We start from the raw sequence: 53,880 nt of genomic DNA, 5'->3' as shown, positions 1-53,880 counted from the left end.
GCTGGTCTGGGCGGGGCTGTGGGGCTGGCTGCTGTTCGGGCAGTTGCCGGATCCGTTCACGGTCGCGGGCGCCGGGCTGATCGTCGCGGCGGGCCTCTATGTCTGGTCGCGCGAATCCCGCGCGGCGCGGAGAATGCCATGAGCCATCCCGACACGCCTCCCCTGTCCGACCGCATCGCCAATGCCGCCTTCCTGTCGGTGATCGGGCTGGCCCGGCTGCTGCCCTACGAAAGACGCATCCCTGCGGTCGGCTGGCTGTTCGGGCATGTTCTGGGCCCGCTGGCAGGCTGGCGCCGGCGGATCCGCGACAACCTGGCCCTGGCGCGCCCCGACCTGACCGAAGCCGAGGTCAAGGCCCTGACCCGCGCCGTCCCCGACAATGCCGGGCGGTCGGTGGCCGAGATCTATTCGGGCGAGGAATTCACCGCCCGGATCCGCGACGCCGACCCGCTGGAAGGCCCCGGCCTGCCCGCGTTGGAGGCCGCCTTCGACGCGCATCGCCCGGTCATCATCGCCTGCGCGCATTTCGGCAATTACGACGCCATGCGCGCGGCGCTTGCCGGGCGCGGCTGGCCGGTCGGCGCGCTGTACCGTCCGATGAACAACGAGGCGTTCAACCGCCACTACATCCCCGCTATCACCGCCATCGCCGAGCCGCTGTTCCCGCGCGGCCGGTCGGGCCTTGCCTCGATGCTGCGGTTCCTGAAGGGCGGCGGCTGGCTGGCCCTGGGCTTCGACCAATACGACCGCCACGCCCCGGAACTGCGCTTCTTCGACCTGCCCAGCCGCACGGTCCTGACCCCCGCCGAGCTTGCGCTGCGATACGACGCCTTGCTGATCCCGGTCCACGGCATCCGCTGCCCGGACGGGCTGCGGTTCCGCGTCCATGTCGGCGATCCGGTCCCGCACAGCGATCCCGCCGCGATGATGCAGGCGCTGAACGACGATCTGGAGATGCTGGTCCGCCGCCACATGGACCAGTGGTTCTGGGTCCACCGCCGCTGGAAGTGACGGGTCGGTGCGCACATCGGCGCACAGCCCCTGCGCGCCGGTGAACCTTGCGGCGGCGCGGGGCCGGACCCTACATCCCCGGTAACGCGCAATCCCGCGCAGCAAGGGAAATTCATGAAGAAGATCGGCTTTCTGTCCTTCGGCCACTGGTCGCCGGAACCCGGATCCCAGGTCCGCACCGCCCAGGACGTGCTGCTGCAATCCATCGATCTGGCGGTTGCGGCCGAGGAGCTGGGCGCGGATGGCGCCTATTTCCGCGTGCATCACTTCGCCCGCCAACTGGCCTCTCCGTTCCCGCTGCTGGCGGCCGTCGGCGCGCGCACCAGCCGGATCGAGATCGGCACCGGCGTCATCGACATGCGCTATGAAAACCCGCTGTACATGGTCGAGGACGCGGGGGCGGCCGACCTGATCTCGGGCGGGCGGCTGCAACTGGGCATCAGCCGGGGCAGCCCCGAACAGGTCGTCGATGGCTGGCGCCACTTCGGCTATCACCCCGCCGAGGGCGAGACCGACCAAGACATGGCCCGCCGTCATACCGAGGTGTTCCTGCAACAGCTTGAGGGCAAGGGCTTCGCGCGGCCGAACCCGCGCCTGATGTTTCCGAACCCGCCGGGCCTGTTGCGGCTGGAACCCCATTCCGAAGGTCTGCGCGACCGGATCTGGTGGGGATCGGCCTCGAACGCGACGGCTGAATGGGCGGCGCGGATGGGCATGAACCTGCAAAGCTCGACCCTGAAAGTGGATGAATCGGGCGAGCCGTTCCATGTCCAGCAGGCCCGCCAGATCCGCATCTATCGCGACGCCTGGAAGGCTGCGGGCCATCGGCGGACCCCGCGCGTGTCGGTCAGCCGGTCGATCTTCGCCCTGGTCAACGACATGGACCGCCGCTATTTCGGGCGCGGCGGCAAGGACAGCGACCAGATCGGCAACATCGACAACTATCGCGCCGTGTTCGGGCGCAGCTATGCCGACGAACCCGACTGCCTGGTGGACCAGTTGCGCGACGACGAGGCCATCGCCGAGGCCGATACCCTGCTGCTGACGGTGCCGAACATGCTGGGCGTGGATTACAACGTCCATGTGCTGGACAGCATCCTGCGCCACGTCGCCCCGGCGCTTGGCTGGCGCTAACCCAAGCCGGTCTCGCGCAGATAAATCCTGACCGCCTCCGCCACATGGCGGAAGCGGTCGCCGCCCAGATGCTTGCCGCCATACCAGCGGGTCACGATCACCGCTTGATCGCGCAGCCCGGCGCGCTCCAGCATTTGCAGGATCAGCGCACCGGCACCCGCTTCGCCGTCGTCGTCTTTGACCGGCTCGCCCGCCAGGACCGCCGCCCAACTGTGATGCGTGGCCTTGGCGAACCGCTTGTCGCGCGTCAGTTCCGCCAGCAGCGCCGCGACCTCGGCCCGGCTGGCCGCCGCCCCGCCCGACACCGCATAGCGCGACCCCCGATCCGAGATGATCTTGTCGAAGACCTGCATCACGCGCCGGGGCTGCCGCGCCGCCGCACATACAGCTCCAGCCGGTGATGGACGATGTCATATCCCATCTCGGCCGCAATCTCGGCCTGCAGGCGTTCGATGCGGTCGTTGGTGAACTCCATCACCTCGCCCGTATCCAGGTCGATCATGTGGTCGTGGTGCCGCTGGTCCGCAGCCTCCCATCGGGCCGGTTCGCCCTGGAATTCCAGTTTGTCGATGACGCCCTGGGTCTGCAACGTGGTGAGCGTGCGATAGACCGTCGCCAGCGACACGCCCGCGCCCGCAGCCTCGGCCCGGCGGTGCAGTTCGGCGGCGTCGGGATGATCCTCGCTGGCCGCGATCACCCGCAGCAACGCCGCGCGCTGCCGCGTCACGCGCACCCCGGCGCGCCGCAAAGCCTGTTCCAATTGTGAAGCACGGTTTTCCATGAATCCGTCATGCAGCATCCGGCGCCCAGTTGCAACTAATTCTCAACTCTTGACAGTTGAGAGTCATTCGCACATAACTGCGCCATGGTTGGATCGAGATTGGAATAAAGACCGATGAAACTGCCCCTTGCCCTGGCCTTCGCTCTGACTGCCCTGCCCGCGCAGGCCGACCAGCTGAAGGTCGCAACGACCTTCACGATCATCGCCGACATGGCCCGCAACGTGGCGGGCGACGCGGCAGAGGTGGAATCGATCACCAAGCCAGGGGCCGAAATTCACAACTACCAGCCAACCTCCGGCGACCTGGTGCGCACGGCGGATGCGGATCTGATCCTGATGAACGGGCTGAACCTGGAAAGCTGGTTCCAGCAGTTCATCGACCAGTTGGGCGATGTGCCTGTCGCCGTGGTCAGCGACGGCATCCAGCCGATCTCGATCGCCGGGGGGGATTACGACGGCAAGCCCAACCCCCATGCCTGGATGTCGCTGGATTCGGCGCTGATCTATGTGGACAACATCGCCGCGGCGATGGCCGGGGCCGATCCCGAAAACGCCGCGACCTATCGCGCCAATGCCCAAGCCTACAAGACCCAGATCGCCGACACCATCGCGCCGCTGCGCGACGCCGCCCGCGCTCTGCCCCAGGATCGCCGCTGGCTGGTCACGTCCGAGGGCGCGTTCTCCTATCTCGCCCGCGATTTCGGCCTGCGCGAGCTTTACCTGTGGCCGATCAACGCCGATGCACAGGGCACGCCCCAGCAGGTGCGCCATGTGATCGACGTGATGCGCGAAAACGACGTGGGCGTGGTGTTCTCGGAATCCACCGTGTCGGACCGCCCGGCGCGTCGGGTCGCGGCGGAAACCGGCGCGCGCTATGGCGGCGTGCTGTATGTGGACAGCCTGTCCGAAGCAGGCGGCCCGGTGCCGACCTATCTGGACCTGCTGCGCGTCACCTCGGAAACCATCGTGAACGGATTGCGCGAATGATCCAGGGGATCGAGGTCCAGAACCTGACCGTCGCCTATCGCAGCGGCGTGACGGCCCTGCGCGACGCCAGCTTTACCGTGCCGCAGGGATCCGTCACCGCGCTTGTGGGCGTGAACGGCGCCGGCAAATCGACGCTGTTCAAGGCGCTGATGGGCCTTCTGCCCCGCGAATCCGGGCAGGTCCGCATCCTGGGCGGCAGTGTCGAACAGGCCTTGGCCAGAAACCTCGTCGCCTATGTCCCCCAGGCCGAGGAGGTGGACTGGACCTTCCCTGTCCTGGTTCAGGACGTGGTGATGATGGGCCGCTACGGCCACATGGGCTTTTTCCGCCGCGCCCGCCCCGCCGACCGGCAGGCGGTGGATGCGGCCCTCGCGCGCGTCGGCATGACCGATTTCCGAAGCCGCCAGATCGGCGAGTTGTCCGGCGGCCAGAAAAAGCGCGTCTTCCTGGCTCGCGCCATCGCCCAGGAAGCCCAGGTGATCCTGCTGGACGAACCCTTCACCGGCGTCGATGTGAAAACCGAAGAGGCGATCATCGCCCTGCTCAAGGATCTGCGGCAGGAAGGACGGGTGATGCTGGTCTCGACCCATGACCTGGGATCCGTGCCCGAATATTGCGACCGCGTGGTGATGGTGAAGGGCACCGTGCTGGCCAGCGGCCCGACCGAGACGACCTTCACGCCGGAAAACCTCCGCCAGGCTTTCGGCGGCGTCCTGCGCCATTTCGTGCTGGGCGGCACCGACCTGCACGACGACGCCGACCACCGCAGCCTGGACGTGTTCACCGACGACGAACGCCCGCTTGTCTTCTATGACCAACGGGCCCGCAGGAAGGACGGCGAATGATGGCTTCTTTGCCTTGGTCCAAATATCCCGGGGGGTGCGGGGGGCTGGCCCCCCGCCGCCGCGGGACGCAAAAGGGACAGCGCTGATGATGGATACCCTGCTGATCCCCTTTACCTACGGCTACATGACGAACGCCATCTGGGTCTCGGCCCTGGTCGGCGGGGTCTGCGCCTTCCTGTCCGCCTATCTGATGCTGAAAGGGTGGAGCCTGATCGGCGACGCCCTGTCGCATTCCATCGTGCCGGGCGTGGCGGGCGCCTATATGCTGGGTCTGCCCTTCGCGCTTGGTGCCTTCCTGTCGGGCGGGCTGGCGGCGCTGACCATGCTGTTCCTGAACAGCCGCACCGGGCTGAAAGAGGACGCGATCATCGGCCTGATCTTCACCGGCTTCTTCGGGATCGGGCTGTTCATGATCTCGCTCAATCCGGTCTCGGTCGATCTTCAGGCGATCACCATGGGCAATATCCTGGCGATCTCGCCCGCGGACACGCTGCAACTGGCGATCATCGGCGGGGTGTCGCTGGTGGTGCTGCTGGCGAAATGGCGCGACCTGATGGTGGTGTTCTTCGACGAAAGCCATGCCCGCACCATCGGCCTGCATCCGGGGCGGCTGCGCGTCCTGTTCTTCACGCTGCTGGCGGCCTCGACCGTCGCGGCCATGCAGACCGTAGGCGCCTTCCTGGTCATCGCCATGGTGGTGACGCCTGGCGCCACCGCCTATCTGCTGACCGACCGCTTTCCTCGGCTGATCGCGCTGTCGGTCGTCATCGGCGCGCTGACCTCGGGTATTGGCGCCTATCTCAGCTTCTTTCTCGACGGCGCGACCGGGGGCATCATCGTCGTCATGCAGACGCTGATCTTCCTGCTGGCCTTCGCCTTCGCGCCGACCCACGGCATCCTTGCCACCCGCCGCCGCATCCGGGAGGCTGTACGATGACCTGGTTGACCGATCCCTTCGCCTTCCCCTTCATGGTCGATGCGCTGCTGATTGCGGTCATCGTCGCGATCCCGGCATCGCTGCTCAGCTGCTTCCTGGTGCTGCGCGGCTGGGCGCTGATGGGCGACGGCATCAGCCACGCGGTGCTGCCGGGCATCGTCATCGCCTATCTGGCGGGCATCCCGCTGTTGATCGGCGCCTTCGTGGCGGGGATGATCTGCGCGCTTGCGGCGGGCTGGCTGGACGCCAACAGCCGGGTGAAACCCGACACCACCCTGGGCGTGGTCATGTCGGGCATGTTCGGCTTGGGGATCGTCATCTATACGCAGTTCCCGACCGACGTGCATCTGGACCATATCCTGTTCGGCAATATCCTGGGGGTCGGGCCCGAGGACTTCATCTCGGCCGGGTCGATCTCGGCCGTGGTGGCGCTGGTGCTGGTTCTGAAATGGCGGGACTTCGCGCTGTTTGTCTTCGATCCGGTGCAGGCGCGGGTGGCCGGGCTGCCGGTCGCATGGCTGCATTACGGGATGCTGGCGATGATTTCCGCCGTGGTCGTCGCCATGCTGTCGGCGGTGGGCATCATCCTGTCGGTGTCGCTGCTGATCGCGCCGGGGGCGATCGCCTTTCTGCTGACCCGGCGCTTGCAGGCGATGCTGGCGCTGTCGGTGCTGATCGGCACGGGGTCAAGCCTGCTGGGCATCTGGATCAGCTTCTGGCTGGACAGCGCCCCCGCCCCGACCATCGTGGTGGTGATGACCGCGCTGTTCACGCTGGTCTTCGCCTGGCGGCAACTGACCGCACGCCGCGCCGTCACAGGATAAGGGGGAAACCATGCTGCCAGACCGTGCGACCTTCCCGCCCGACTTTACCTTCGGCGTCGCCACATCCGCCTATCAGATCGAGGGGTCCAGCCATGGCGGCGCGGGTCCGTCGCACTGGGACACCTTCGCCGCAACGCCCGGCACCATCGCGGATGCCAGCGACGGCAGCATCGCCTGCGACCATTACCACCGCTGGCAGGAAGATCTGGACCTGATCCGAGACGCGGGGTTTTCGGCCTATCGCTTCTCGGCCTCGTGGGCGCGGGTGATGCCGGACGGGCTCACGGTGAACCCGCAGGGGCTGGATTTCTATGACCGGCTGGTGGACGGGATGGTCGAACGGGGCCTTCAGCCGCACCTGACCTGCTATCACTGGGATCTGCCCGCCGCGCTGTCGGATATCGGCGGCTGGCGGAACCGCGACATCGCCGCGCGCTTCGCCGATTACTGCGCCACGCTGCATGCGCGTCTGGGCGACCGTCTGGCCAGCACGGCCACCCTGAACGAGCCATGGTGCATCGCCTGGCTGTCGCATTTCCTGGGCCACCACGCCCCCGGCCTGCGCGACATCCGCGCGGCCGCCCGCGCCATGCACCATGTCCTGCTGGCCCATGGCACCGCGATGCAGGCGCTGCGGGCCGATGGCGCGCGGAACCTGGGCATCGTCCTGAATTTCGAAACCGCGCATCCCGCCGACGACAGCCGGGCCGCCATCCGCGCGGCCGAGGCGCAGGACGCGATCTATAACCAGTGGTTCATTCGCGCGATCATGGGCCAGGGCTATCCGCAGAGGGCGCTCGACGGTTTGGAACCGCACCTGCCGCAGGGCTGGCAAGCCGATATGGAGCGGATTTCCCAGCCCATCGACTGGCTGGGCGTGAACTATTACACCCGCAGGCTTTACGCGGGCGACGGCGCGCTGTGGCCGCATGACCGTGCGGTGGATGGCCCCTTGCCCAAGACCCAGATGGGCTGGGAGATCCGGCCCGAGGGGCTGACCGAGTTCCTGACCCGCCTGTCCCGAGACCATGTCGGCGGCTTGCCAATCTTCATAACCGAGAACGGCATGGCCGAGGCTGCCGGCCCCGACATCGCCGCCGATCCGCGCCGCGTCGCCTTCATCGGCGACCACCTGCGCGCCGCCCGCGCGGCGATCGAGGCGGGTGTCAATCTGCGCGGCTTCTTCTATTGGTCGCTTCTGGACAATTTCGAATGGGGTTGGGGCTATGGCCCGCGCTTCGGGCTGGTCCATGTCGATTACGCGACCCAGTTGCGGACGCCCAAGGCCAGTTGGCACGCCTTCCGCGCGATGCTGCGCGGTCAGGGCGGCCCGACTGCGGTCCAGGCCGGGTGATCGCCGAAGAAGGCCGCCAGCCGGACCGGCGGCCGGTCGATGCCCATCCAGCGGCGGGCATTGCCGCTCATGAAATGCGCATGCACGTCGATGGTGCCGGGCGCATCGACCGGACCGAACGGCGGCAGCGGAAAAACCTCTGCCCCCGCCCGGCCGGTTGCGCAGCATGGCGCTACGGCCTATCAGGAAAGCCAAGCGCATGTCCCAAGGAGCCGTCATGATCGTCATCGCCGCCGCCCTCATCGGCGCAATCCTCGGCTGGCGCCGCGCCGGGCAGTTGGGCGGCACCCGGCGGGACCGCGCGCAATACGCGGCGGGATTCGCCATGGCCCTGGCGGTCCTGGGCCTGTTCGCCACCGTGATCCTGGATCGGATGATGTGATGTTCGTGCCGTTCCTGGACAGCCTGCGCCGGCACGGGGTTCCGGTTTCGCTGCGGGAATGGCTGGACCTGATGGCCGGAATGCAGGCCGGTCTGGCCGATTGGTCCGTGGACGGCTTCTATCATCTGGCCCGGCTGTCGCTGGTCAAGGACGAACGTCACCTGGATCGCTTCGACCGCGCCTTCGCCGAGGCGTTTTCCGGCCTGGAAACCATCCCGATCCAGGCCCTTGTGACCGAGCAGGCGATCCCCCGCGACTGGCTGGAGAAGCTGGCCGAAAAGCTTCTGACGGATGCCGAGAAGGCAGAAGTCCAGGGCAGCGGCAGTTTCGAGGCGCTGATGGAAAAGCTGCGCGAGCGGCTGGCCGAACAGCAAGGCCGCCATCAGGGCGGCAGCAAGTGGATCGGCACGGCGGGCACCTCGCCCTTCGGCGCCTATGGATACAATCCCGAAGGCGTGCGCATCGGCCAGCACGAATCCCGCCACCGCCGGGCGGTCAAGGTCTGGGACAAGCGAGAGTTCCGCGATTTCGACGACAGCGTGGATCTGGGCACCCGCAACATCAAGGTGGCGCTGAAGCGGCTGCGGCAATGGGCGCGGCATGGCGCGGCGGACGAACTGGACCTGCCCGCCACGATCCGCGCGACGGCGGACCACGGCTATATCGACGTGCAGACCCGGCCCGAACGGCGCAACGCGGTCAAGGTGCTGCTGTTTCTGGACGTGGGCGGGTCGATGGACGACCATATCCGCGTCGTGGACGAGCTGTTCTCGGCCGCCCGCGCGGAATTCAAGCACATGGAGCATTTCTATTTCCACAACTGCCTTTACGAAGGCGTGTGGACCGACAACCACCGCCGCTGGACCGAACAGACGCCGACCTGGGACGTGCTGCACCGCTTCGGCCGCGACTATAAATGCATCTTCGTGGGCGACGCTTCGATGTCGCCTTACGAGATCGCGGTGCCCGGCGGCGCCAACGAACACTGGAACCCCGAGGCAGGCGAGGTCTGGCTGCGCCGCGCGACCGAGACATGGCCCGATCACGTCTGGCTGAACCCCGTCCCGCAGGCGCATTGGGGCCATACGCAGTCCATCGCGATGATCGGGCGGATTTTCGAGAACCGCATGATGCCGCTGACGCTGGATGGGCTGACGCAGGCCATGCGGATCCTGGGATGACGCAGAGCCTGGCCGCCCTGCTGCCGCATTGGGGGCCGCTGGTGCTGGCAGTCTCGGCCTTCCTGTCCTGCATGATGGTGCCGCTGCCGACCTCGGCCCTGCTGCTGACGGCGGGGGCCTTGTCGGGGACGGGTCATCTGTGGCTGCCGGAACTGGTGGCGGGCGCGGTTGTCGGCGCGACGGCGGGCGACCTGGCGGCCTTCGGCCTGGCGCACCGGCTGGAGCCCTGGCTGAACCGCCCCGGCAGCCGCCGCACGGCGCTGTTCGGGCGCGCCCGCACCCTGATCGCCCGGCGCGGGGTGCTGGCTGTGTTCCTGTCCCGCTGGCTGATCACGCCGCTTGGACCGGCCACGAACTATGTCGCGGGTGCCACCGGCATGGCGGCGGGTCGGTTCGCCGCTGCCAGCCTTGCGGGCGAATGCCTGTGGGCGGTGCTGCACCTGACCCTGGGCCACCTGATGGCGCGCGGCTTTCGCCACAGCGAGGGCGCGACGCTGAAGGGCGTCGCAGTCGGGCTGGTGCTGGCGGCGGTGCTTTTGGCGCTGCGCGCGCTCTGGCACCGGCGGGGCGGCGGGACCATATAGGGGCCATGAAATACACGCCGATCATCCTGCTGATCCTGTATCTGGCCGCCATGTGGTTCTTTTCCCTGTGGCGGCTGAAACAGGAACTGAACCAGAAATCGACGCCGCTGAACCATCCCCGCCTGACGCCGATGCTGGAACGGCTGGGCCGGGCGATGGACCTGCCCCCGGTCCGCGCCCATGTCTACGAGGTCGCGCCGGTCAACGGTCTTGCCGCCCCGGACGGCCGGATCTTCCTGACGCGGGGCTTTCTGGACAAGCTGGACGCGGGTGAGGTCACGCCCGAGGAACTGGCCAGCGTCGTAGCCCATGAACTGGGGCACGTCGCCCATGGCCATGCCCGGCGGCGGATGATCGACTTCGCGGGCCAGAACGCCATCCGCATGGCGCTTGCCGGGGTGCTGGGCCGGTTCATCCCCGGCCTGGGCGCCTGGATCGCGGGCATCGTGGCGACCGCCGTCGCCGCCCGTCTGTCGCGCGAGGATGAATTCGAGGCCGACCGCTTCGCCAGCGCCCTGATGATCCGCGCGGGCTTGGGGACCGAACCGCAGGTCTCGCTGTTCCAGAAGCTGGACCGGCTGATGGGCAACCGCGGCACCGCCCCCGCCTGGCTGCTGTCCCATCCCCCCACCGCCCGGCGCATCGCCGCGATCCAGGCGCAGGCCGCCCGCTGGCGCCAGGGCTGATTGGGCTTGCGGCACCGGGCGCTTGTCCTATGCTGCGGCCCGCAGCACGGGATCTGATGATGACGCGACCCTTCCGCCGCCGGGTTCTGTATCTGCCCGGTTTCGACCCGATGCCCCCCGCCGCTATCGAGAGTTGTATCGCCGCGAATCGCAGCGCCAGGCCCAGGTCGGCGGATACGACCTGACGCTGGCGAAACCCGCCGGGGATCGCGGCTTCGGCTGGCGGACCCGCGCCCGCTTTTCCCAAGGCCAGGCCGAGGCGCGGGTCGAGGTTCTGGTCTGGGCCGACCTGGTGCAGGCGTCCATGCGGACGGGGATCCTGGCGACCTATGGGCAGATGATCCGTGTGGCCTGGATCTATGCGGCCTCGGGGGCTTTGCGGCGGCTGATGCGGCTGCGGCGCGGGCCGGTGCTTGCGGCGCTGTATCCGATCGCGGCTCTGACGGCGCAGGCCCTCGCCGCCGGTCTGGTCGCCGCGCTGACGGGTCGGGCGGTCGCGGCGCTGACCGGCTGGTTGGGGCTGGCGGCGATCTGCGCGGCGGGCGCGGCCTGGGCCGTCCTGGCCTTCGCCAAGGCGCAGGATCATCGCCTGTTCGCTTATTACCTGATGCACGACTATGCCTTCACGGCCAGCCTGCGCGGCGCCTATCCGCCCCATCTGGAACAGCGGCTGGCGCAATTCACCGACCGCCTGGCCGAGGCGCTGTCCGAGGATCTGGACGAGGTTCTGGTGGTCGGCCATTCCTCGGGCGTCTATCTGGCGGTGACCACGGTCGCCGACCTGCTGCGGCGGGGCGCCGTGCCCGGCCCTGCCCTGTCGCTGCTGACGCTGGGCCAAGTCGTGCCGATGGCCTCGTTCCTGCCGCACGCGCAACGGCTGCGCGCCGACCTGGCCTTCCTGTCCGAACACCCCGACCTGTTCTGGCTGGACGTGACCGCGCCCGGCGATCCGTGCAGCTTCGCGCTGTGCGATCCGGTCGCCGTGACGGGCGTCGCGGGGCCGGGCCAGCGGTGGCCGCTGGTGATCTCGGCCGCTTTCAGCCAGACCCTGTCGCCGCCGCAGCAGCGGGCGCTGCGGTGGCGGTGGTTCCGGCTGCACCTGCAATATCTCTGCGCCTTCGACCGGCCGGGCGATTACGACTATTTCGCGATCACCGCCGGGCCGGTCACACTGGCCGACCGCTTCGCGGGCCGCCGACACTCGCCCGGCCGCATCGCCACGCCCGCCGGTCCGGGCCTGCCATGATCCCCCCGCGCCCCCGCACGACCGAGGGCAAGGGCAGCGTCCTGCGCCTTGCCCGCGCCTTCCGCCGCGACCTGCTGTCGGCGCTGCCCGAACGGCTGTACCGCGCCTGGATGGCCGAATTCCGCAGTCCGCTGATCCACAGCTTCGTCTGCAACGACCCGGCCCTGATCCGCCTGATCCTGAGGGACCGGCCCGGCGATTTCCCGAAATCCAATCGGTTACGCGCCGGCTTGGCGCCGCTGCTGGGGGAATCGGTCTTCGTCACCAATGGCGATCAATGGGCCGCGCAGCGCCGCATCATCGACCCCGCCTTCAAGGGCGGCCGCCTGCACCAGACCCTGCCCGCGATCTTTGCCGCAGCCGACGCCCTGGTCGCCCGCCTGCGCCCCGGCGAACAGGACATCGAACCCGAGGCCAGTTTCGCGGCCGCCGACGTGATCTTCCGCGCGCTCTTCTCGATGCCCATCGAACACGCCACCGCCGCACGGGTCTTTGCCGCCTTCCGCGCCCACCAGGACGCGCAGCCGGTGGTGAACCTGGCCGCGCTGCTGCCCTGGCCCCGCTGGCTGCCGCATCCCCATTCGCGCCGCACCCGGCGCTCGGCGGCGGAAATCCGCGGCCTGATCGCCGGGCTGGTGGCCGGCCGCATGACGGCCATCCGCGACGGCACCGCGCCCGACGACCTGGCGACGCGGATCATGACCACTCCCGACCCGCAGACCGGCCGCCGCTTTTCGGAAGCCCAGATGGTGGACCAGGTGGCGATCTTCTTCCTGGCCGGGCACGAGACAAGCGCCTCGGCCCTGGCCTGGGCGCTGTGGCTGCTGGCCGCCCATCCCGACTGGCAAGAGGCCGTGGCCCATGAGGCGGCCGCGCTGACCCCCGACATGGCAGGCGTGAACGCCCTGCACACGACCCGCGCCGTGTTCCGCGAGGCGCTGCGCCTGTATCCCCCCGTCCCGATGATGGTGCGCGAAGCGGCCCGGCCGACCGTGATGCGCGGTCGCCCGATCCCCCAGGGCGCGCAACTGGTCCTCTCGCCCTGGCACCTGCACCGGCACCAGCGGCTGTGGACAGATCCCGACGCCTTCGACCCGGGCCGCTGGTCCCGCCCCGAAACCCGCGCAAGCGCCCGCGACGCCTTCCTGCCCTTTTCGGCGGGCGAACGCGCCTGCCCCGGCGCGGGCCTTGCGATGATCGAGGGCGCGGTAATGCTCGCCCGCCTCGCCGCCGCCTTCCACCTGTCCCCCGGCGCGACCACCCCGGTGCCGGTCGCCCGCCTAACCGTTCGGGGGCAGGACGGCATCCCGATCCGCCTGTTCCCGCGCAACCGCCGCGATTCACCCGCTTGACATTCCCCTCTGCCGGGACAAAAAGGGCGCCAGTGGGGCCGTAGCTCAGTTGGTAGAGCGCGTCGTTCGCAATGACGAGGCCAGGGGTTCGATTCCCCTCGGCTCCACCATTCTTACAAAGATACTGTAATTCAAGTGGTTAGAGGAAATTCTCTGCCATGCTGCCTGCCTCTTTCTGCCTAGGTTTTGGCTGGTGCCTTCCCGACTCGAAAAAAAGCGGCCACCCGAAGGTGACCGCCAAGGTGCCTGCTATTGTGACCAGCGGGGCAACCCGCCGCCAAGCATGGCGATGCCGTTGCGGATGACCAGCGCGTTCTGGGAATACCAAGGTGCTGATCAGCAAACTCTGCTGATCGAGTACCCGACGCTCTATCCAAGCACCGAGATCTCCTACGTCCTGCCACGCGTGAAACTCGAAGCGGGCGCACGCTCGGCCCTCGATCCCAACGCCACCGCCAGCGTGACGCCCTATATCGCAGATGAACTGACCGACGGATGGTCATTCGCAGTGGACAACGTCCATGTCATCGCTCCGCAGCGCACCTACTTGGAGAAACTTCTGATTTTGCACGGCGCGTTCTGTGGTCATCGTGACGAAGGACGTGTGCCCGCCGACAGCGACAGGATTTCCCGCCACTACTATGACGTCGCCATGATCACCGGCACGGAGATTGGGCGCGCTGCCCTGGCCGACGACGGGCTGCTTGCGGCCGTGCGCGAACATAACCTCGCATCCTTGCCGCAGGCGTCGTTCGCCTGAATGCCGGGAAGTCCAGTTCTTTATCGCCCGCCGACGGAGACAGTTTCGTGGACTACCCGCTCCGAAAGAGCGGTGGTCGTCGCAGGAAACGCATCCGGATCGGAGGAATTGATGAAGCATCACAGTAAGATAACGCCGCCCAAGCCCGGGCAGGACGCGCGCCTGGACCAAAGCGTCCTGTCGCGCATCGCCGCGCTCAAGGCCATGTCGGTGAAAGAGCTGAAGACCGAATGGGAACGGCTCCTCGGCAGCGCCGCGCCGAACAACAGCCGCGCCTTTCTTGAGAGCCGAGCTCGACGAACCGGTCGAATATCCGGCGTACCGAGGCGGCCTCGGTCTCGTTGATCACCAGCTTGCGGTCCTGCACATCGTAGCCGAGCGGCACATAGCCCCCCATCCAGATCCCGCGCTTGCGCGAGGCGGCAACCTTGTCGCGGATGCGTTCGCCGATGACCTCGCGCTCGAACTGGGCGAAGCTGAGCAGGATGTTCAGCGTCAGCCGCCCCATCGAGGTGGTCGTGTTGAAGGACTGCGTGACCGAGACGAAGGTGACGCTGTTGCGGTCGAAGACCTCGACCAGCTTGGAGAAATCCATCAGCGCGCGGCTGAGCCGGTCGATCTTGTAGACCACGACCACGTCGATCAGGCCGTCGTCGATATCGGCCAGCAGCCGTTTCAGCCCCGGCCGGTCCAGATTGCCGCCCGAGAAGCCGCCGTCGTCATATCGGTCGCGCGTGGCGACCCAGCCGTCGGATTTCTGGCTGGCGATATAGGCCTCGCAGGCCTCCCGCTGGGCGTCGAGGCTGTTGAACTCCATGTCGAGCCCTTCCTCGCTCGACTTGCGGGTGTAGATGGCGCAGCGCAGGCGGCGGCCGGGGCGTGTGTTCATGGCTTATGAGGAGATGCAGAACCTTGTGCAGGGCTTCCGCGATGGGGAGATCAGCGGCGAGGACTTCACCGTCAAACTGGGCGAGATCGAGGCGGCGGCGGTCGATGCCTTCGGCGCCTTGGAGGCAGGCGACCGCACCACCTTCGAGGGGGTCATCTCGCAGCTTGGCCGTCTGGGCGGCGTCATTGCGTCTGTGACCAGCCTTGCCAACAGCATGGGTGCTGCCATCGCCCGCGCGGCAGGCACGGCACCGGACCAGAAGGCCACGCAGGCCATGCGCGACCGGCACGCTGCCGAAGCTGCCAGCATGGACAGCATGGAGGCGCAGCGCGAGGCTCTGGAGGGCTTCACCGCAGCCGAGCAGGCCCGCAATAGCGCCACGGCGGAACAGCTTCGCCTGCAACAGGAGATCGAGTCCGTCAGGAAGCGCGCCGGCGAGGCAGGGGCGCATCTGACCGACCAGCAGGCCTCAGACCTTGCGGCGGCATCTCTGGCCGGGGACGCGGCCCGCAGCGCAGCAGGCAAGGGCGGTGGCGGATCGAAGGGCAGCAAGGGCGGCGGCAAGGCGACGGTTGACGAGTTCGCCAAGGAAGCGGAAGCCGTGCGCGACCGGACCCGCGCCCTGGAAGCCGAGGCGGCGGTGCTGATCGCGGTGGCGGCATCCGGCAAGGAATACGGCGATGCCATGGAGTTCGCCCGCACGAAGGCCGAACTGCTACACGCGGCACAGCAGGCGGGAAAGCAGATCACCCCGGAACTGGAAGCCGAGATCGACAAGCTGGCCGATGCCTATGTGCAGGCCGGTCTGGAAGCCGAGGGTACGGCCGAGAAGCTGGATGCCATCAAAGAGCGCAGCCAGGCGGGCAAGGATGCCCTCACGGATATGTTCGGCTCGATCATCGATGGCTCGAAATCGGCAAAGCAGGCGGTTGCCGATCTGCTGCTGGAGATCGCCAAGACGCAGATGATCAACGGCATCATGGGACTGCCGGGAATGGGCGGCATTGCTTCCGGCATCGGCGGGCTGCTGATCCCCGGCTTTGCCTCTGGCGGCGATCACATGGGCGGCTTGCGGATCGTGGGCGAGAAAGGCCCCGAACTGGAAGCCACCGGCCCGGCGCGCATCTGGAGCGCGGATCAGACCCGCAACCTTCTGGCAGGACGGCAGGGGGGTAGTGCAATCGCCGACAAGCCGCAGAGCGTCGATGTGCATGTGACGGTCGGCGTCGATCCCAAGAGCGGCAACCTGACGGCCTTCGTGGATCAGCGTTCCATCCAGGTTGCGCGTCGGGTTCAGAAGGACACGCTCCGGCAGGCCGAAGATAACGCCTATCTGTGGAACAACCGGCACCAGATGAGGAGGGGCTGATGGATCGGCTCAAGAAGCAACTCTGCGCCGCCCTGAAAACCCGCCTGGCTGGCGGCACGTCGCGCCTTCCCGAAGCTGGCTTGCCGCTCTGGGAGGCCTTCGGCGTCCTGTCCCGTGCCCGTAGCTATAACCCGCACGGGCCGAACCCGATCACCTGGGAAGCGATTGCTGCATATTCGCAGCTGATGCGGGTGCCGCTGGAGCCGCGCCACGTGGACATCATCACGGCCCTGGATGCCGTCTGGATTGAGGATGCCTATCGCATCGACAAGCAGACGCCTGAGGGCGTGAAGACCCTGCCGCCGCTGTCGCAGCACCCGATCAACGCGGGGCTTCTGGATGCGATGCTGGGATGAAACACCATCGGTTCGACAGCAAGGCATGGGAACGCAAGCGGGCACGCGAGGAACAGGATGCCCGGCGCGGCAGGTTGGGCAAGGGGCGGTTCGACGCTTTGGTGAAAGAACTGGCAGCGGTGATCAAGCTGGCCTTCGAGGCTGGGGCCACGGCTACCCTGTTCGGGCTGGAAGGTCCGCTACGCCACGGCATCCGCGCCGACCTGTGCCTGCAAGGCTGGGGCTGGAGGGACGCTGACGATATGGCAAACGAGATGCTGGCATCCGCCTTCCGGCGGGTGAACGCAAACCGGCCAAACTGGGAAGAAGGACAACTGGAATGGACCGTTCACGCCGGAACCCTGATCGAGAGATCGTGCTGCGCGCGCTGTCACGGACCTTTGCCGGAAGGACATCGCAAGTTCTGCAGCGCGACGTGCAATGCGTCTTGGAACGGGCACATATCGAGACTGAAGGAGATGGACGAGGATCGGGCAGTGAGGTCAGCGACCCGCTGGATCTGAAGCATCGCTGCGTCCGGTGCGGCAATGTCATGCCTCCCAAGACGAACGCCCGGCGCATGTATTGCAGTCGCAAGTGTCTGAGGGCGGAAAAGCAGGACGACAAGAATGCGACCTATCAAATCTTCCGCGCTGAACTGATAAAGGGCAGGCGCTGCCAGATTTGCGACGGGCCGATCCCCGAGAAGAAGTTTAGGGGTGCCAAGTTCTGCAGTAAGAAGTGCGAGAAGAGCCTCGATAACCCGGCACAGCGGCTAAAGATCACGAAGACCTGCCCGCATTGCAAGCAGACGTTCCATCCCATCACTGCCGGACAAGTCCACTGCGGCCATAAATGCGCAGGGAAGGCAGCGGCGCTTGTCGGGCGCAATATTCCCCCACCCAAAGGCCCACCGCGCGACCATGGGAACTGTGAGGTTTGCGGAACCCGCTTTCTCAAGAAGGAGCGCCACACAAGATATTGCAGCCGCCAGTGCTGGTTTCGGTCACAGCACTTGCTAACTGCAAAGCGGCTGGATCGGATCCTTGGTGTTGCGCCGCCGCGCCGGTTTCCGCTGACAGCCGCCCGCTTGGACCGGGTGTTCAAGGAAACACGGCCCAAGCGGCTAAAGCGGCCATTCAACTGGCACCTGACAGCGGCACGCCTCGATGCCATGCTGGAGGGGGTGGCGCGGACGGGGTAGGTTTATCGTGCGGGGGGACGATAAAGGCGTGCTGCCCCGATGCCTACTTGCCTTCCAGCGAATTTATAAATTGCTGTAGCGTTTCTTGCGCATGAGCAACGATAGGGTGCTGATCACCCACAACCCTGAATGACGTTTCCCAAGTCTCCTTAAGGCCTTGAGAAAACGTCGAGCGGAACTCTGGTCCGAGTTTCCGCTCAAGCACATTCACTAGAACCTGAAGGATAAAGCTGTTGGCAAGTTGCTGTCCACCAAGCGAATTGTGGATCGAGAGATTGAGTGATTTTAGCGCCGCCATCGTGGCGAGGTCGTCGTCGTTACCCTCATCAGCCATCACTGACCCCTCTTTTCAGTAAGAATTTTCCTAACCATCTCGGGCCTTGATGGTGCTGGATCAAGCCTCCCGCGTTCGGCATCCAGCCATTCAAGAAGATCGGGCTGCAACCGGACTTGGATAGGTGTTCCCGGCTCAGGGGGACGCTTTTTTCTATCTTTCATGGTATCACGAGTTGACATATTCATAAACTGGTGGTATCACGAAATCAGGCCGAATGAAAGGTGCAACTTTCACCCGGCCCTAACCGAAACCCGATCTTAGAAGGAGATCGAGCATGGCTGATCATTGCCATAACACCCCCGGCTTGGCTGGGGAAACCCTTGCTGAAATCCACGACTGCCTGACGCTGGCGCTGGACGCCTCGGAACGGGCCAGCTATTCGCAGTCCGAACGCGAAGCCCGCAGCTATATGCGCACCGCTCTGCGCCGCACCACCCGCCTGATCGGAGGTGCGGCATGGGCGCGTTGAAAGCCTACATCGCCGATCAGCAGTCCCAGGCGTTGCGTCTCGAAAGCATCCTGGAGGCCCTGCAAGAACTCAACAGCGCGAATGTTGCGCCCGATGCCCAGAGCAGCCTTATCGGTCTGGCGTATGGCATGGCGATTGACCTGAACGAAGCGCTTGATTCGGTGAACCTGCCGAAGGAGGACGCAGCATGAAACGCCGTGCCCTTCTGAAAGCCATCCCCGCCGTCGCCGTTCTGCCCGCCGTGGCAGCGGTTCCGGCGATGGCGATGCCGACTGACCCGATCATCGACCTGTGCGAACGTTACATCATTGCGTTCGACGCATGGGGGGCCGCAAGTGCAGAGGAAGGCGAAGGCAACTTCGATGGTCCGCTGACGACGCGGATCGATGCGGAGAAAATCCGCTTGAGCGAGGAGATCAAGGCAACCCCGATTTCAACCGCTGCCGGGTTCGCCGCTTACTGCCGCTTTGTCGCGGTGGACAACTTCATGCGGGATGAGAGTGAAGACTTCCCCGATATGCACCGCTGGCAATGGGAAAAGATCAAGGCTTGGTCCGAAGCCCGCGCGCTGATCGGGGGCGCAGCATGAGGACCGACAAGGAACTGCAAGACGAGATCATCCGGCTGGACGGCCAGTTGGCGGAATGCCGCAATCTGGTGAGCGCCCTTTACCTTCTGGTCGATGATCTGGCGACGACCACGATGGACGGCCACGAAGCAACCCTGCGCGATGGCATCGTTGGCGTGACGTGGGCGCTTCGGCGTGAAATCGGCTTGGAATAAGGTGGCAAGCGCCCGGCTTCGGTCGGGCGTTGCTTCCCGCAAGTTCCCGTAGCTTCCACCGTCACCTGGGGGAACTCGCGGGGGAACGGATGCTTGGTTGATCCAAATATCGCAACGAAATCAGAATCTTATTGGTAAAACTGGCGGACAGTGAGGGATTCGAACCCTCGAGACGGTTCCCCGCCTACACACTTTCCAGGCGTGCGCCTTCGACCACTCGGCCAACTGTCCGTGCGCGCGGTCTAGCCGTTGTCCGCGGCCGGCGCAAGTCAGAGCTTCGAGATACGCTGCTGAAGTTCCGCAAGCTGGCGACGGATTTCGGCCATGTCCTCGGTTCCTTCGGAGGCGGCGCGATGCTTGGGATCGGGTTTGCGGGCGGGGGCGTCTTCGGCGGTCGGGGCCGCGTCGTCCAGATCCTCGGGCTCGGGGCCGGAACTGCCGGTCCACCCGCCCATCAGCGCCTTGAGGAAAGCCTGCTGCTGGCGGTGCATGGCGTCGAAGCCGGGCACCCGCGTCATCGGGTTCGGCATGACGGCCATGTTCTCCATCAGCTTCGACTGGCTTTCGCGCAGCATCGCGAAGCTGGCGGCCAGGAACTGCGGGACGACCGAATGGGCGCTTGTGGCATAGCTGCGGACCAGATCGGTCAGCACGTCGATCGGCAGGACGTTTTCGCCGCGGCCCTCGTGTTCCGCGATGATCTGCAACAGGTATTGCCGGGTCAGGTCGTCGCCCGACTTGAGGTCGACGATCTTGACCTCTCGCCCCTCGCGGATGAAGGCGGCGATGTCGTCAAGCGTCACATAGTCGCTGGTTTCTGTGTTATAGAGCCGCCGGCTTGCATAGCGTTTGATCAGAAGCGGCGTGGTCGGTGCGGGCATGGCAGACCCCGGTCATGCGAATTCGCACCCATGATGGGTGCTGCATCCGCAAAAGGCAAAGCAATTTTCTGCACCTGCCAAGGGCCTGGGCCACAGCCATGAAAAAAGGGGCGAAACCGCCCCTTTCTTCGGATCGTCGGCCGGTCGCGATTACTTTGCGGCCACGGTGGTCGCGGCGGCCGAGGCCTTCTTCACTGCGGCCTGGTTCTCGCGCACGACGTTTTCAGCCACGTTGCGGGCGTCGGCGGCAACGTCCTTGCCGGCGGTCAGCAGCAGATCGACGGTGTCGACCTGGACCTTCTTCGCCACTTCGGCGAAGGCCGACAGATGCTCGGCCGCGACTTCAGCCGAAGCCGAGGCGAAATCGGTCAGCGACTTGGCATAGTCCGAAGGCTCTTGCTTGACGGCGGCCAGTTCGCCGACGCGGGCGATGGTGTCCTTGGCCCACTGGGCCGAAATCTCGGTCGAACGCTCGGCGGCGTTCAGGGTCACGCGGGCCAGTTTCTCGCCCAGGACGCTCTGGGATTTGAAGGCTTCCTGGAACGACGAGGTGTCGACGGGGAAGTTGGCCAGGATGTCCTGGAAGGTCTTTGCGAAATCGGGGGTCTTTGCCATGTCATCACTCCTATCAGCGCAGCGGAAGGGACGTTTCGATGAGAGAGGTTTCCGCAGCTAAAGCCATTCTCGTGACCGGAATATGAATGCTGCGGCGCGGCATTTCAAGTATTTTATGCTGCGCCGCAGAATAATGCAGGCCGAAATCGCCGTGTTTCGCGCAACCCCTTGTTTCCGGCTGCTTCACGCGGCCCGTTCATGGACATAGGTTCCGGGCGCGGGGCAAAGCCCCCCTTGCGGTTCGCGGGCGGGCACCATCCCCCCTGCCCGTTCGGCCAGCCAATCCGCCCAGCGGGTCCACCATGTGCCTGGCGCGAAGCTGGCTGATTCTTTCCAGTCCTGATAGCTGCCGCCGAAATCGCTGCTGCCCAGATAGTGACCGTATTTCTTCTTGGTCGGCGGATTGACGATCCCGGCGATATGGCCCGATTCCGACAGGATGAAGGTCTTGTCCTTGGACCCCATGGCCGCGACGCCGCGCCAGCAATCCTTCCAGGGCGCGATGTGGTCGGTTTCGCAGGCGATGGCGCAGAGCGGCGTCGTCACGTCGGACAAATGCAGCTTGCGACCCATCAGTTCGAAACCGTCGGTGGCGAAGGCGTTCTGCTGGCACAGCCCGCGCAGGTATTGCATCGCCATCTTGCCCGGCAGGTTGGTGCTGTCGCCGTTCCAGAACAGCAGGTCGAAGGCGGGCGGGGATTCGCCCATCATATAGCTGCGGATGGCCGGACCCCAGACCAGGTCGTTGGGGCGCAGAAAGCTCATGGTGCGCGACATCAACTGCGCACGCAGCAGGCCGTGGCGCTTTACCTCGTCGGCGATGCCGGTGACGAAATCGTCTTGCAGGAAGCTGACGAATTCGCCCTGGTCCGAGAAATCCGTCAGGGTCGTGAACAGCGTGGCCGATGCCACCCGGTCGTCGTTGCGCTGTTTCAGCAGCGCCAGGGTCAGCGACAGGGTGGTGCCCGCGATGCAATAGCCCACGACATTCAGGCGCGGCTGTCCGGTCAGGTCTCGGACCTTGTCCATCGCCTCCAGATAGGCGGCGACATAGTCCTCCAACCCGACATCGGCATAGCTGGAATCGGGGTTCTTCCAACTGACGATGAACAGCGTGTGGCCCTGTTCGGTCAGCCACTTGATCAGGCTGTTCTGCGGCTTGAGATCGAGAATGTAGAACTTGTTGATCCAGGGCGGAAAGATCAGCAGCGGCGTTTCGAACACCTGGTCGGTCGCGGGCCTGTACTGGATCAGTTCGTACAGCCGGGTCCGATGAACGACCATGCCTTCCGAGGTGCCGATGTTGTCGCCGATCGAGAAGGCATCCCGGTCGGCCAGCGACACCACGATGTCGCCGCTGTTGCGTTCCACGTCGCGGACCAGGTTTTCCAACCCCCGCACCAGGCTTTCGCCTTCGGTCTCAACTGCCCGTTCCAGGGCATCGGGATTGGTGGCCAGGAAATTCGTGGGCGCCATCATGTCGACGATCTGGTCGGTCAGCCAGGTGATGCGGCGGCGGGCAGTGTCGTCGGACAGTTGCAGATTGCCCGCCGCGTCCTTCAGCGCCTTGGAATTGATCAGGTATTGCCGCTTGACGAAGCTGAAATAGGGATGGCTGTCCCACAGCGGGTTGGCGAACCGCTTGTCGCCCCTATGGGCGTCGTCCTCTTCCGGCTCGGCCTTGCCCAGGGTCAGCGCTCGATGCGTGCTGGCATAGTTCTTCAGCGTCTCGCCCCAGTAATTGACCTGGTTTTCCAGGACGCGCGCGGGCTGTTCCGACAAGGTCTTCACCCAGGCATTGGCGGCGGTCATGAACAGATCCGGCCCCGGCGCCTCGATGCCCGGATTGGGGCGGGACCGGGCGGTCAGCGCGGCCATCAGCCGCTGTCCCAGGGCCTCGATCCGTTCGATATTCTCGGCCAGCTTGCGGGCGGTCGCACCCGACGATCCGCGCGCCAGGGCCTCGGCCATGGCCTGGGGCGCGCGGCCCGCCTCGGCGGCGGGTTCGGCCGGGGCCGTCTGATGCAGAGGCGGGGCGGCGACGGGCGCGGGGGATTGGGCGGCCACGGACGGTTGCGCGGGGGCCGCTTTGACAGCGGCGGGCTTCGCCCTTGCCCTGCCCGGCTTTTTGGCAGGTGTCCCAGCGGCCTTTTCGGTCATGTCCGATTTGCCACGCTGTCCAGCAACTTTCTTGCCGTCAGATCCTGCACTTCTTGCCATGATCCCGGTTCCCCCCTATGACTGAATTCATCATAGGCGCAGGGCGGCAATTGCGCAAACAAGGGTTTTGAACCCATTTGCCCCGGCGAAGCGTTCCGCCCTGACGCAGCAACGAAAGGATGACCCCTGTGGCGCTCAAGGGTATCAAGGGCATCGTGTCCTACGACGCGATGGAGACCATTCGGAACACGAACGAATGGATGGGCGCATCGGCCCGCGCGATCGCATCCTATCCGGTCTTCGCGCTGAACCCCCATCCGATCTTCAAGCTGATGAGCGCGTGGGGCCGCGTCACCGAACGCAGCTATGCCCGCATGGTCATCAAGCCCGACTGGGAAATCCCGCCCATCGCCGGCGAACAGGGCCAGGACCACATCGTCTATGTGGAGCCCGTGATGAAGCGCCCCTTCGGCGACCTGATCCATTTCCGCGTCGCCCGGCGCGAGGTGCAGCCCCGCAAGGTGCTGCTGATCGCGCCGATGTCGGGCCATTACGCCACGCTGATGCGGTCCACGGTGACGTCGCTGCTGCCCGATTGCGAGGTCTATGTCACCGACTGGCACAACGCCCGCGACATCCCGGTCAGCGAGGGCAAGTTCGACATCGAGGATTACACCCAGTATCTGGTCGATTTCATCCGCCACCTGGGACCGGACACCAATGTCATCGCCGTCTGCCAGCCCGCGCCCTTGGCCCTGGCCGCGACCGCGATCCTGGCCGAGGATGACCCGGCGTCCCAGCCGCGCACCCTGACCCTGATCGGCGGTCCCGTCGACCCCGACGCCGCCGCGACGGAGGTCACGGATTTCGGCAACCGCATGACCATGGGCGAACTGGAACACACCGTGATCCAGTCCGTCGGGTTCAAGTATCGCGGCGCCGGGCGGATGGTCTATCCGGGCCTGGCGCAGCTGTCGTCCTTCATCGCGATGAACGCCGAAACCCACGCGAAGGCCTTCATCGACAAGATCTGGTCCGAGGCCCGCGGCACCGCCAGCGAAGGCGACAAGCACAACAAGTTCTATGATGAATACCTGGCGGTCATGGACATGACAGCCGAATTCTATCTCTCCACGGTCGAGCGGATCTTCAAGAACGGCGAGATCGCGCGAAATGCCTTCATGGTCAACGACCGCCCGGTGGACATCGGCAGGATCACCGACGTGGCGGTGATGACGGTCGAAGGATCCAACGACGACATCTCGGCCCCCGGCCAATGCGTCGCCGCGCTGGCGCTGTGCACCGGGGTGCCGCAGGACCGCAAGCGGCAGCATCTGGAACAGGGCGCGGGCCATTACGGCATCTTCGCGGGCAAGTCCTGGCGGCTGAACATCCGGCCCCTGGTGCTGGATTTCATCGACGAACACATGTCCCTGCCCGACACGGCCAAGCCCCGCAAGCAGCGGGTGCGCGGCGGCATAGCGGCGGACTGCGGCGCGACGGATCCCTTTACCGACAGCAGCAAGATCGCCGTCTAGGAACCCGGCCTTGCGGTCGGTCGTTCATCCCCGGACAGCCGCATGGGGCGGCACGGGGATATCGAATGACCGACGACAAGCACGCCGCGACCTTCTGGGACCGCCTGGACGACATCAACACCGGGATGCTGGGGCTTCTGGACGATGCCCGGCTAGTCCCGATGTCGCATTACGCCGAACCCGAGACGAACACCCTGTGGTTCATCACGGCCAAAGGCACGGATCTGGCGACCTCGGTCGCGGGGGGCGGCAAGCCCGCCCTGCATGTCGTCAGCGACGCGGCCGAGGGGCTGTATGCACGGATCGACGGCACCCTGTCTTTGTCTGACGACCGGGCCAAGCTGGACGAATTGTGGAACGCCGTCGCCTCCAGCTGGTTCGAGGACGGCAAGCGCGACGAAGACGTGCAACTGATGCGCTTCGACATGACCGAAGCCGAGGTCTGGGCAACGGGTGGCAAGCTGGCCTTCGTCTATGAGATCGCCAAATCCAAGGTCACCGGCCAGAAGCCCGACATGGGCGAACACTACACGCTGACCTTCTGATCAGCGAAGGGCCAGTCAGCGAAGGGCCTCGCCGATCCAGTCGGTGATCGCCCGTTCAAGCCGGAGCGTCAGATCGGGGGACAGCGCCTCTCCGGCGATGACATGGGCGTCGGGATCGTCCTTCGGACCCGGCGCGACCTTCAGGACCGTGGCCGTCCCGCCCCAATCTGCCGCCACCCTGGCCGATGCGGCATGATCCACGATCCGGTCTGCATCCGACCAGATGAACAGCGTGGGCACGCTTGCGTCGCGCCAGCCGCCCCGCCGCGCCTGCCGCAGCAGCGTACCCACCGCAAGCGTCGCGGACAGCGGATAGCAACTGGTCCAGCGGGCGCGATGCAGATCGTTCCGGGTCGTGAAGCATCGCTGCGGATCGCCCGCCAGTCGGATCAGCCCCCGTGCGAAGGGCAGGTCCAGCAGCCGCGCCGCCCGCGCCCTCAACCGGAAATTGGGCGAGATCAGGACCGCCCCGTCTATCAGCTGCCCCAGGCGCGGATCGCGCGCCGCCAGCGCCGCCAGCGTGGCGCCCGAAGACATGCCGATCACCACGACCCGGCGGCCCATCAGCCGCGCGGCCCCCAGCCCGACCGCCAGATCGCGCCACCAGTCCTGCGCCGTCGCCGCCGCCAGATCGGCGCCGTCCGTGCCATGGCCGGTCAGCCTGATCGCCAGAAGATTGGCCCCCAGATCCCGCGCGACATGTTCCGGCAAGGGGCGCAGTTCCGCCGGACTGGCCGAAAAGCCGTGGACATACAGGATTGCGATGTCGGTGATCCGCCCCGGCGGGGCGGCCCATTGCAGGGCGGAGGCGACCTCGGGGCGGACCTCGGCTTCTCGACCGGCCAGCCAGTCCTGCACGTCGCCGGGCGGATCGACGGCGCCCTGATCCGGGCGCAGCCTGTCGCGCGGGCCCCAGGCCCACAGCAGCCCCAAGGCCGTCAGCAGGCCAAGCCCCAGCCTAGGCCAGAACATCGTCGATGGATTGCCCGATCAGCCGCAGGCATTCCGGCGTGGAAAAGCGGTGATCCGCGCCCTTGACCAGCGTCAGCCGGATGTCGTCGCCGGCGGCGTGACCCAGCAGCCGCATCGCCCAATCGACAGGAACGTCGGCATCCGCCGTGCCTTGCAGCATCCGCACCGGAACGGACAGCGGCAGGGGCTGGTCCATCACCAGATGGTCACGCCCGTCCTCGATTAGGCGGCGGGTGATGACATAGGGCTGGTCGCTGTAATCGCTGGGCAGCTCGATCCGCCCGGCCCGCAGCAGGGTCTGTCGCTGCACGTCGTCGAATCCGGCCCAGAACCCCTGCTGGGTGAAATCAGGCGCGGCGGCGATGGTCACCAGCCCCGCCACCCGCTGCGGCATCGCCCGCGCCACCAGCAGGGCGATCCAGCCGCCCATGGACGATCCGACCAGCACCTGCGGCCCGTCCGTCAGCGCCTCGATCACCTGGCGGGCGTCCTGGAACCAGTCGCCGATGCAGCCTTCCTCGAAACTGCCGCTGCTGTCGCCGTGGCCGGAGTAGTCGAAGCGCAAGAAGGCCCGGTTCTGCTCGCGCGCCCAGTCGTGCAGCCAGGCGGCCTTGGTGCCGGTCATGTCGGACTTGAACCCGCCCAGGAACACCACGCCCGGCCCGCGCCCGCTGCTGCGCTGAAAGGCGATGCGCCGCCCGGCGGGAATGTCCAGATATTCGCTCATCATCGGTCCTCCATCCGCTTATCTTGACAGTTTTCCCGCCGGGGTCCATGGGAGGCCCACAGATAACCCGCAGCCGGGCGTTCCGTGGGCGCCGAACCGACGAGGAGGACGATATGTCCCAGATTTCCCTGACCTTCCCCGATGGCAATGCGCGCGACTATCCCGCCGGCATCACCGCCGCGCAGGTGGCCGAAAGCATCGCGCCCAGCCTGGCGAAACGCGCGATCTCGGCCAGCCTGGACGGTCGGCATATCGACCTCGCCTGGCCGATCACCGAAAGCGGCGCGATCAGCATCAACACGCTGAAGGACGACGCCCCGGCCCTGGAACTGATCCGCCACGACTTCGCCCATGTCATGGCCCGCGCGGTGCAGGAATTGTGGCCGGACGTGAAAGTCACCATCGGCCCGGTGCGCGATCACGGCTGGTTCTACGACTTCGACCGGGCGGAGCCCTTCACCCCCGAGGATCTGGGCGCGATCGAGGCGAAGATGAAACAGATCATCGCCGCCCGCGATCCCGTGCGCACCGAGGTCTGGGACCGCGACCGCGCCCTGGCCTATTACAAGGACCGGGGCGAGCCGTTCAAACTGGAACTGATCGACCGCATCCCCGAGGGCGAGCCGCTGCGGATGTACTGGCATGGCGACTGGCAGGATCTGTGCCGTGGCCCGCATTTGCAGAACACCGGCCAGCTTCCCGCCGACGCCTTCAAGCTGACCCATATCGCCGGGGCCTATTGGCTGGGCGACAGCACGCGGCCGATGCTGCAACGCATCTATGGCGTGGCCTTCCGCAACCGCGACGAGTTGAAGGCCCACCTGACCATGCTGGAGGAGGCCGCGAAACGCGACCACCGCAAGCTGGGCCGCGAGATGGACCTGTTCCACATGCAGGAGGAAGCGCCGGGACAGGTCTTCTGGCACCCGAACGGCTGGAACATCTATACCACGCTGCAAGACTATATGCGCCGCCGCCAGCGGGCCGACGGCTATGTCGAGGTGAACACGCCCCAGGTCGTCAGCCGCAAGCTGTGGGAGGCGTCGGGCCACTGGGAAAACTATCAGGAAAACATGTTCATCGTCGAGGTGGACGAGGATCACGCCCGCCAGAAGACCGTCAACGCGCTGAAGCCGATGAACTGCCCCTGCCATGTGCAGATCTTCAACCACGGCCTGAAATCCTATCGCGACCTGCCGTTACGCATGGCCGAGTTCGGATCCTGCAACCGCTATGAACCCTCGGGCGCGCTGCACGGGATCATGCGGGTGCGCGGCTTTACCCAGGACGACGCGCATATCTTCTGCACCGAGGATCAGATCGAGGCGGAAACGAAGAAGTTCATCGAGTTCCTGGCAGGCGTCTATGCCGATCTGGGCTTCACCGACTGGCGGATCAAGCTGTCCACCCGCCCGGAAAAGCGCATCGGGTCCGACGAAAGCTGGGACCGGGTGGAAGCCGCGCTTGGCAATGCCTGCAAGGCTGCCGGTTACGACTATGAACTGTTCCCCGGCGAGGGCGCCTTCTACGGTCCCAAGCTGGAATTCGTGCTGCGCGACGCCATCGGCCGCGATTGGCAATGCGGCACCTTGCAGGTGGACCCGAACCTGCCCGAACGCCTGGACGCTGAATATGTGGGTGCAGATGGCGCCAAGCACCGGCCGATCATGCTGCACCGCGCCGTCCTGGGGTCGTTCGAACGCTTCATCGGCATCCTGATCGAAAACAGCGCGGGCAAGCTGCCCTTCTGGCTGGCGCCCCGGCAGGTGGTGGTGGCCTCCATCGTCTCGGACGCTGACGCCTATGTGGCCGAGGTGGTCGCGGATCTACGCGCGGCGGGCATCCGGGCCGAGGCCGATACCCGCAACGAGAAGATCAACTACAAGGTCCGCGAACATTCCGTGGCGAAGGTTCCGGCGATTCTTGCCATCGGCATGAAGGAAGTCGAGGACAGGACGGTATCGCTTCGGCGCCTCGATCAGCAGGGGTCGCGTTCGTTACCGTTAACCGAAGCCATTGCCGCGCTGAAAGACGAAGCCACCCCGCCGGACCTGCGCTGAATCGCGTCTTTCCGGCATGTTATCGCGTGCGGACGCTGGTCCGGGCGCGTTTCCTGCTTGCCTTTTTTAACGATTCGTCCATCCTCTCATCAGCGTGAGCGAAGCCTTTCTACCGCCTCCCTTTCACGGGCAGCCGGAATACCGAAAGCGGGCTGCACGGCCTGACGCAATCCTGCGCCAGGATGACTTGAAGGAGAGAACGGTTATGGCGACCGGAACGGTGAAATGGTTCAACGCCACCAAGGGCTATGGCTTCATTGCCCCCGATGACGGCGGCAAGGATATCTTCGTCCACATCTCGGCCGTTGAACGCGCCGGGCTGACGGGCCTGAAGGACAACCAGAAGATCGCATACGAGCTGCAATCGGGCCGCGACGGCCGTGCCTCGGCCAGCGATCTGAAGCTGCTCTGATCCAGCTTTGCAGGATTGCGGAACGGCCCGCCCGCGCGGGCCGTTTTCATTTGCGCGCCTTGAAAGGACCGGCCCATGATCCCGCTGGACATCTTCGCAGACCCCGTCTGCCCCTGGTGCCTGATCGGCAAGGTCGAACTGGATCGCGCCCTGGAAAGTCGTCCCTCGCATCCCTTCCAGATCGCCTGGCATCCGTTTCGCCTGAACCCGCAGATGCCGCAGGGCGGCATGGACCGGACCGCCTATCTGCGCGCCAAGCTGGGTCCGCGGGCCGAGGATGCCAGCCGCGCCGTGGCACAACGGGCCGCTGCCCTGGGGCTGGTCCTGAACCCGTCGCCGCGCGAACCGGACACGACCGACGCGCATCGGCTGATGCACTGGGCCGGGCTTGAGGGCGCGCAGACCCGCGTCATGTCGGGGCTGCTTCGCGCGCATTGGCAGGAGGCCCGCGACATCGGCGATGCGGCGGAGCTGGCGCGCATCGCGGCGGCAGGGGGCATGGACGCCGGCCTGGTAACGCGCCTTCTGTCCAGCAACGCCGACCGGGATCAGGTCGCCGCCCGCGAACAGCACGCACGGGATCGCGGCATCACCTCGGTCCCGACCTTCATCGTTGCCGACCGGCACGCGATCAGCGGCTCACAGCCCGCAAGCCTTTGGCGGCAGGTGATCGACGAACTGGCCGAGGGCTCAAAATAACTTGCACAGTGTGCAAGTTTGGATTACAGGAACCGCCTGACGAAAGGCCCCTCATGTCCGTGATCGCCCCCGATGCACCTGCGCCGCAGCGGCGTCTGCCCCTGCCCGAATTCGTGGCCATGCTGGCCTTTCTGTTTGCCACCGTCGCCTTTTCCATCGACGCGATGCTGCCCGCCCTGCCCGACATCGCGGCCGAACTGACGCCCGACAACGTGAACCGGGCGCAGCTGATCCTGACGGTCTTCATGGCGGGCATGGGGATCGGCACCCTGTTCGCCGGTCCCATTTCCGACGCCCTCGGCCGCAAGCCCGCGATTTACCTGGGGGCCGTGATCTATGTCGTTGCAACCCTGGCGGCGATCTTCGCCAATTCCCTGGAGTTCCTGCTGGCAGCCCGCTTTGTCCAGGGGCTTGGCGCGGCCAGTCCGCGCATTGTCGGCATGGCACTGATCCGCGACCTGTATTCGGGCCGGGAAATGGCGCGGATTTCCAGCTTCGTGATGATGGTCTTCATCCTGATTCCCGCTCTGGCGCCGTCGATAGGGGCGGGCATCATCTGGTTTTCCGGCTGGCACGGCGTCTTCGTGGCCTTCATCCTGTTCGCGCTGATCGGATCGGCTTGGCTGGGCCTGCGCCAGGCCGAGACGCTGCCGCCTGCCGCGCGTCGTCCGCTCCGGATCGGACCGCTCGGCGCGGCGGCGCGCGAGGTGCTGGCCGACCGCCAGGTCATGCTTTGCACGGTCATCCTGACCCTGGGCTTCGGGCAGATGTTCGGTCTGCTGTCCTCGGCCCAGCAACTGTTCGGCGAGACCTATGGCAAGGGCGACAACTTCCCCGCCTGGTTCGCGCTGATGGCGCTGTTGTCAGGGGCGGGAACGCTGCTGAACGCCACCTTCGTGATGCGCTTCGGGATGCGGCGGATCGCCAAATGGGCCTATGTCATGCAAACGGTGGTCTCGACGGCGATGCTGGCGCTGACCCTGACCGACGCCCTGCCCGCAAGCTTGCGCTTCCCGGCCTTCTTCTTCTGGGCGGTCAGCGTGTTCTTCATGGCGGGCGTGACCTTCGGCAACCTGAACGCTCTGGCGCTGCAACGCATGGGCCATATCGCCGGAATGGCCGCGTCGATCATCGCCGCGCTGTCCACCATCGCGGCGACGCTGATCGCCGCGCCGGTGGGGCTGCTCTATAACGGGACAGCAGTCCCGGCGATCACGGCGACGCTGATCTGCTCAGCCCTGGCATGGTTCCTGATGCGGGGCCTGCGCGACTGACAGATCCGCCCGGCGGGACCGCGCCGTCACGAACCGGGCATTGGCAAGGTCGTTGCGCAGATGCGCGGCGATCCGGTCGGTGTCCTTGCCGAAGCCCTGCCATCGGGCGGTCAGACGGCGTTCCAGCTCGCCGACCGGCACGTCCAGCCAGACCGTCAGATCGAAGCGCAGCCGATTCCAGGGCGCCGCGTCCAGCAGCAGGTAATTGCCTTCGATCACCACGATCCGATGATCCGGGGCCACGACCCCGGCCCCAGCCACCGCGATTTCGCGGCTCCGGTCGAAAACCGGAAAGATCACCTCGGTCCCCGGCATCGCCAGCCGTTCGACCAGAACCGCAAACCCTTCGGCATCAAAGGTCTCGACGGCCCCCTTGCGCGCCAACAACCCGCGCGCGGACAGCACCCGATCGTCCAGATGAAACCCGTCCATCGGCACCAGAACGGCATCGTCCAGCCGCGCCACCAACGCCTCGGCCAGCGTGGACTTGCCCGATCCCGGCGCGCCTGCCATCGCCACAAGAACCCGCCCGCCTTCCAGCGACCGGATGCGATTCAGCACGGCCCGCCCTTCTCCTTTGTCCAAATATCCTGGGGGGAGTCCGAAGGACGGGGGGCAAAGCCCCCCTTCCAGGCCCGTCACGCGGCGATCCCCTCGGGCACACGGGCCCCGGTCATATAGGCGACCGCGTCCGACATCGTGTGTTCCTTGGGATTGATGACGCACAGCCGCTTGCCCAGGCGGTGGATATGAATGCGGTCGGCCACCTCGAACACATGGGGCATGTTGTGGCTGATCAGCACGATGGGGATTCCGCGCGACCGCACGTCCAGGATCAGATCCAGCACCCGGCGGCTTTCCTTGACGCCAAGCGCGGCGGTCGGCTCGTCCAGGATGATGACCCGGCTGCCAAAGGCCGCGGCGCGCGCCACCGCGACGCCCTGCCGCTGGCCGCCCGACAGCGTTTCCACCGGCTGGTTGATGTTCTGGATCGTCATCAGCCCCAGTTCCGACAGCTTCTGGCGGGAGAACGCGTCCATCGCAGGCTTGTCCAGCATCCCGAACCACTGGCCCATGATGCCGGGGCGGCGGATTTCCCGGCCCATGAACATGTTGTCGGAAATCGACAGGGCGGGCGACAGGGCCAGGGTCTGATAGACAGTCTCGATTCCGGCCTTCCGGGCCTCCAGCGGGCTGGCGAAGCTGACCGGCTGGCCATCCAGCCTGATCTCGCCTTCATCTGGCTGAACGGCGCCGGAAATGGCCTTGATCAAGCTGGATTTCCCCGCGCCGTTGTCGCCGATCACGGCCAGGATCTCTCCAGGATACAGGTCGAAGTCGGCGCGGTCCATTGCGGTTACGCGGCCATAGCGCTTGACCAGGTTGCGGGCATAGAGAAGCGGCTGGGTCATGACGAAATCTTCCTGATCCATTGGTCGATGGCGACGGCGACGATGATCAGCCAGCCGGTCGCGAACAGCTGCCACAGCACGTCCACACCGGCCAGCCGCAGCCCGGAATTGAAGACGCCGACGATCAGCGCCCCGATCAGCGGCCCCAGGATGGATCCGCGCCCGCCGAACAGCGAGATGCCCCCGATCACCACGGCGGTGATGGATTCCAGGTTCGCCTCGAAGAACGAGGTCGGGCTGACCGAACCCACCCGGCCGATCGACGACCAGGCCGCCAGCCCGCAGATGACCCCTGCGGCCATATAGACCGACATCAGCACGCGCTTGGTCTGGATCCCGGCAAGCGCTGCGGATTCGGGATCGTCGCCCACCGCATAGACCCGGCGCCCCCAGGCGGTCTGGTACAAGGCATACCACAGGACCGCAAAGACCACGATCATCAGCACCACGCCATAGGTCAGGACCGCGCCCCCCAGGGTGAAGCGCTCGCCGAAGAACTTCAGCAGCGGGGCCTCGGCGTCCAGGGTCTGGCTGCGGATGGTCTCGCGGTTGGAGAGGTAATAATTCAAGGCCAGGAAGATATTCCATGTCCCCAGCGTGGTGATGAAGGGCGGCAGCTTCAGCCGCGTCACGAGCGCGCCGTTCAGCGCCCCCGTCGCGGCCCCGACCGCCAGCCCGATCAGGATCGAGACCGGCACCGGAATGCCGAAATCGACCGACAGCTTGCCCATGATCACGGACACCATCACCATGACCGCGCCGACCGACAGGTCGATGCCCGCCGTCAGGATCACCAGCGACTGCGCGGCGGCCAGGGTGCCGACGACCGCCACCTGTTGCAGGATCAGCGACAGGTTGAAGGCCGAAAAGAAGTTGGGTGAAATCAGCCCGAAGGCGATCACCGACAGCACCAGCACGATGACCGGAACCATGGTCGGATAGCGGTGCAAGAAGTGCTGCACCCGGTCAAGCGCGCCGCGCGAGTGATGGTCGAAGCGGGCGACCGTCTCGGACGGGTTGCGCGCGACCACGGGGTCGGGGGTGTCGGACATCAGTCCCTCCGGTGTTCAGGGGAGGAAGGGCGGCGGCTGCATGGCACCGCCCCCAGGTCGGTCAGGTCAGCCCCAGCACTGGGCCAGGCCATCCTCGACGCTGATCGAGGGCACGCCCTCGACCGGCTGGTCGGTGACCAGGTTCACGCCGGTATCGGTGAAATCCAGACCCTCGGTCGCTTGCGGCTTGGTCCCGTCCTTGGCATAGGCGGCAATCGCCTCGATCCCCATGGACGCCATCTTCAGCGGATATTGCTGCGAGGTCGCGCCGATCACGCCTGCCTTGACGTTTTCCACGCCGGGGCAGCCGCCATCCACGGACACGATGATCGCATTGCCTTCCATGCCAAAGGATTTCAGCGCCTCATAGGCCCCGGCGGCGGCGGGTTCGTTGATCGTATAGACCAGATTGATGGCGGGATCCTTCTGCATCAGCGCCTCCATCGCCTGGCGGCCGCCTTCCTCGTTCCCCGAGGTCACGTCATGGCCAACGATGCGGGCGTCATCCTCGTCGCCGATGACATTGTTGTCCTTCACATCGACGCCGAAGCCTTCCAGGAAACCCTGATCGCGCAGCACGTCGACCGAGGGCGCGCTGGCCGACAGATCCAGCAGGGCGATCCGGGCATCCTTTGCCGCATCGCCCATCTTGCCCGCAGCCCAGGCGCCGATCAGGCGGCCCGCCTCGCGGTTGTCGGTGGCGAAGGTCGCGTCCGCCGCGTCGATCGGATCCAGCGGCGTGTCAAGCGCAATGACCAGGATCCCCGCGTCGCGCGCCTGCTTGACCGATTCCGTGATGGCCTTGGTGTCCGACGCCGTGATCAGGATGCCCTTCACCCCCGCCGCGATGCAGCTTTCCATGGCTTGCTGCTGGGTCTCGTGATCGCCGTCGATCTTGCCCGCGAAGCTCATCAGCTCGATGCCCAGTTCCTGCGCCTTGGCGGTCGCGCCTTCCTTCATCTTCACGAAGAAGGGGTTGATGTCGGTCTTGGTGATGATGCAGGCCTTGACCGGATCCTGCGCGGTGGCGACACCTGCCGACAAGGCCAGCACGGAAGCGGCCAGCGACAGACGCAGCGACGATGTGATGATCATTCTGAAACTCCTCCGAATGGCGGCACCTCCTCCGCCTTGCCTGATCAGGAAGCACGAAGCGTTTCCTCTTGTCAATAAATCAATCATGTTGATTAATACGTGAGAGGAGGCCGTCCCCCATGCTGAACAACCCAAGACATTGGCTGGAACTCAGCCGGAACGAGCGATCGATCCTGTCGCTGATCCGCAGGCGCGGCCCCCTGCCCCGCGCGGCCCTGGCGCAGGCCACCGGACTGTCGCCCCAGGCCATAACCAACCTGACAAGAAAACTGATCCAGAACGGTTTTCTGGACGCAGGTGCGGTGGTTCGCGGCAAGGTGGGCCAGCCCACGACACCCCTGTCCTTGGCCCCCGAGGGCGCGCTGTTCCTGGGGCTGAAGCTGGGCCGCAGGCTGGTCGAACTGGCCTTGGTGGACTTCACCGGAACGGTAAAGATCCATCGGCAAGAGATATACACCCATCCGACCCCGGAACGGATCGTGACGTTCGCGCGCCACGGGATCGCGACGATCCTGGCCTCGTTGCCCGATCCCCTCCGAATCGCCGGGCTGGGCGTCGCGACGCCGTTCCGGCTGTGGGACTGGGGCGCGGGGATGGCGGACTGGCACGGCTTCGACCTGGCCGCCCGGCTGGCCGAAGACCTGCCCTTCCCGGTATTCCTGGAAAACGACGCCAGCACCGCCTGCGCGGCGGAGCTGATCTTCGGCCGGACAGCCCTGCCCGCCGATTTCGCGCATCTCTATATCGCGCATTTCGCGGGCGGCGGCGTGGTGCTGGACGGGCGGCTGCGGGTTGGGCCGCGCCGCAATGCCGGGGCCTTGGGGTCGATGCCGATCCCCGGCGGGCGGCAGCTGCTGGATGTGGCCTCGGTCTCAACGCTGGAATCGCGGCTGGGACGGTCCCTGCCGCCCGACGATTCCGGTTGGCTGGTGCCGCCGGACATCGAAGCCGCCTGGATCGCCGAATCGGCCGAGGCGCTGGCCTTCGCGGCGCTGTCGGCCACCGCGCTGCTGGACATTCCGGTGGTGGTGATCGATGGCGCGGTGCCGCCCGCCACCCGCCGCGCCCTGGCCGATGCCACGCGCGCCGCCCTGGAACGCCTGCCCGCCGCGGGCATCGACCGGCCCCGGATCGTCGAGGGCAGCCTGGCCCGCAGCGCCCGGATCCTGGGCGCCGCCGCCCTGCCGCTGGCGCATTTCTTCGAGCCGGACGGCGCGCTGGCTTGACAGCGCCGCCTCCGCCCTTATAAGCGCCGCTTCCATTGGTGTTGGTGGACCCCGCAAGGGGAAGCCTGTCGGGCCTTGCGGCCAAAGGACAACGCCCTTCGACAACGCACAGAAGGAGATCAGCGGTGACCAAGCGCACCTCTGCCAAGTACAAGATCGACCGCCGCATGGGCGAAAACATCTGGGGCCGCGCCAAGTCCCCGGTCAACCGTCGTGAATACGGCCCCGGCCAGCACGGCCAGCGCCGCAAGAACAAGCTGTCGGACTTCGGCACGCAGCTGCGCGCCAAGCAGAAGCTGAAGGGCTATTACGGCGATCTGACCGAAAAGCAGTTCCGCCGCATCTATGCCGAAGCCGAGCGCGTCAAGGGCGACACCGGCGAAAACCTGATCGGCCTGCTGGAGCGCCGGCTGGACGCCGTGGTCTATCGCGCGAAATTCGTGCCGACCATCTTCGCCGCCCGCCAGTTCGTGAACCACGGCCATATCGAGGTGAACGGCAAGCGCGTCAACATCGCCTCGTACCGCGTGAAGGAAGGCGACGTGATCTCGATCCGCGAACGGTCGCGCCAGCTGGCCATCGTGCTGGAGGCCGTCGGCCTGGCTGAACGTGACGTGCCCGATTATCTGGAGGTCGACCACAACAAGATGACCGCGACCTTCGTGCGCACCCCCGCCCTGGGCGACGTGCCCTATGCCGTGGTGATGGAACCGAACCTGGTCGTCGAATACTACGCCAAGAACTGATCCTGTCCTTTTGCAGGGCATCGGGCCGCATCCTTCGGGGTGCGGCCTTTTTCGTTGCCGCCGACCTTTCTTGCCGTTTCATCATGCACTAAAGGGGCTGCGAGAGGATCCCGACATGACGCAAATCACCCCCCAGCCCGGCATTATGGACATCGCGCTCTACGTCAGCGGCGAAAGCAGGCTGCCGGGGCGCAGCGATGTGCTGAAGCTGTCGTCGAACGAAAACCCGCTGGGTTCCAGCGACAAGGCGCGCGCGGCCTATGCGGCGGCGGCGGGGGATCTGCACCGTTATCCGAACACCGACCATGCCCCCCTGCGCCGTGCCATCGGCGAGGTCCACGGGCTGGATCCCGACCGGATCATCTGCGGCGTCGGCTCGGACGAGGTGCTGCAATTCGTGGTCCAGGCCTTTGCCGGGACGGGGGACGAGGTCATTACCACCGAGCATGGTTTTTCCATGTATCCGATCCTGGCGCGGATGGTCGGCGCGGTTCCGGTGACGGTGCCAGAAACCGAACGCCGCATCGACGTGGACGCGATCCTGGACGCCGTGACCGACCGGACGCGGATCGTCTTCATCGCCAATCCGGCCAACCCGACCGGCACCATGCTGACTCGGGACGAGGTGCAGCGGCTGGCGGGCGGGCTGCCGCCCAGCGTGCTGCTGGTCCATGACGGCGCCTATACCGAATTCGCGGCGGGCGCCGATGGCGGGGCGGGACTGGTGGACCGGCATCCGAACGTCATTATGACGCGCACGTTTTCCAAGATCCACGGACTGGGCGGGTTGCGGATCGGCTGGGGCTATGCGGCCCGCGACATCATCGACGTGCTGAACCGCATCCGCCAGCCCTTCAACCTGTCCAACGCCCAGATGGCCGCGGCCGAGGCCGCCGTCCGCGACACCGCCTTCCGCGACCATTGCGCCGACCTGAACGCCCGGATGCGCGACCGGATGCGCAATTCGCTGATCCAGATGGGCATCGGCTGCGATGAAAGTTTCGCCAATTTCGTGCTGGCCCGCTTTGCCGATCCGGCCGAGGCCGGGGCCGCCGATGCCGCCCTGCGCGACGACGGCATCCTGGTCCGCCGCGTCGCGGGCTATGGTCTGCCCGCCGCGCTGCGCATCACGGTGGGCGACGAACAGGGTGTGACGCGCGTGCTGGAAACGCTGGGCCGCTTCATGGCGGATCGGAGGGGCGCATGAGCCCGATCTATGACCGCGTGGCGCTGATCGGCCTGGGCCTCATCGCCGGGTCCATGGCCCATGCCATCCGCGAGGGCGGGCTTGCTCGCGAAGTCGTTGGCTATGCCCGCAGCGCCGAAACGCGAGAGACCGCGCGCGAGATCAACCTCTGCGACCGCATTGTCGACAGCGCGGCCGAGGCGGTGGCAGATGCCGATCTGGTGGTGCTGGCGGTTCCCGTGGGGGCGATGGCCGCAGTCGCGGCGGACATCGCGCCGCATCTGAAGCCGGGCGCAACCGTGACGGATGTGGGTTCGGTCAAGCAGTCGGTGATCGACGCCGTGGCGCCCCATATTCCGCAGGGTGTCCATTTCGTGCCGGGCCATCCGCTGGCGGGGACCGAACATTCCGGCCCGCGCGCGGGCTTTGCCAGCCTGTTCCGCAACCGCTGGTGGCTTCTGACCCCGCTGCCCGACACCGATCCCGCCGCCGTCGACCGCCTCACCGACCTGGTTCGCGCCATGGGCGCCAAGACCGACCGGATGGAGCCTGCGCATCACGACCTGGTGCTGGCCGTCACCAGCCACGCCCCGCACCTGATCGCCTTCACCATGGTGGGGGTCGCCGACCATCTGCGCCGCGTCACGGACGAGGAAGTGGTGCAGTATTCCGCCGCCGGCTTTCGCGACTTCACCCGCATCGCCGCCAGCGACCCGACCATGTGGCGCGACGTGTTCCTGCACAACAAGGACGCCACGCTGGACATCCTGGGCCGCTTCACCGAGGAACTGTTCGTGCTGCAACGCGCCATCCGCATGGGCGACGGCCAGCAGTTGTTCGACTATTTCACCCGCACCCGCGCGATCCGGCGCGGCATCATCGAGGCAGGCCAGGACACCGCCGCCCCGGATTTCGGCCGCATCGCCCCGGCTGGCTGAGGCTTTCATCCCGGACCGTGCTGCCCTAGCTTGGGGACATGGACGGGTTGGGACGGATGCGACGGATTGATTGGGTCTTCGGTTACGGTTCGCTGATCTGGGATCCGGGTTTTTCCCCGGTCGAGACCGCGCGCGCCTGGGTGACGGGCTATGCCCGCAGCTTCTGCCTGCGCTCGGTCCAGCATCGCGGCACGCAGGCGCGGCCTGGGCTGGTGCTGGGCCTGGACGAACAGCCGGACGCGGAGTGCGGCGGCGTGGCGCTGCGCATCGCGGATCACGACCATGACGAGGTGCTGGCCTATCTGCGCGCCCGCGAACTGGTGACGGAAGCCTATCAGGAAACGATCCTGCCCCTGCGACTGGAAGACGGCCGCCAGGTCGAGGCCCTGGCCTATGTGATGCGGCGCGATCATGTCCAATATGCGGGTGGGCTGGCCCTGACCGAACAGGCGCGGATCATCGCCCAGGCCCATGGCGCGCGCGGCGCGAATGCGGATTACCTGTTCAACACCGCCGCCCATCTGGCGCAGATCGGCCTGGGCGACTCGGTGCTGGACGACCTGTCCGCCCAGGTGCGCAAGCTGCTGGAAACGGGCGCAAACCCCCGCGACTGACTTTCAGATCGCTTGGCAAGCGCCGGGCCGCATCCTACAGTCGGGTCCAAGGAGAGTCCTGCCAGGGAAGGCGATCAGTTGAGCGAACCAACCAGCAGCCAACAGCCCGATGCCCCCGTGCTGGGCCGCCGCGCAGGCGCCGCGCATCGCCGGATCACCGCGACCCGTTCGTCCGACACAGGCCCCGCCAATCCCCGCTTTTCGCAGCCCGTCCGCCAGATCGTCCTGATGGTGACGGTGCTGATCCTGGTCCTGGCGGGCGGTTGGGTCGCCTATGGGCGGATCCTGCCGATCTTCCAGGCGAACCTGTGGCTGAACGGCGTGATCCTGGCGGTCTTCGCCCTGGGCATCATGGCCTGCTTCTGGCAGGTCGGCCAGTTGATCCGGTCGGTCAGCTGGATCGAACGCTTTGCCCATCGCCGCCGCAACGCGGTGGAAAAGGGCATCGCCGCGCGGGGCGAGGCTGACGCGGGCGACCAGCCCCCGCGCCTGCTGGCGCCGCTGGCGGCGCTGCTGGGCACGCGCGGTCCCGTGGGGGGCACGATCTCGACCAGCGCCGCGACCTCGATCCTGGATTCCGTCGCAACCCGCATCGACGAATTGCGCGACATCACAAGATACCTGTCCAACCTGCTGATCTTCCTGGGTCTTCTTGGAACCTTCTATGGTCTTGCGACGACCATTCCAGCGGTGGTCGACACGATCCGCAACTTGGCTCCGCAGCAGGGCGAAAGCGGCATCCAGGTGTTCGACAAGCTGATGAGCGGGCTTGAAGCCCAGCTTGGCGGCATGGCCACGGCCTTTTCGTCCTCGCTTCTGGGTCTTGCGGGGTCGCTGGTCGTGGGCCTGCTGGAACTGTTCGCGACGCATGGCCAGAACCGCTTCTACCGCGAGCTTGAGGAATGGATGTCGGGCTTCACCCGCGTCAGCCTGGCCGGAGCGGATGGCGACGGCGTGGACCAGGCCGCCCTGGCGGGATTTCTGGAACAGATGGCGGGCCAGATGGACCGGCTGCAACAGCTCCAGGCCGGACGCGACCTGCAACGCGACGAGGCCGCCGCGATGGCCGACGAACGCGTCGTGGTGATGGCCCAGGCGATCGAGGCCCTGGTCCAGCGCAGTGAAACCGACCATCGGGAATCGCAGTCCCGCGTCGCAGCCCTGACCGAAACCCTGTCGCGGCTAGCCCAGGGTCAGGATCGGCTGGTCGATCTGGCCCGCGCCCAGGCCGAGCGTCCGGCGCCCACCCCGCCCGACATGAAGGGAATCGAGACCGCGTTGAACCGGCTGGCATCGGATCTTGCCGAAGGGCGGGACGAGATGGTGGCCGAATTGCGGTCGGACATCCTGGTCCTGACCCGCGCGGTGCGCGCGGCGCGGTTCAACGATCCGTTCCGGGACGATCTGCTGCGCGATCCCCTGGTCTCTCGGGACAGGGGCTAGCGGATGGCCCTGCGCCGCGCCGCATCGGGGCATCGCTTCTCGGCCAATATCTGGCCGGGTTTCGTGGATGCCCTGGCGACCCTGCTGATGGTGCTGGTCTTCGTGCTGACGATCTTCACCGTGATGCAGTCGGTGCTGCGCGACCAGATCACCGACCAGGACGACACCATCGGCGAACAGGATCAGGTCATCTCCAGCCAGGAACGGGTGATTTCCGGCCAGGAGCGCCGGCTGGAACAGCTGGGCCGGCAGGTTGCGGCCTTGGGCCAGGCCCTGACCGTGTCCGAGGATCGCGAAGCCGCCCTGCAAGGCCAGCTTGCCGACGCCCAGGCGCAGGCCCGCGACCGCGCCGCGCGGATCACCCGGCTGTCAGCGCAACTGGAAGGAAGCCGGGGGGAACTGGCAGAGGCCCGGTCGCGCCTGACCGACTTCGAAGCCGAGGTGGCCGCCCTGATGGCCGCGCGCGCCGCCGACCGGGAACAGGCCGACGCCCGGCAGCAGCAGATGCAGGCGCAGCTGACCCAGCAGGAAAACCGCGCCAATGCCGCCGAACTGGCGGTGGCCGCCGCGCGCCGGGAAATCGACGCGCAGGCCGAACAGGCCCGTCTTGCCGCCGCGCGGCGAGAGGCGCTTGAGGCGCTGACCGCCGACTTGCGCCAACGAAATCAGCAGGCAGCCGCGCGGGCCGACGCCCTGCAGGCCGACCTGACCGAGGCCGAGGCCGCCCGCCTGACCGAAGCCGAGGCGGCGCGGGCCTTGCGCGAGCGTCTGCAAAGCGCCGATGCGGAATTGACGGCCATGACCCTGTCGCTGGAAGAAAGTCGCAAGCGCGCCGAAGAGACGCTGACCCTGCTGGCCGCGGCCGAGGCCGCGCGGGACCAGGCCACGGCCCAAGCCCAACGCACGGTGACCGAGGCCGAACGCCAGGCCGGTCTGCTGGCGGCGGCCCAGGCGGCCCTGGCCGAGCAGCAGGGCCTAGCCGAGGAGGGGCAGCGGCGGGTGGCTCTGCTGAACGAACAGGTCGCCTCGCTGAATGCGCAGCTGGGGTCGTTGCAGGCGCTTCTGGACGCGGCGGGCGACGAACAGCAGCAGGCCGAGGTTCGGGTCGAGGATCTCGGTCGCCAGTTGAACGCCGCGCTGCTGCGCGCGGCCGAGGAAAAGGACCGCCGCCTGGCGCTGGAAGAACAGGCCCGCCAGCGGGCCGAGGACGAGGTGCGCGACCTGGCCCGCTATCGCTCGGAATTCTTTGGCCGGCTGTCGCAGATCCTGTCGGGCCGCGAAGGCGTCCAGGTCGTGGGCGACCGCTTCGTCTTTCAGTCCGAGGTTCTGTTCGCTCCGGGCGAGGCGACGCTGTCGGAGGCGGGCCGGGGCCAGGTGGCCCGCGTCGCCCGGATGCTGTCCGAGATTTCCGGCGACATCCCGCCCGAGATCGACTGGATCATCCGCGTGGACGGCCATACCGACAGCACGCGGCTATCAGGAACGGGCCGCTATCGCGACAACTGGGAACTCAGCCAGGCCCGCGCCCTAGCGGTCGTGCGTTACATGATCGACGACCTGGGCTTTCCGTCGAACCGGCTGGCCGCGACCGGTTTTGCCGATACGCGGCCGGTTGCCCAAGGCGATTCGCCTGATGCTCTGGCCGCGAATCGCCGCATCGAACTGAAGCTGACGGAACGCTGAAATCAGATCTGATCGGCCTGCCGCCCATCGGGCACGCCCGCCAGCCGCTTCAGATGCGCCTCGATTTCCGAATTCACTTCGGCCCCCACCAGCACGACGGTCGAGGCGAACCACAGCCACATCATCAGCGCGATCACCGCACCCAGAGAGCCGTAGGTTTCGTTGTAGTTGGCGAAGTTGGCCGCATACCAGCTGAACAGGATCGAGGTCAGCACCAGCCCGACCGCCGCGATCACCGCGCCCGGCGAAATCCACCGCCACCGCGAATCGGGCGCGTCCGGCCCCCACCGATACAGCGCCGCCAGCGCCAGGATCAGCACGGCGAACATGATCGGCCAGCGGATCAGTCCCACCAGAACGCTGGTCGAGGGCGTCATGGGCAGCATCTGCAACAGGATCGGGATCACCGCGATGACGCCCAGCATCAGGATGATCAGCACCAGCCCGCCCAGCGTGAATGCCATGGACACCAGGTTCAGCTTGACGAAGCCCCGCGTCTCGGACTGGAAGAACGCGACGTTCAGCGCCGACAGCAGCGCCTTCATCCCGCCATTGGCGGAATAGAACGCCACCAGAAGCCCGACGATCCCCGCCAGCGACAGGGCCGTTCCGGGCGACGAGGTGATCGCCTGGACCTGGTCGCGGATGATGCCAAGCGCCCCCTGCGGCAGGAAGCTTTCCAGCATGTCCAGATGACCCGCAATCGTGGCGGGATCGGCCACAAGCCCATAAATCGACACAAAGGCGGTCAATGCCGGAAACAGGGACAGAAGGCCGAAAAAGGTGATGCCCCCGGCCACGGCCGTCACCCGGTCGGCGCCGATCTGCGTCAAGGTGGCCTTTGCGATGGCCCAGATGTCGGCCATGCCCAAGTCACGCAACCCGACCTCGCGCTTTGGCGTGGCGGCGAGGCGTGTCTTGGGGACGGCAGCGCCATTCCCAGCCTTCATGCCGAACCGCTGGCGCGTCCGGTCGTCCAGATCGCCGAACAGAGCGTCAAGAACGCCGGGCGTACCGCTTTTCATCGCTGCCTCCGCCTTACAGCCGGTGAGTGCGGTCGTCGTCATGAGGACGGCGCGGTTCCTGGGGATTGTCGCCGCGCAGCGCAGAGCGCAGCTGATCGGCCGCCCCGGCGAATTCCTGGACGATCCCGGTTGCCTGCCCCGCGACCCCACGGAACGATTCGACCGCCACCGCCAGGGATTTCGCCACGCCTTCCAGACCCTGAGACAGCCTGGTCGAGGTCTCGATCAGGCTTTCCGCGAAGTTTTCCTTTTTGCGACGAGGGGCAGCGGGCGCGGGGCGACGACGCGCAGCCTCGGCCCGCAGGCGGGCGACCTCCTGCCGGTCCTCTCGGTCCTGGTCGCGGACACGACGGCGCATCGCCTCGCGTTCCTCCTCGTCCAGCCGGGCAAAGCGCGGCGCCGCGTGGTCGCGGCGGGCGTGATGGGGCGGGCGCGGCCCCTCATTATCCGAGATGGCCTCGGCGATCTTGCGGATGGCGAAGATGGCCGCCGCCGTTCCGCCCGCGACGCCAAGCGCCACCCCGCCCCACAATGCGATCTTGGCGCCGGTCGACGGGGCCGGATAGGACGAACGCCCGTCCGGCGACACACGGCCTGACGGGATCACCCGGCGGGACTGCGAGGCGTGGTGGCCGGTGGGAACGGGGCGCGGGCCGAAACGGGTCTGGCTGGTGCGGTCGGCCTCGGTCATGGGGCGGTCGTCCTGGTTGAAGTCGTCTGGGGTGGGGGTCATTTCTGCTCTCCGGCATGATCGGATCGGTTCGTTTCCTCAACAGCTTGCGCGGCTGGAATGTTCCCGGACACCGCACGGCGCAATCGAAAACTTGCCCCCGCGTCACGGCCCCGCTATGCCCGCCCCACCAGAACAAGAGGCCCGCCATGATCCCGCGCTATGCCCGCTCCGAAATGACCGCCATCTGGTCGCCCGAGACCCGATTCCGCATCTGGTTCGAGATCGAGGCTCATGCCTGCGACGCCCAGGCCGACCTGGGCGTGATCCCGCGAGAAAACGCCGAGGCCGTCTGGCGCGCCAAGGACGTCGAATTCGACGTGGCCCGCATCGACGAGATCGAGGCCGTCACCAAGCATGACGTGATCGCCTTCCTGACCCACCTGGCCGAACATGTCGGCGCCGACGAAGCGCGCTTCGTCCATCAGGGCATGACCAGCAGCGATGTGCTGGATACCACGCTGAACGTCCAGCTTGTCCGCGCCGCCGACATCCTGCTGGCGGATCTGGACCGCGTGCTGGCGGCGTTGAAACGCCGGGCCTATGAACACAAGGACACGGTGCGCATCGGCCGCAGCCACGGCATCCATGCCGAACCCACCACCATGGGCCTGACCTTCGCGCGCTTTTACGCCGAAATGGACCGTAACCGGAGCCGCTTGGAAAAAGCCCGGTGGGAGGTCGCGACCGGCGCGATTTCCGGCGCGGTCGGCACCTTCGCCAATATCGACCCGGCGGTCGAGGAACATGTCTGCGCGAAACTCGGCCTGCGCCCCGAGCCGATTTCGACGCAGGTGATCCCGCGCGACCGCCACGCGATGTTCTTCGCCACGCTGGGCGTGATCGCCTCCAGCATCGAAAACATCGCCATCGAGATCCGCCACATGCAGCGGACCGAGGTTCTGGAGGCCGAGGAATTCTTCAGCCCCGGCCAGAAGGGATCGTCGGCGATGCCCCACAAGCGCAACCCGGTCCTGACCGAGAACCTGACCGGCCTCGCCCGGCTGGTGCGCATGGCTGTCGTCCCGGCGATGGAAAACGTGGCGCTGTGGCACGAACGCGACATCAGCCATTCCTCGGTCGAACGGGGCATCGCGCCGGATGCGACGATCACGCTGGATTTCGCGTTGAACCGGCTGGCGGGGGTGATCGACAAGCTGGTGGTCTATCCCGACAACATGCTGAAGAACATGAACAAGTTCAAAGGTCTGGTGATGTCGCAGCGGGTCTTGCTGGCGCTGACCCAGGCGGGCGTCTCGCGCGAGGACAGCTATCGCCTGGTGCAAAGAAACGCCATGAAGGTTTGGGAACAAGGCGCTGATTTCAAGACGGAATTGCTGGCCGATCCCGAAGTGACGGCGGCCCTGACCCTGGCCCAGATCGAGGAGAAGTTCGACCTGGGCTATCATACCAAGCATGTCGACACGATCTTCCGGCGCGTGTTCGAAGACGGCCAGAAATAGCCCGCGCGTAAACCGGATGTTAGGGAAGCCCTGCCAGATTGGCCGCAAGGACGGTCGATCAGGTGGGGCCATGACGATGCAAACGGGACTGAATCAGCGGCAAAAGGCGGCGGTGATCGTACGGCTGCTGCTGGATGACGAATCGGCATCGGGCCTGTCGCGGCTGGACAGCGAAAGCCAGACCCTGCTGGCCGAGGAAATGGCGGGCATGGAACTGATCGACCGCCAAACCCGCGACGCCATCATCACCGAATTCTGCGACAGCCTGGAAGCGGTCGGCGTGACCTTTCCGGGCGATCTGGACGGAACCCTGGCGATGCTGGGCGCGCAACTGTCCGAAGACAGCACTGATCGGCTGCGCCGCCGCGCGGCGGTATCCGGGCGGGGCGATCCCTGGCCCCGCATCGCCGCCCTGCCCGCCCAGGCCCTCGCATCGCTTGCCAAGACCGAGGCGGTCGAGATGGTGGCCCTGATGCTGTCGAAGCTGCCGGTGGAGCGCGCGTCCGAACTGTTCGTCGGCCTGCCCCGCGAACGGGCGCGGGCCGTGGCGCAGGCCATGTCCATGACGGCGGGCGTCACGCCCGAATCGCTGCACCGGGTCGGCCTGATCCTGCTTCAGGCGGCCGAGGCTTTGCCCCGGCCCGCGATTGCGACCCCCGCGACGGACCGGATGGGCGCGATCCTGAACTTTGCCACCGCCGACCTGCGTGACGATGTGCTGAACAGCCTCGACAGCCACGACGCCGACTTCGCCGGGAACGTGCGCAAGGCGATCTTCATCTTCGCGCATATCCCCGCGCGCGTCCTGCCCCGCGACATCCCTCGCGTCGTCCGCGAGGTCGAGCAGCCGGTCCTGGTCCGCGCCCTGTCCGCCAGCGGCGAGGCCGAGGCCGCAGCGGCCGAATTCATCCTGTCGAACCTGTCGCAGCGCATGTCCGACGGCCTGCGTGAGGAACGCAACGAACTGGGCAAGGTCCGCGCCTCCGAGATCGAGGAAGCGATGACCGAGGTCGTCAGCGCCATCCGCCGCCTTGAGGAAGCCGGAGAAATCACCCTGGTCCTGCCGCAGGACGAGGATGACTGAACCGGCTTGCGCAGCAGATTCCAACGACCGATAAGACGCGCATGACGAACGCGATCGCCACAGCCCTTCTGGTCCTGGTGCTGGGCCTGTTCGTCGCGGACCACCTGTGGCTGCACCGGGATTTGCCGCTGCTGGCGGCGCGGTCGATGGACGATCTGATCGAACATCTCAGCTTCTGGCGCTAACATCGCAGGCGGGACCATACCCAGGTCAGACAGGTTCCACAGGGCATTTGCATCAGCCGGGACAGCACGATACGAGGGGCGCAACGTCACTTGGTCGGGAGAGAGAACCATGGCTGTCAAAGTTGCGATCAACGGTTTCGGGCGCATCGGGCGCAATGTGCTGCGCGCCATCATCGAATCGGGGCGCACCGATATCGAGGTCGTCGCGATCAACGATCTTGGCCCCGTCGAAACCAACGCGCATCTGCTGCGCTATGACAGCGTGCATGGCCGGTTCCCGGCCCAGGTCACCGTCAGCGGCGATTCCATCGACGTGGGACGCGGCCCGATCAAGGTGACGGCGATCCGCAACCCCGCCGACCTGCCCTGGGGCGACATCGACGTGATCATGGAATGCACCGGTATCTTCACGTCCAAGGACAAGGTCCAGCCGCACCTGTCGACCGGCGCCAAGCGCGTGCTGATCTCGGCCCCCGGCGACAATGCCGACAAGACCATCGTCTTCGGCGTGAACGACGACACGCTGACCGCCGACGACCTGGTGGTGTCCAACGCAAGCTGCACCACCAACTGCCTGTCGCCCGTGGCCAAGGTGCTGAACGACAGCATCGGCATCGCCAAGGGCTTCATGACCACGATCCACAGCTATACCGGCGACCAGCCGACGCTGGACACGATGCACAAGGATCTGTACCGCGCCCGCGCCGCCGCCCTGTCGATGATCCCGACCTCGACCGGCGCCGCCAAGGCCGTGGGCCTGGTGCTGCCGGAACTGAAGGGCAAGCTGGACGGGGTGGCGATCCGCGTCCCCACCCCCAACGTCTCGGTCGTGGACCTGGTGTTCGAGGCCGCGCGCGACACCTCGGTCGAGGAAATCAACGCCGCGATCAAGGCGGCGGCGGACGGCCCGATGAAGGGCATCCTGGGCTACACCGAGGAAAAGCTGGTATCCTCGGACTTCAACCACGACCCGCATTCGTCGGTCTTCCACATGGACCAGACCAAGGTGATGGAAGGCCGCCTGTGCCGCATCCTGACCTGGTACGACAACGAATGGGGCTTCTCGAACCGCATGTCCGACACGGCGGTTGCAATGGGCAAGCTGATCTGACACTTGCGGCGGCGGGATCGTCCCGCCGCCCCATCAGGCCGGATAGATCATCCGTGCCGACATTCCGCCATCGACGATGAACCGTTGGCCGGTGATGAAGCCGGCCTGATCCGACGCAAGATAGGCGACCAGTCCTGCAATATCCTGCGGATCGCCGACCCGGCCAACCGGATGCTGCGCCTTTTCCACCTTCGAATGATGCGGTTCGATGCGATTTGCCCGCTTCTGATAGGCCGCCGTCTCGATCCAGCCCGGCAGGATGCTGTTCACCCGCACCTGGGGCCCCAGGCTGACCGCAAGCGCATGAGACAGGGCCAGCAGCGCCCCTTTCGAGGCCGCATAGCTTTCGGTATCCGCTTCCGACTGCAAGGCGCGCGTCGAGGACATCAGGATGATCGAGCCGCGCGCCGCCCGCAACAGCGGCACGGCGGCGCGCACCGTCAGGAACGCGCCCGTGACGTGGCTGTCCAGCATCCGCTGCCAATCGCCCAACGACAGTTCCTCGATCGGGCCGTTCTGGGGATCGGCGATGCCGGCATTCGACACCAGCAGATCCAGCCCGGCGCCGTCCAGCCAGTCCCGGATCCGGGCAAAACCTTCCTGCACCTCAGCCTCGTCCGCGACATCGACCGTCAGGGCCAGCAGGCTGGAGTCGCGCGCCTGCATTTCGGCCACAGCCTCATCGTCGAGGTCGAACAGCGCGACGCGCCAGCCGTCCGCTGTTAACCCTTCAACGATGCCTCTGCCGATGCCCTGCGCGCCGCCGGTGATGAGTGCCGTCTTCATGTCGTTCCCCGCTGTAAGCATGGGAAACGGCGGCATTCGGGAATCGTTCCCTCAGCGGACCTTGGTCAGGCGGCGCGAATTGGCGCGCGTCCGCTTGCCATAGGGGCGCAGCGCGGCGGACATCACGCGCTCCGCGCTTGCACCCCGACCTGCGGCCTGGGCCATCGCGAACAACGACTCCGTCGCTGCGGCCTGTTTTTCGGCGACCATGCGAAAGGGTTCCCCCGGCGCCTGGGTCATGATCCCCATCATGCCCGCCGTGCGCAGGCCGATCACCATCTGCGCCTCGATGGCCATTCGGACGAATTGCGCCCACAGTCGGACGGGATTCTTGGGCATCATCGCAAACATGAGGTCATCCTTTGGATCATCCGGTCAATCTGATGGCCCGCCGGGATCGGCGCAAGCCCGACTTTGCGACAATGTGGACTGCATTTTACGCATGGCCGCTTGGCAACCCTGCCCTGCCATGTATAGAGGCAGGCCATGACCGACAGCATCACCCTTCGCCGCCCCGACGACTGGCATCTGCACCTGCGCGACGGCGCGATGCTGGCGGCGGTCGCGCCCCATTCGGCGGGCTTCGGCCGCGCCATCATCATGCCGAACCTGGTGCCGCCCGTGGTGACGGGCACCCAGGCCGCCGCCTATCGCGAACGGATCCTGGCCGCGCTGCCCAAAGGCGCCGCGTTGCAGCCGCAGATGACGCTGTATCTGACGGACGCGACCGACCCCGCCGATGTGGTCTCTGCCTTTCGCGACGGCATCATCCGTGCGGTCAAGCTGTATCCCGCGGGCGCGACCACGAATTCCGCCAGCGGCGTCACCGATTTCGACCGCGTCCAGCCGGTGCTGGAGGCGATGGCCGAGGCCGGCGTGACGCTGTGCGTCCATGGCGAGGTGACCGACCCCGCCGTGGATATCTTCGACCGCGAGGCCGTGTTCATCGACCGCGTGCTGGACCCGCTGCGCCGCCGCACCCCCGGCCTGCGCGTGGTGATGGAGCATATCACCACCAGCGACGGCGTGGACTATGCGCGCGCGGGTGGCGACGATCTGGCCGCGACGATCACCACGCATCACCTGGTCATCAACCGCAACGCCATCCTGGCTGGCGGCATCCGCCCGCATTACTACTGCCTGCCTGTCGCCAAGCGCGAATCGCACCGCCTGGCGCTGCGCGAGGCGGCGACCGGCGGCGAGGCGCGGTTCTTCCTGGGCACCGACAGCGCGCCGCATCCCGACAGCGCCAAGCTGCAACCCTGCGGCTGCGCGGGCTGCTTCACCGCGCCGAACACCATGTCGATCCTGGCCCATGTGTTCGAGGAGGACGGCGCCCTGGACAGGCTGGAAGCCTTTGCCAGCCTGAACGGCGCGGCCTTCTATCGCCTGCCGCCGAACGACGACCGGATCACGCTGGTCAGGCGCGACACGCCCGCCGCCTACCCTGCACAGATCGAGGCTGGCGGGGAAACCGTGACCGTCTTCGACCCCGGCTTCCCGCTTTTCTGGCATCTGGAGGATTGATGAGCCTGACCTTTCCCACGCGCGAGGAAATCGCCCGCCTGTCCGCCCGGATGCTGCTGGAAATCAAGGCCGTCGATTTCAATGCGGCTCAGCCCTTCACCTATGCCTCGGGTCTCAAGGGGCCGACCTATGTGGACTGCCGCCGGATCATCAGCTTTCCGCGCGTGCGCGCCACGCTGATGGATTTCATGGCCGCGACCGTTCTGCGCGACGCCGGCTTCGAGGCTTTCGACAACGTGGCGGGCGGTGAGACCGCGGGCATTCCCTTCGGCGCCATGGTCGCCGAACGGCTGGGTCTGCCGATGACATATGTGCGCAAGAAGCCGAAAGGCTACGGCCGCAACGCCCGGATCGAAGGCGTCATGACCGAGGGCCAGCGCGTCCTGCTGGTCGAGGATCTGACCACCGACGGCGGCAGCAAGCTGTCCTTCGTCGATGCGATTCGCGACACCGGCGCGACCTGCGCGCATACGGCGGTGATCTTCTATTACGGCATCTTCCCGGAAACGACGCAGCGGCTGGCCGATCACGGCGTCACGCTGCACCACCTCTGCACCTGGTGGGACGTGCTGGCCGAGGCCAAGGCGCAGGCCGCCTTCGACAGCGCCACCCTGGCCGAGGTCGAGACCTTCCTGACCGACCCGCGCGCCTGGCAGGCCGCGAACGCCTGACTTGTCCACAGGCCGTCCACAGATCGGCCCCCGAAAATCCCGCCGCACGGCGTTCCCCGCGCGGCGCATCGGGTGTAGAACAGTGGGATAAGAAGAAAGGGGCAGCCCATGACCAACCTGCGCGCAATCATCCCAGGCCAACCCGTCGGCGCCGAGGACACCCCCTCGATCCCCTTTTCGCTGGAAGCCGAACAACAGCTTCTGGGCGCTCTGCTGACCAACAACGACGTGTTCGACCGGGTCAGCCAGATCATCAAGCCTGACCATTTCTATCACCCCGTCCATGCCCGCATCTTCGAGATCTGTTCCGAACGGATCCGCAAGAATGCCCTGGCCAGCCCGGTCACCATCAAGGCCTTCCTGGAACATGACGAGGGGCTGAAGGAACTGGGGGGGGCGCCCTATCTGGCGCGCATGGCCGGGGCCGCGATCAGCGCCTATGCCGCGCGCGATTATGCCCAGATGATTCGCGAATTCGCGCTGCGCCGCGAATTGATCCAACTGGGCCAGGACATCGCCGCCCGCGCCGCGACCGTCGAGGTCGGCGACGAGGCCGAGGAACAGATCAAGGCCGCCGAACAGACGCTGTACAAATTGGGCGAGGCCGGGACGGCCGAACGCGGCTTCCAGTCCTTCCTCAAGGCCGTGACCGGCGCGGTCCAGGCCGCGAATGCCGCCTATCAGCGCGACGGCAAGCTGTCGGGGATCTCGACCGGGCTGGTCGACCTGGACGGCAAGATGGGGGGGCTGAACAACTCGGACCTGATCATCCTGGCCGGACGTCCATCGATGGGGAAAACCTCGCTGGCGACCAACATCGCCTTCAACATCGCCAAGGCCCACAAGACCGGGGAACGCCCGGACGGCACCATCGGCACCATCGAAGGCGGCGTGGTCGGCTTTTTCAGCCTGGAAATGTCGGCCGAACAGCTTGCCGCCCGGATCCTGTCCGAAGCGGCCGAGGTGCCCAGCGAACGCATCCGCAGCGGCAACATGGACGAGGCCGAGTTCCGCCGCTTCGTCGAGGCCGCCCATGCCTTGCAGAACTGCCCGCTTTACATCGACGACACCCCGGCTTTGCCGATCAACCAGCTTGCCGCGCGCGCGCGCAAGCTGAAGCGGACCCATGGCCTGGACGTGCTGATGGTCGACTATCTTCAGCTTCTGAAGGCCGCGTCCGCCAAGGACAGCCGCGTGAACGAAGTGTCCGAGATCACCCAGGGCCTGAAGGCTGTCGCCAAGGAACTGAACATCCCGGTCATCGCCCTGTCGCAGCTGTCGCGGCAGGTGGAAAACCGCGAAGACAAGCGCCCGCAACTGTCGGATCTGCGCGAATCCGGGTCGATCGAACAGGACGCCGACATCGTGATGTTCGTGTTCCGCGAGGAATATTACAAGGAACGCGAAAAGCCCTCGGACAGCGACCTGGACGCGATGGCCAAGTGGCAGCAGGTGATGGAGCAATGCCACGGCAAGGCCGAGGTGATCCTGGGCAAGCAGCGGCACGGCCCCATCGGCACGGTCGAGCTGTCCTTCGAGGGCCAGTTCACCCGCTTCGGCAACCTGGCGAAGGACCGGCAATCGCAATGGGATTAGCCCGGATGATCGCATGGTGATCTGACTGGGACGGCGGCCTCTTCCCCGGGGCATTCTCTGTCCGCGGGTTGCACCAGACTGGCTGGCGCCGGGCCCCAGGAATGGGGGAGAGACCACCTGGAGAGCAACACGTCATCGGGCTGGACGTCCATAAGGCGTCGATCTCTGTTGCCGTTGCGCGTGGCGGGTGAGGCGGTGCGTTTCGGCACCGGGGCTCCGTCCCGAACCGGCCCGATCACATCCGCAAGCTGGTGGAAAAGCTGGCCGCGGGCGGGGCGCGGCGGCGGTTTTGCCAATGTGGACCTGTCCCGGTTTTGCTCCGATCAGGTGCTGATGTTAAGCGGCCCTTTGCTCGAAGGCCACGGGTGATTTCCAGCCGAGGGCTGAGTGTTTGCGGCGCGGGTTGTAGAAGCCATTGATGTATTCGAAGAGGGCGATCTCCACGTCGCGTCGGGTGTGCCAGTCGCGTCTCCAGACCAATTCTGCCTTCAGCGACTTGAAGAAGCTTTCGACGGCCGAATTATCATAGCAGTTGCCCTTGCCGCTCATTGATACTTTGAACCCGTTTTTGCGCAGAAGCTTCTGGTAGTCATGGGCGCAGTATTGCGCGCCGCGATCCGTGTGGTGAATACAGCCGGGTGGCGGGCGGCGCAGGGCAACGGCCATGTTCAACGCCCTGATCGCTAGATCCTGCTTCATCCGGTTGCTGATGGCCCACCCGATCACGCGCCTCGAGAACAGGTCGATGATGACGGCCAGATAAACCCAGCCTTCGCGGGTCCAGATGTAGGTGATGTCGCCCGCCCACTTCTGGTTCGGGGCACTCGCCGAAAAGTCCTGTTGCAAGAGGTTCGGCGCGATGTTGAAGGCGTGATCGCTGTCGGTGGTGCGCTTGAACTTCCGGCTGCGGATGATGCGAATGCCATTCTGGCGCATCAGACGGCCTACCCGGCGCTGTCCGACCCGCAGGCCCA

60 protein-coding genes, 2 tRNA genes and 1 pseudogene (1 of these 63 only partly in view) are annotated in these 53,880 nt (G+C 66.3%); 43 read left to right on the top strand and 20 right to left on the bottom strand.

Annotated features, from left to right (window positions below; translation table 11 throughout):
• The 3 genes from ACTJI6_RS09020 to ACTJI6_RS09010 all read left to right on the top strand — a co-directional run.
• Nucleotides 1–142, top strand: partial view of a DMT family transporter gene (locus tag ACTJI6_RS09020; RefSeq protein WP_241232787.1) — the end only. Its footprint begins 782 nt before the window's first position; 142 of the gene's 924 nt are visible here — the last part of the coding sequence; its start codon lies off the left edge, out of view; the stop codon is at nt 140–142.
• Nucleotides 139–1,011, top strand: a complete 873-nt coding sequence (locus ACTJI6_RS09015) for a lysophospholipid acyltransferase family protein (protein WP_126154809.1) — start codon at nt 139–141, stop codon at nt 1,009–1,011. Before ACTJI6_RS09020 ends, ACTJI6_RS09015 begins: the two co-directional genes overlap by 4 nt.
• A 114-nt stretch (nt 1,012–1,125) precedes the next feature.
• Entirely contained in the window at nt 1,126–2,145 is a 1,020-nt protein-coding gene (locus ACTJI6_RS09010; protein WP_126154808.1) for an LLM class flavin-dependent oxidoreductase, read from the top strand.
• On the opposite strand, the gene ACTJI6_RS09005 is transcribed toward ACTJI6_RS09010, so the two are convergent.
• Nucleotides 2,142–2,498, bottom strand: a complete 357-nt coding sequence (locus tag ACTJI6_RS09005) for a YigZ family protein (protein ID WP_126154807.1) — start codon at nt 2,496–2,498, stop codon at nt 2,142–2,144. The genes ACTJI6_RS09010 and ACTJI6_RS09005 overlap by 4 nt on opposite strands.
• Nucleotides 2,498–2,926, bottom strand: coding sequence for a Fur family transcriptional regulator (locus ACTJI6_RS09000; protein WP_126154806.1), 429 nt, complete (start codon nt 2,924–2,926; stop codon nt 2,498–2,500). Before ACTJI6_RS09000 ends, ACTJI6_RS09005 begins: the two co-directional genes overlap by 1 nt.
• A gap of 114 nt (nt 2,927–3,040) precedes the next feature.
• Here ACTJI6_RS09000 and ACTJI6_RS08995 point away from each other — a divergent pair, with 114 nt between their 5' ends.
• From ACTJI6_RS08995 to ACTJI6_RS08935, 13 genes are all read left to right on the top strand, one after another.
• Nucleotides 3,041–3,913, top strand: coding sequence for a metal ABC transporter substrate-binding protein (locus ACTJI6_RS08995; RefSeq protein ID WP_126154805.1), 873 nt, complete (start codon nt 3,041–3,043; stop codon nt 3,911–3,913).
• Entirely contained in the window at nt 3,910–4,758 is an 849-nt protein-coding gene (locus tag ACTJI6_RS08990) for a manganese/iron ABC transporter ATP-binding protein (protein WP_126154804.1), read from the top strand. The genes ACTJI6_RS08995 and ACTJI6_RS08990 overlap by 4 nt, the downstream gene beginning before the upstream one ends.
• An 85-nt stretch (nt 4,759–4,843) precedes the next feature.
• Nucleotides 4,844–5,695: a metal ABC transporter permease gene (locus ACTJI6_RS08985; protein WP_440799927.1), complete on the top strand. Its 852-nt coding sequence runs from the start codon at nt 4,844–4,846 to the stop codon at nt 5,693–5,695.
• Nucleotides 5,692–6,519, top strand: a complete 828-nt coding sequence (locus ACTJI6_RS08980) for a metal ABC transporter permease (RefSeq protein ID WP_440799924.1) — start codon at nt 5,692–5,694, stop codon at nt 6,517–6,519. Before ACTJI6_RS08985 ends, ACTJI6_RS08980 begins: the two co-directional genes overlap by 4 nt.
• Nucleotides 6,520–6,529: 10 nt before the next feature.
• Complete coding sequence (locus ACTJI6_RS08975) at nt 6,530–7,873, top strand: GH1 family beta-glucosidase (RefSeq protein ID WP_440799921.1); 1,344 nt, start codon at nt 6,530–6,532, stop codon at nt 7,871–7,873.
• Nucleotides 7,874–8,090: 217 nt separating this feature from the next.
• Nucleotides 8,091–8,255: a hypothetical protein gene (locus ACTJI6_RS08970; protein ID WP_164555227.1), complete on the top strand. Its 165-nt coding sequence runs from the start codon at nt 8,091–8,093 to the stop codon at nt 8,253–8,255.
• Nucleotides 8,255–9,436 carry a vWA domain-containing protein gene (locus tag ACTJI6_RS08965; protein WP_440799918.1) on the top strand — a complete coding sequence of 394 codons (1,182 nt, stop codon included), beginning with the start codon at nt 8,255–8,257 and terminating at the stop codon, nt 9,434–9,436. The genes ACTJI6_RS08970 and ACTJI6_RS08965 overlap by 1 nt, the downstream gene beginning before the upstream one ends.
• A complete protein-coding gene (locus ACTJI6_RS08960) occupies nt 9,433–10,020 on the top strand; it encodes a DedA family protein (RefSeq protein ID WP_440799915.1) in 588 nt (195 codons plus the stop codon). Before ACTJI6_RS08965 ends, ACTJI6_RS08960 begins: the two co-directional genes overlap by 4 nt.
• Nucleotides 10,021–10,025: 5 nt before the next feature.
• Complete coding sequence (locus tag ACTJI6_RS08955; RefSeq protein ID WP_440799912.1) at nt 10,026–10,706, top strand: M48 family metallopeptidase; 681 nt, start codon at nt 10,026–10,028, stop codon at nt 10,704–10,706.
• Between the two features lie 133 nt (nt 10,707–10,839).
• Nucleotides 10,840–11,952, top strand: a complete 1,113-nt coding sequence (locus ACTJI6_RS08950; protein WP_440799909.1) for a hypothetical protein — start codon at nt 10,840–10,842, stop codon at nt 11,950–11,952.
• A complete protein-coding gene (locus tag ACTJI6_RS08945; protein ID WP_440799906.1) occupies nt 11,949–13,304 on the top strand; it encodes a cytochrome P450 in 1,356 nt (451 codons plus the stop codon). The genes ACTJI6_RS08950 and ACTJI6_RS08945 overlap by 4 nt, the downstream gene beginning before the upstream one ends.
• 34 nt (nt 13,305–13,338) lie before the next feature.
• Nucleotides 13,339–13,414: transfer RNA gene (locus ACTJI6_RS08940), tRNA-Ala, on the top strand.
• 173 nt (nt 13,415–13,587) lie between these two features.
• On the top strand, nt 13,588–14,064 hold the full coding sequence (locus ACTJI6_RS08935) for a nucleotidyl transferase AbiEii/AbiGii toxin family protein (RefSeq protein WP_440799903.1): 477 nt from the start codon (nt 13,588–13,590) through the stop codon (nt 14,062–14,064).
• A 283-nt stretch (nt 14,065–14,347) separates the two neighbouring features.
• On the opposite strand, the pseudogene ACTJI6_RS08930 reads toward ACTJI6_RS08935, so the two are convergent.
• Nucleotides 14,348–14,953 (bottom strand): annotated as a pseudogene (locus ACTJI6_RS08930) (recombinase family protein); the annotation flags it as partial.
• On the opposite strand from ACTJI6_RS08930, the gene ACTJI6_RS08925 reads away from it, so the two are divergent.
• From ACTJI6_RS08925 to ACTJI6_RS08915, 3 genes are all read left to right on the top strand, one after another.
• A complete protein-coding gene (locus tag ACTJI6_RS08925) occupies nt 14,952–16,322 on the top strand; it encodes a hypothetical protein (RefSeq protein ID WP_440799900.1) in 1,371 nt (456 codons plus the stop codon). The pseudogene ACTJI6_RS08930 and the gene ACTJI6_RS08925 overlap by 2 nt on opposite strands.
• A complete protein-coding gene (locus ACTJI6_RS08920) occupies nt 16,322–16,678 on the top strand; it encodes a phage tail assembly chaperone (protein ID WP_440799897.1) in 357 nt (118 codons plus the stop codon). The genes ACTJI6_RS08925 and ACTJI6_RS08920 overlap by 1 nt, the downstream gene beginning before the upstream one ends.
• A 319-nt stretch (nt 16,679–16,997) precedes the next feature.
• A complete protein-coding gene (locus ACTJI6_RS08915; protein ID WP_440799894.1) occupies nt 16,998–17,861 on the top strand; it encodes a hypothetical protein in 864 nt (287 codons plus the stop codon).
• Between the two features lie 43 nt (nt 17,862–17,904).
• Here ACTJI6_RS08915 and ACTJI6_RS08910 read toward each other — a convergent pair whose 3' ends face one another.
• Nucleotides 17,905–18,195: a hypothetical protein gene (locus tag ACTJI6_RS08910; protein ID WP_440799892.1), complete on the bottom strand. Its 291-nt coding sequence runs from the start codon at nt 18,193–18,195 to the stop codon at nt 17,905–17,907.
• A gap of 277 nt (nt 18,196–18,472) precedes the next feature.
• Between ACTJI6_RS08910 and ACTJI6_RS08905 the strand changes: the two genes are divergently transcribed.
• Genes ACTJI6_RS08905 through ACTJI6_RS08890 form a run of 4 tightly spaced genes read left to right on the top strand, consistent with a single transcriptional unit; the run spans nt 18,473 to nt 19,450 of the window.
• Nucleotides 18,473–18,667, top strand: coding sequence for a hypothetical protein (locus ACTJI6_RS08905; RefSeq protein ID WP_440799889.1), 195 nt, complete (start codon nt 18,473–18,475; stop codon nt 18,665–18,667).
• Nucleotides 18,655–18,858, top strand: a complete 204-nt coding sequence (locus tag ACTJI6_RS08900; protein WP_440799886.1) for a hypothetical protein — start codon at nt 18,655–18,657, stop codon at nt 18,856–18,858. The genes ACTJI6_RS08905 and ACTJI6_RS08900 overlap by 13 nt, the downstream gene beginning before the upstream one ends.
• A complete protein-coding gene (locus ACTJI6_RS08895) occupies nt 18,855–19,256 on the top strand; it encodes a hypothetical protein (RefSeq protein WP_440799883.1) in 402 nt (133 codons plus the stop codon). Before ACTJI6_RS08900 ends, ACTJI6_RS08895 begins: the two co-directional genes overlap by 4 nt.
• Nucleotides 19,253–19,450: a hypothetical protein gene (locus tag ACTJI6_RS08890; RefSeq protein WP_440799880.1), complete on the top strand. Its 198-nt coding sequence runs from the start codon at nt 19,253–19,255 to the stop codon at nt 19,448–19,450. Before ACTJI6_RS08895 ends, ACTJI6_RS08890 begins: the two co-directional genes overlap by 4 nt.
• Before the next feature lie 141 nt (nt 19,451–19,591).
• Here ACTJI6_RS08890 and ACTJI6_RS08885 read toward each other — a convergent pair.
• From ACTJI6_RS08885 to phaC, 5 genes are all read right to left on the bottom strand, one after another.
• Nucleotides 19,592–19,681 (bottom strand) — tRNA-Ser (locus ACTJI6_RS08885).
• Between the two features lie 38 nt (nt 19,682–19,719).
• A complete protein-coding gene (gene phaR / locus ACTJI6_RS08880) occupies nt 19,720–20,331 on the bottom strand; it encodes a polyhydroxyalkanoate synthesis repressor PhaR (protein WP_440799877.1) in 612 nt (203 codons plus the stop codon).
• A gap of 150 nt (nt 20,332–20,481) precedes the next feature.
• A complete protein-coding gene (locus ACTJI6_RS08875) occupies nt 20,482–20,946 on the bottom strand; it encodes a Phasin (protein ID WP_126155008.1) in 465 nt (154 codons plus the stop codon).
• Nucleotides 20,947–20,959: 13 nt separating this feature from the next.
• The gene (locus tag ACTJI6_RS08870; RefSeq protein ID WP_440799873.1) at nt 20,960–21,133 is read right to left on the bottom strand and encodes a hypothetical protein; all 174 of its coding nucleotides are present in this window, start codon (nt 21,131–21,133) and stop codon (nt 20,960–20,962) included.
• Nucleotides 21,130–22,917, bottom strand: coding sequence for a class I poly(R)-hydroxyalkanoic acid synthase (gene phaC, locus ACTJI6_RS08865; RefSeq protein WP_440800216.1), 1,788 nt, complete (start codon nt 22,915–22,917; stop codon nt 21,130–21,132). Before phaC ends, ACTJI6_RS08870 begins: the two co-directional genes overlap by 4 nt.
• A 419-nt stretch (nt 22,918–23,336) precedes the next feature.
• On the opposite strand from phaC, the gene phaZ reads away from it, so the two are divergent.
• Nucleotides 23,337–24,644, top strand: coding sequence for a polyhydroxyalkanoate depolymerase (phaZ, locus tag ACTJI6_RS08860; protein ID WP_440800214.1), 1,308 nt, complete (start codon nt 23,337–23,339; stop codon nt 24,642–24,644).
• Nucleotides 24,645–24,709: 65 nt separating this feature from the next.
• Nucleotides 24,710–25,189, top strand: coding sequence for a pyridoxamine 5'-phosphate oxidase family protein (locus tag ACTJI6_RS08855; RefSeq protein ID WP_440799870.1), 480 nt, complete (start codon nt 24,710–24,712; stop codon nt 25,187–25,189).
• Between the two features lie 15 nt (nt 25,190–25,204).
• On the opposite strand, the gene ACTJI6_RS08850 is transcribed toward ACTJI6_RS08855, so the two are convergent.
• Nucleotides 25,205–26,161, bottom strand: coding sequence for an alpha/beta hydrolase (locus ACTJI6_RS08850; RefSeq protein ID WP_440799867.1), 957 nt, complete (start codon nt 26,159–26,161; stop codon nt 25,205–25,207).
• Nucleotides 26,148–26,888: an alpha/beta hydrolase gene (locus ACTJI6_RS08845; RefSeq protein ID WP_440799864.1), complete on the bottom strand. Its 741-nt coding sequence runs from the start codon at nt 26,886–26,888 to the stop codon at nt 26,148–26,150. Before ACTJI6_RS08845 ends, ACTJI6_RS08850 begins: the two co-directional genes overlap by 14 nt.
• Nucleotides 26,889–27,001: 113 nt before the next feature.
• Between ACTJI6_RS08845 and thrS the strand changes: the two genes are divergently transcribed.
• From thrS to ACTJI6_RS08825, 4 genes are all read left to right on the top strand, one after another.
• Nucleotides 27,002–28,948 carry a threonine--tRNA ligase gene (gene thrS, locus ACTJI6_RS08840; protein ID WP_440799861.1) on the top strand — a complete coding sequence of 649 codons (1,947 nt, stop codon included), beginning with the start codon at nt 27,002–27,004 and terminating at the stop codon, nt 28,946–28,948.
• A 205-nt stretch (nt 28,949–29,153) separates the two neighbouring features.
• Nucleotides 29,154–29,360 (top strand): cold-shock protein, encoded by a 207-nt coding sequence (locus ACTJI6_RS08835; protein ID WP_089388183.1) that lies wholly within the window; start codon nt 29,154–29,156, stop codon nt 29,358–29,360.
• Between the two features lie 75 nt (nt 29,361–29,435).
• Complete coding sequence (locus ACTJI6_RS08830; RefSeq protein ID WP_440799858.1) at nt 29,436–30,059, top strand: DsbA family oxidoreductase; 624 nt, start codon at nt 29,436–29,438, stop codon at nt 30,057–30,059.
• A 53-nt stretch (nt 30,060–30,112) separates the two neighbouring features.
• On the top strand, nt 30,113–31,333 hold the full coding sequence (locus ACTJI6_RS08825) for a multidrug effflux MFS transporter (protein WP_440799855.1): 1,221 nt from the start codon (nt 30,113–30,115) through the stop codon (nt 31,331–31,333).
• Here the strand turns inward: ACTJI6_RS08825 and ACTJI6_RS08820 are convergent.
• From ACTJI6_RS08820 to ACTJI6_RS08805, 4 genes are all read right to left on the bottom strand, one after another.
• Nucleotides 31,292–31,846 carry a nucleoside/nucleotide kinase family protein gene (locus ACTJI6_RS08820; RefSeq protein ID WP_440800212.1) on the bottom strand — a complete coding sequence of 185 codons (555 nt, stop codon included), beginning with the start codon at nt 31,844–31,846 and terminating at the stop codon, nt 31,292–31,294. The genes ACTJI6_RS08825 and ACTJI6_RS08820 overlap by 42 nt on opposite strands.
• A 125-nt stretch (nt 31,847–31,971) precedes the next feature.
• Nucleotides 31,972–32,745: an ATP-binding cassette domain-containing protein gene (locus ACTJI6_RS08815; protein ID WP_440799852.1), complete on the bottom strand. Its 774-nt coding sequence runs from the start codon at nt 32,743–32,745 to the stop codon at nt 31,972–31,974.
• Complete coding sequence (locus ACTJI6_RS08810) at nt 32,742–33,797, bottom strand: ABC transporter permease (protein ID WP_126154999.1); 1,056 nt, start codon at nt 33,795–33,797, stop codon at nt 32,742–32,744. The genes ACTJI6_RS08815 and ACTJI6_RS08810 overlap by 4 nt, the downstream gene beginning before the upstream one ends.
• A gap of 66 nt (nt 33,798–33,863) precedes the next feature.
• The gene (locus ACTJI6_RS08805) at nt 33,864–34,892 is read right to left on the bottom strand and encodes a sugar ABC transporter substrate-binding protein (RefSeq protein WP_126154998.1); all 1,029 of its coding nucleotides are present in this window, start codon (nt 34,890–34,892) and stop codon (nt 33,864–33,866) included.
• A gap of 119 nt (nt 34,893–35,011) precedes the next feature.
• On the opposite strand from ACTJI6_RS08805, the gene ACTJI6_RS08800 reads away from it, so the two are divergent.
• From ACTJI6_RS08800 to ACTJI6_RS08770, 7 genes are all read left to right on the top strand, one after another.
• Complete coding sequence (locus tag ACTJI6_RS08800; RefSeq protein ID WP_440799848.1) at nt 35,012–36,118, top strand: ROK family transcriptional regulator; 1,107 nt, start codon at nt 35,012–35,014, stop codon at nt 36,116–36,118.
• A gap of 125 nt (nt 36,119–36,243) precedes the next feature.
• Nucleotides 36,244–36,864, top strand: a complete 621-nt coding sequence (gene rpsD / locus ACTJI6_RS08795; protein WP_126154996.1) for a 30S ribosomal protein S4 — start codon at nt 36,244–36,246, stop codon at nt 36,862–36,864.
• Between the two features lie 115 nt (nt 36,865–36,979).
• A complete protein-coding gene (gene hisC / locus ACTJI6_RS08790; protein WP_440799844.1) occupies nt 36,980–38,071 on the top strand; it encodes a histidinol-phosphate transaminase in 1,092 nt (363 codons plus the stop codon).
• Entirely contained in the window at nt 38,068–38,988 is a 921-nt protein-coding gene (locus ACTJI6_RS08785; protein WP_440799841.1) for a prephenate/arogenate dehydrogenase family protein, read from the top strand. The genes hisC and ACTJI6_RS08785 overlap by 4 nt, the downstream gene beginning before the upstream one ends.
• A 56-nt stretch (nt 38,989–39,044) precedes the next feature.
• Nucleotides 39,045–39,602 (top strand): gamma-glutamylcyclotransferase, encoded by a 558-nt coding sequence (locus ACTJI6_RS08780; RefSeq protein WP_440799838.1) that lies wholly within the window; start codon nt 39,045–39,047, stop codon nt 39,600–39,602.
• Nucleotides 39,603–39,755: 153 nt separating this feature from the next.
• Nucleotides 39,756–41,045 (top strand): biopolymer transporter ExbB, encoded by a 1,290-nt coding sequence (locus ACTJI6_RS08775; protein WP_440800210.1) that lies wholly within the window; start codon nt 39,756–39,758, stop codon nt 41,043–41,045.
• Between the two features lie 3 nt (nt 41,046–41,048).
• Complete coding sequence (locus ACTJI6_RS08770; protein WP_440799835.1) at nt 41,049–42,728, top strand: peptidoglycan -binding protein; 1,680 nt, start codon at nt 41,049–41,051, stop codon at nt 42,726–42,728.
• A gap of 2 nt (nt 42,729–42,730) precedes the next feature.
• Here the strand turns inward: ACTJI6_RS08770 and ACTJI6_RS08765 are convergent, their stop codons facing one another.
• On the bottom strand, nt 42,731–43,753 hold the full coding sequence (locus ACTJI6_RS08765; protein WP_440799832.1) for a YihY/virulence factor BrkB family protein: 1,023 nt from the start codon (nt 43,751–43,753) through the stop codon (nt 42,731–42,733).
• A 13-nt stretch (nt 43,754–43,766) separates the two neighbouring features.
• Complete coding sequence (locus ACTJI6_RS08760; protein WP_440799829.1) at nt 43,767–44,486, bottom strand: hypothetical protein; 720 nt, start codon at nt 44,484–44,486, stop codon at nt 43,767–43,769.
• 146 nt (nt 44,487–44,632) lie between these two features.
• Between ACTJI6_RS08760 and purB the strand changes: the two genes are divergently transcribed.
• The 4 genes from purB (at nt 44,633) to gap (ending at nt 48,326) form a co-directional block, all read left to right on the top strand.
• Entirely contained in the window at nt 44,633–45,946 is a 1,314-nt protein-coding gene (gene purB, locus ACTJI6_RS08755; protein ID WP_440799826.1) for an adenylosuccinate lyase, read from the top strand.
• A 70-nt stretch (nt 45,947–46,016) separates the two neighbouring features.
• Nucleotides 46,017–47,030: a flagellar motor switch protein FliG gene (locus tag ACTJI6_RS08750; protein WP_440799823.1), complete on the top strand. Its 1,014-nt coding sequence runs from the start codon at nt 46,017–46,019 to the stop codon at nt 47,028–47,030.
• A gap of 41 nt (nt 47,031–47,071) precedes the next feature.
• Nucleotides 47,072–47,215 (top strand): hypothetical protein, encoded by a 144-nt coding sequence (locus tag ACTJI6_RS08745; RefSeq protein WP_440799821.1) that lies wholly within the window; start codon nt 47,072–47,074, stop codon nt 47,213–47,215.
• A 109-nt stretch (nt 47,216–47,324) separates the two neighbouring features.
• Nucleotides 47,325–48,326, top strand: coding sequence for a type I glyceraldehyde-3-phosphate dehydrogenase (gene gap, locus ACTJI6_RS08740; protein WP_126155952.1), 1,002 nt, complete (start codon nt 47,325–47,327; stop codon nt 48,324–48,326).
• Nucleotides 48,327–48,359: 33 nt separating this feature from the next.
• Here the strand turns inward: gap and ACTJI6_RS08735 are convergent, their stop codons facing one another.
• Both ACTJI6_RS08735 and ACTJI6_RS08730 read right to left on the bottom strand, forming a co-directional pair.
• Nucleotides 48,360–49,112 carry an SDR family oxidoreductase gene (locus ACTJI6_RS08735; RefSeq protein ID WP_440799818.1) on the bottom strand — a complete coding sequence of 251 codons (753 nt, stop codon included), beginning with the start codon at nt 49,110–49,112 and terminating at the stop codon, nt 48,360–48,362.
• A 51-nt stretch (nt 49,113–49,163) separates the two neighbouring features.
• Complete coding sequence (locus ACTJI6_RS08730) at nt 49,164–49,463, bottom strand: antibiotic ABC transporter (RefSeq protein WP_440799815.1); 300 nt, start codon at nt 49,461–49,463, stop codon at nt 49,164–49,166.
• Between the two features lie 135 nt (nt 49,464–49,598).
• Between ACTJI6_RS08730 and pyrC the strand changes: the two genes are divergently transcribed.
• From pyrC to ACTJI6_RS08715, 3 genes are all read left to right on the top strand, one after another.
• On the top strand, nt 49,599–50,639 hold the full coding sequence (pyrC, locus tag ACTJI6_RS08725) for a dihydroorotase (protein ID WP_440799812.1): 1,041 nt from the start codon (nt 49,599–49,601) through the stop codon (nt 50,637–50,639).
• Nucleotides 50,639–51,310, top strand: coding sequence for an orotate phosphoribosyltransferase (locus ACTJI6_RS08720; protein ID WP_126155948.1), 672 nt, complete (start codon nt 50,639–50,641; stop codon nt 51,308–51,310). Before pyrC ends, ACTJI6_RS08720 begins: the two co-directional genes overlap by 1 nt.
• A gap of 108 nt (nt 51,311–51,418) precedes the next feature.
• Nucleotides 51,419–52,906, top strand: a complete 1,488-nt coding sequence (locus ACTJI6_RS08715) for a replicative DNA helicase (protein WP_126155947.1) — start codon at nt 51,419–51,421, stop codon at nt 52,904–52,906.
• A 336-nt stretch (nt 52,907–53,242) separates the two neighbouring features.
• On the opposite strand, the gene ACTJI6_RS08710 is transcribed toward ACTJI6_RS08715, so the two are convergent.
• The coding region (locus ACTJI6_RS08710) for an IS3 family transposase (protein ID WP_440799807.1) at nt 53,243–53,880 on the bottom strand (638 nt) is incomplete at its 5' end.

It is taken from the genome of Paracoccus sp. 22332, assembly GCF_052045125.1.
GTDB lineage: Bacteria > Pseudomonadota > Alphaproteobacteria > Rhodobacterales > Rhodobacteraceae > Paracoccus > Paracoccus haematequi_A.
This window is presented reverse-complemented; position numbering and strand designations above follow the sequence as displayed.

Excerpts from the sequence above, each read along its gene's own strand:
- ACTJI6_RS09015 (WP_126154809.1), top strand. The coding sequence starts at position 139 with ATGAGCCATCCCGACACGCCTCCCCTGTCCGACCGCATCGCCAATGCC.
- ACTJI6_RS09010 (WP_126154808.1), top strand. The coding sequence starts at position 1,126 with ATGAAGAAGATCGGCTTTCTGTCCTTCGGCCACTGGTCGCCGGAACCC.
- ACTJI6_RS09005 (WP_126154807.1), bottom strand. The coding sequence starts at position 2,498 with ATGCAGGTCTTCGACAAGATCATCTCGGATCGGGGGTCGCGCTATGCG.
- ACTJI6_RS09000 (WP_126154806.1), bottom strand. The coding sequence starts at position 2,926 with ATGGAAAACCGTGCTTCACAATTGGAACAGGCTTTGCGGCGCGCCGGG.
- ACTJI6_RS08995 (WP_126154805.1), top strand. The coding sequence starts at position 3,041 with ATGAAACTGCCCCTTGCCCTGGCCTTCGCTCTGACTGCCCTGCCCGCG.
- ACTJI6_RS08990 (WP_126154804.1), top strand. The coding sequence starts at position 3,910 with ATGATCCAGGGGATCGAGGTCCAGAACCTGACCGTCGCCTATCGCAGC.
- ACTJI6_RS08985 (WP_440799927.1), top strand. The coding sequence starts at position 4,844 with ATGATGGATACCCTGCTGATCCCCTTTACCTACGGCTACATGACGAAC.
- ACTJI6_RS08980 (WP_440799924.1), top strand. The coding sequence starts at position 5,692 with ATGACCTGGTTGACCGATCCCTTCGCCTTCCCCTTCATGGTCGATGCG.
- ACTJI6_RS08975 (WP_440799921.1), top strand. The coding sequence starts at position 6,530 with ATGCTGCCAGACCGTGCGACCTTCCCGCCCGACTTTACCTTCGGCGTC.
- ACTJI6_RS08970 (WP_164555227.1), top strand. The coding sequence starts at position 8,091 with ATGATCGTCATCGCCGCCGCCCTCATCGGCGCAATCCTCGGCTGGCGC.
- ACTJI6_RS08965 (WP_440799918.1), top strand. The coding sequence starts at position 8,255 with ATGTTCGTGCCGTTCCTGGACAGCCTGCGCCGGCACGGGGTTCCGGTT.
- ACTJI6_RS08960 (WP_440799915.1), top strand. The coding sequence starts at position 9,433 with ATGACGCAGAGCCTGGCCGCCCTGCTGCCGCATTGGGGGCCGCTGGTG.
- ACTJI6_RS08955 (WP_440799912.1), top strand. The coding sequence starts at position 10,026 with ATGAAATACACGCCGATCATCCTGCTGATCCTGTATCTGGCCGCCATG.
- ACTJI6_RS08945 (WP_440799906.1), top strand. The coding sequence starts at position 11,949 with ATGATCCCCCCGCGCCCCCGCACGACCGAGGGCAAGGGCAGCGTCCTG.
- ACTJI6_RS08935 (WP_440799903.1), top strand. The coding sequence starts at position 13,588 with ATGGCGATGCCGTTGCGGATGACCAGCGCGTTCTGGGAATACCAAGGT.
- ACTJI6_RS08925 (WP_440799900.1), top strand. The coding sequence starts at position 14,952 with ATGGCTTATGAGGAGATGCAGAACCTTGTGCAGGGCTTCCGCGATGGG.
- ACTJI6_RS08920 (WP_440799897.1), top strand. The coding sequence starts at position 16,322 with ATGGATCGGCTCAAGAAGCAACTCTGCGCCGCCCTGAAAACCCGCCTG.
- ACTJI6_RS08915 (WP_440799894.1), top strand. The coding sequence starts at position 16,998 with ATGGACCGTTCACGCCGGAACCCTGATCGAGAGATCGTGCTGCGCGCG.
- ACTJI6_RS08910 (WP_440799892.1), bottom strand. The coding sequence starts at position 18,195 with ATGGCTGATGAGGGTAACGACGACGACCTCGCCACGATGGCGGCGCTA.
- ACTJI6_RS08905 (WP_440799889.1), top strand. The coding sequence starts at position 18,473 with ATGGCTGATCATTGCCATAACACCCCCGGCTTGGCTGGGGAAACCCTT.
- ACTJI6_RS08900 (WP_440799886.1), top strand. The coding sequence starts at position 18,655 with ATGGGCGCGTTGAAAGCCTACATCGCCGATCAGCAGTCCCAGGCGTTG.
- ACTJI6_RS08895 (WP_440799883.1), top strand. The coding sequence starts at position 18,855 with ATGAAACGCCGTGCCCTTCTGAAAGCCATCCCCGCCGTCGCCGTTCTG.
- ACTJI6_RS08890 (WP_440799880.1), top strand. The coding sequence starts at position 19,253 with ATGAGGACCGACAAGGAACTGCAAGACGAGATCATCCGGCTGGACGGC.
- phaR (WP_440799877.1), bottom strand. The coding sequence starts at position 20,331 with ATGCCCGCACCGACCACGCCGCTTCTGATCAAACGCTATGCAAGCCGG.
- ACTJI6_RS08875 (WP_126155008.1), bottom strand. The coding sequence starts at position 20,946 with ATGGCAAAGACCCCCGATTTCGCAAAGACCTTCCAGGACATCCTGGCC.
- phaC (WP_440800216.1), bottom strand. The coding sequence starts at position 22,917 with ATGGCCGAGGCCCTGGCGCGCGGATCGTCGGGTGCGACCGCCCGCAAG.
- phaZ (WP_440800214.1), top strand. The coding sequence starts at position 23,337 with ATGGAGACCATTCGGAACACGAACGAATGGATGGGCGCATCGGCCCGC.
- ACTJI6_RS08855 (WP_440799870.1), top strand. The coding sequence starts at position 24,710 with ATGACCGACGACAAGCACGCCGCGACCTTCTGGGACCGCCTGGACGAC.
- ACTJI6_RS08850 (WP_440799867.1), bottom strand. The coding sequence starts at position 26,161 with ATGTTCTGGCCTAGGCTGGGGCTTGGCCTGCTGACGGCCTTGGGGCTG.
- ACTJI6_RS08845 (WP_440799864.1), bottom strand. The coding sequence starts at position 26,888 with ATGAGCGAATATCTGGACATTCCCGCCGGGCGGCGCATCGCCTTTCAG.
- thrS (WP_440799861.1), top strand. The coding sequence starts at position 27,002 with ATGTCCCAGATTTCCCTGACCTTCCCCGATGGCAATGCGCGCGACTAT.
- ACTJI6_RS08835 (WP_089388183.1), top strand. The coding sequence starts at position 29,154 with ATGGCGACCGGAACGGTGAAATGGTTCAACGCCACCAAGGGCTATGGC.
- ACTJI6_RS08830 (WP_440799858.1), top strand. The coding sequence starts at position 29,436 with ATGATCCCGCTGGACATCTTCGCAGACCCCGTCTGCCCCTGGTGCCTG.
- ACTJI6_RS08825 (WP_440799855.1), top strand. The coding sequence starts at position 30,113 with ATGTCCGTGATCGCCCCCGATGCACCTGCGCCGCAGCGGCGTCTGCCC.
- ACTJI6_RS08820 (WP_440800212.1), bottom strand. The coding sequence starts at position 31,846 with ATGGCAGGCGCGCCGGGATCGGGCAAGTCCACGCTGGCCGAGGCGTTG.
- ACTJI6_RS08815 (WP_440799852.1), bottom strand. The coding sequence starts at position 32,745 with ATGACCCAGCCGCTTCTCTATGCCCGCAACCTGGTCAAGCGCTATGGC.
- ACTJI6_RS08810 (WP_126154999.1), bottom strand. The coding sequence starts at position 33,797 with ATGTCCGACACCCCCGACCCCGTGGTCGCGCGCAACCCGTCCGAGACG.
- ACTJI6_RS08805 (WP_126154998.1), bottom strand. The coding sequence starts at position 34,892 with ATGATCATCACATCGTCGCTGCGTCTGTCGCTGGCCGCTTCCGTGCTG.
- ACTJI6_RS08800 (WP_440799848.1), top strand. The coding sequence starts at position 35,012 with ATGCTGAACAACCCAAGACATTGGCTGGAACTCAGCCGGAACGAGCGA.
- hisC (WP_440799844.1), top strand. The coding sequence starts at position 36,980 with ATGACGCAAATCACCCCCCAGCCCGGCATTATGGACATCGCGCTCTAC.
- ACTJI6_RS08785 (WP_440799841.1), top strand. The coding sequence starts at position 38,068 with ATGAGCCCGATCTATGACCGCGTGGCGCTGATCGGCCTGGGCCTCATC.
- ACTJI6_RS08780 (WP_440799838.1), top strand. The coding sequence starts at position 39,045 with ATGCGACGGATTGATTGGGTCTTCGGTTACGGTTCGCTGATCTGGGAT.
- ACTJI6_RS08770 (WP_440799835.1), top strand. The coding sequence starts at position 41,049 with ATGGCCCTGCGCCGCGCCGCATCGGGGCATCGCTTCTCGGCCAATATC.
- ACTJI6_RS08765 (WP_440799832.1), bottom strand. The coding sequence starts at position 43,753 with ATGAAAAGCGGTACGCCCGGCGTTCTTGACGCTCTGTTCGGCGATCTG.
- ACTJI6_RS08760 (WP_440799829.1), bottom strand. The coding sequence starts at position 44,486 with ATGACCCCCACCCCAGACGACTTCAACCAGGACGACCGCCCCATGACC.
- purB (WP_440799826.1), top strand. The coding sequence starts at position 44,633 with ATGATCCCGCGCTATGCCCGCTCCGAAATGACCGCCATCTGGTCGCCC.
- ACTJI6_RS08750 (WP_440799823.1), top strand. The coding sequence starts at position 46,017 with ATGACGATGCAAACGGGACTGAATCAGCGGCAAAAGGCGGCGGTGATC.
- ACTJI6_RS08745 (WP_440799821.1), top strand. The coding sequence starts at position 47,072 with ATGACGAACGCGATCGCCACAGCCCTTCTGGTCCTGGTGCTGGGCCTG.
- gap (WP_126155952.1), top strand. The coding sequence starts at position 47,325 with ATGGCTGTCAAAGTTGCGATCAACGGTTTCGGGCGCATCGGGCGCAAT.
- ACTJI6_RS08735 (WP_440799818.1), bottom strand. The coding sequence starts at position 49,112 with ATGAAGACGGCACTCATCACCGGCGGCGCGCAGGGCATCGGCAGAGGC.
- ACTJI6_RS08730 (WP_440799815.1), bottom strand. The coding sequence starts at position 49,463 with ATGTTTGCGATGATGCCCAAGAATCCCGTCCGACTGTGGGCGCAATTC.
- pyrC (WP_440799812.1), top strand. The coding sequence starts at position 49,599 with ATGACCGACAGCATCACCCTTCGCCGCCCCGACGACTGGCATCTGCAC.
- ACTJI6_RS08720 (WP_126155948.1), top strand. The coding sequence starts at position 50,639 with ATGAGCCTGACCTTTCCCACGCGCGAGGAAATCGCCCGCCTGTCCGCC.
- ACTJI6_RS08715 (WP_126155947.1), top strand. The coding sequence starts at position 51,419 with ATGACCAACCTGCGCGCAATCATCCCAGGCCAACCCGTCGGCGCCGAG.